At 63.1% G+C, this 57671-nt stretch carries 48 protein-coding genes, 1 tRNA gene and 1 riboswitch (2 of these 50 only partly in view); of the genes, 20 read left to right on the forward strand and 29 right to left on the reverse strand.

What is annotated here, in order from left to right:
* From HNQ60_RS24320 to nhaA, 3 genes are all read left to right on the forward strand, one after another.
* A protein-coding gene (locus HNQ60_RS24320; protein WP_184335375.1) for a SulP family inorganic anion transporter crosses the window boundary here: on the forward strand, positions 1-907 show its 3' portion. It extends 758 nt beyond the left edge of the window; 907 of the gene's 1665 nt are visible here — the last part of the coding sequence; its start codon lies off the left edge, out of view; the stop codon is at positions 905-907.
* Positions 904-1362 (forward strand): hypothetical protein, encoded by a 459-nt coding sequence (locus HNQ60_RS24325; protein WP_184335376.1) that lies wholly within the window; start codon positions 904-906, stop codon positions 1360-1362. Before HNQ60_RS24320 ends, HNQ60_RS24325 begins: the two co-directional genes overlap by 4 nt.
* A gap of 77 nt (positions 1363-1439) precedes the next feature.
* Entirely contained in the window at positions 1440-3263 is a 1824-nt protein-coding gene (nhaA, locus tag HNQ60_RS24330; protein WP_184335377.1) for a Na+/H+ antiporter NhaA, read from the forward strand.
* A gap of 68 nt (positions 3264-3331) precedes the next feature.
* On the opposite strand, the gene HNQ60_RS24335 is transcribed toward nhaA, so the two are convergent.
* On the reverse strand, positions 3332-4405 hold the full coding sequence (locus HNQ60_RS24335) for a cyclic nucleotide-binding domain-containing protein (protein WP_184335378.1): 1074 nt from the start codon (positions 4403-4405) through the stop codon (positions 3332-3334).
* 221 nt (positions 4406-4626) lie between these two features.
* Here HNQ60_RS24335 and HNQ60_RS24340 point away from each other — a divergent pair, with 221 nt between their 5' ends.
* Positions 4627-5133 carry a GNAT family N-acetyltransferase gene (locus tag HNQ60_RS24340; RefSeq protein WP_184335379.1) on the forward strand — a complete coding sequence of 169 codons (507 nt, stop codon included), beginning with the start codon at positions 4627-4629 and terminating at the stop codon, positions 5131-5133.
* A 74-nt stretch (positions 5134-5207) separates the two neighbouring features.
* The gene (gene folD / locus HNQ60_RS24345; RefSeq protein ID WP_184335380.1) at positions 5208-6098 is read left to right on the forward strand and encodes a bifunctional methylenetetrahydrofolate dehydrogenase/methenyltetrahydrofolate cyclohydrolase FolD; all 891 of its coding nucleotides are present in this window, start codon (positions 5208-5210) and stop codon (positions 6096-6098) included.
* A 199-nt stretch (positions 6099-6297) separates the two neighbouring features.
* On the opposite strand, the gene HNQ60_RS24350 is transcribed toward folD, so the two are convergent.
* Entirely contained in the window at positions 6298-6852 is a 555-nt protein-coding gene (locus HNQ60_RS24350) for a MarR family winged helix-turn-helix transcriptional regulator (protein ID WP_184335381.1), read from the reverse strand.
* 610 nt (positions 6853-7462) lie between these two features.
* Here HNQ60_RS24350 and HNQ60_RS24355 point away from each other — a divergent pair.
* Positions 7463-7672: a hypothetical protein gene (locus tag HNQ60_RS24355; protein WP_184335382.1), complete on the forward strand. Its 210-nt coding sequence runs from the start codon at positions 7463-7465 to the stop codon at positions 7670-7672.
* A gap of 88 nt (positions 7673-7760) precedes the next feature.
* On the opposite strand, the gene HNQ60_RS24360 is transcribed toward HNQ60_RS24355, so the two are convergent.
* Both HNQ60_RS24360 and HNQ60_RS24365 read right to left on the reverse strand, forming a co-directional pair.
* Complete coding sequence (locus HNQ60_RS24360) at positions 7761-10475, reverse strand: phosphoenolpyruvate carboxylase (protein WP_184335383.1); 2715 nt, start codon at positions 10473-10475, stop codon at positions 7761-7763.
* A 174-nt stretch (positions 10476-10649) separates the two neighbouring features.
* Complete coding sequence (locus tag HNQ60_RS24365) at positions 10650-11219, reverse strand: hypothetical protein (protein WP_184335384.1); 570 nt, start codon at positions 11217-11219, stop codon at positions 10650-10652.
* 178 nt (positions 11220-11397) lie between these two features.
* Here HNQ60_RS24365 and HNQ60_RS24370 point away from each other — a divergent pair, with 178 nt between their 5' ends.
* Positions 11398-13212, forward strand: coding sequence for a monovalent cation:proton antiporter-2 (CPA2) family protein (locus HNQ60_RS24370; RefSeq protein WP_184335385.1), 1815 nt, complete (start codon positions 11398-11400; stop codon positions 13210-13212).
* Between the two features lie 3 nt (positions 13213-13215).
* Here HNQ60_RS24370 and HNQ60_RS24375 read toward each other — a convergent pair whose 3' ends face one another.
* The 13 genes from HNQ60_RS24375 to HNQ60_RS24435 form a co-directional block, all read right to left on the reverse strand.
* Positions 13216-13545: a hypothetical protein gene (locus HNQ60_RS24375; protein WP_184335386.1), complete on the reverse strand. Its 330-nt coding sequence runs from the start codon at positions 13543-13545 to the stop codon at positions 13216-13218.
* 236 nt (positions 13546-13781) lie between these two features.
* Positions 13782-14705, reverse strand: coding sequence for an AgmX/PglI C-terminal domain-containing protein (locus HNQ60_RS24380; protein WP_184335387.1), 924 nt, complete (start codon positions 14703-14705; stop codon positions 13782-13784).
* Between the two features lie 13 nt (positions 14706-14718).
* Positions 14719-15273 (reverse strand): ExbD/TolR family protein, encoded by a 555-nt coding sequence (locus tag HNQ60_RS24385; protein WP_184335388.1) that lies wholly within the window; start codon positions 15271-15273, stop codon positions 14719-14721.
* A complete protein-coding gene (locus HNQ60_RS24390; RefSeq protein WP_184335389.1) occupies positions 15270-15776 on the reverse strand; it encodes an ExbD/TolR family protein in 507 nt (168 codons plus the stop codon). The genes HNQ60_RS24385 and HNQ60_RS24390 overlap by 4 nt, the downstream gene beginning before the upstream one ends.
* 33 nt (positions 15777-15809) lie before the next feature.
* Positions 15810-16502, reverse strand: a complete 693-nt coding sequence (locus HNQ60_RS24395) for a MotA/TolQ/ExbB proton channel family protein (RefSeq protein ID WP_184335390.1) — start codon at positions 16500-16502, stop codon at positions 15810-15812.
* Between the two features lie 180 nt (positions 16503-16682).
* Positions 16683-17132, reverse strand: a complete 450-nt coding sequence (locus tag HNQ60_RS24400) for a hypothetical protein (protein WP_184335391.1) — start codon at positions 17130-17132, stop codon at positions 16683-16685.
* Positions 17129-17845 carry a tetratricopeptide repeat protein gene (locus HNQ60_RS28185; RefSeq protein ID WP_184335392.1) on the reverse strand — a complete coding sequence of 239 codons (717 nt, stop codon included), beginning with the start codon at positions 17843-17845 and terminating at the stop codon, positions 17129-17131. The genes HNQ60_RS24400 and HNQ60_RS28185 overlap by 4 nt, the downstream gene beginning before the upstream one ends.
* A gap of 25 nt (positions 17846-17870) precedes the next feature.
* A complete protein-coding gene (locus tag HNQ60_RS24410) occupies positions 17871-20693 on the reverse strand; it encodes a tetratricopeptide repeat protein (protein ID WP_184335393.1) in 2823 nt (940 codons plus the stop codon).
* Positions 20690-22693, reverse strand: coding sequence for a tetratricopeptide repeat protein (locus HNQ60_RS24415; protein WP_184335394.1), 2004 nt, complete (start codon positions 22691-22693; stop codon positions 20690-20692). Before HNQ60_RS24415 ends, HNQ60_RS24410 begins: the two co-directional genes overlap by 4 nt.
* Before the next feature lie 4 nt (positions 22694-22697).
* On the reverse strand, positions 22698-23312 hold the full coding sequence (locus HNQ60_RS24420; protein WP_221304422.1) for a hypothetical protein: 615 nt from the start codon (positions 23310-23312) through the stop codon (positions 22698-22700).
* A gap of 16 nt (positions 23313-23328) precedes the next feature.
* Complete coding sequence (locus HNQ60_RS24425; RefSeq protein WP_184335395.1) at positions 23329-23886, reverse strand: TlpA family protein disulfide reductase; 558 nt, start codon at positions 23884-23886, stop codon at positions 23329-23331.
* 128 nt (positions 23887-24014) lie between these two features.
* A riboswitch (cyclic di-GMP riboswitch) is annotated at positions 24015-24098 on the reverse strand.
* A 200-nt stretch (positions 24099-24298) separates the two neighbouring features.
* Positions 24299-24505 carry a hypothetical protein gene (locus HNQ60_RS24430; RefSeq protein WP_184335396.1) on the reverse strand — a complete coding sequence of 69 codons (207 nt, stop codon included), beginning with the start codon at positions 24503-24505 and terminating at the stop codon, positions 24299-24301.
* A gap of 53 nt (positions 24506-24558) precedes the next feature.
* The gene (locus HNQ60_RS24435) at positions 24559-25026 is read right to left on the reverse strand and encodes a hypothetical protein (protein WP_184335397.1); all 468 of its coding nucleotides are present in this window, start codon (positions 25024-25026) and stop codon (positions 24559-24561) included.
* Positions 25027-25447: 421 nt separating this feature from the next.
* Between HNQ60_RS24435 and HNQ60_RS24440 the strand changes: the two genes are divergently transcribed.
* The 3 genes from HNQ60_RS24440 (at position 25448) to HNQ60_RS24450 (ending at position 29885) form a co-directional block, all read left to right on the forward strand.
* Positions 25448-26041: an ECF-type sigma factor gene (locus HNQ60_RS24440; RefSeq protein WP_221304423.1), complete on the forward strand. Its 594-nt coding sequence runs from the start codon at positions 25448-25450 to the stop codon at positions 26039-26041.
* 14 nt (positions 26042-26055) lie between these two features.
* A complete protein-coding gene (locus HNQ60_RS24445; RefSeq protein WP_184335398.1) occupies positions 26056-28875 on the forward strand; it encodes a protein kinase domain-containing protein in 2820 nt (939 codons plus the stop codon).
* A gap of 185 nt (positions 28876-29060) precedes the next feature.
* The gene (locus HNQ60_RS24450) at positions 29061-29885 is read left to right on the forward strand and encodes a lipid-binding SYLF domain-containing protein (protein WP_184335399.1); all 825 of its coding nucleotides are present in this window, start codon (positions 29061-29063) and stop codon (positions 29883-29885) included.
* An 81-nt stretch (positions 29886-29966) separates the two neighbouring features.
* Here the strand turns inward: HNQ60_RS24450 and hppD are convergent, their stop codons facing one another.
* The gene (gene hppD / locus HNQ60_RS24455) at positions 29967-31052 is read right to left on the reverse strand and encodes a 4-hydroxyphenylpyruvate dioxygenase (protein ID WP_184335400.1); all 1086 of its coding nucleotides are present in this window, start codon (positions 31050-31052) and stop codon (positions 29967-29969) included.
* A 136-nt stretch (positions 31053-31188) separates the two neighbouring features.
* Between hppD and HNQ60_RS24460 the strand changes: the two genes are divergently transcribed.
* The 6 genes from HNQ60_RS24460 (at position 31189) to gpmA (ending at position 40968) form a co-directional block, all read left to right on the forward strand.
* Positions 31189-31662 carry a MarR family winged helix-turn-helix transcriptional regulator gene (locus HNQ60_RS24460; RefSeq protein ID WP_184335401.1) on the forward strand — a complete coding sequence of 158 codons (474 nt, stop codon included), beginning with the start codon at positions 31189-31191 and terminating at the stop codon, positions 31660-31662.
* A 177-nt stretch (positions 31663-31839) separates the two neighbouring features.
* Positions 31840-32925, forward strand: coding sequence for a pyruvate dehydrogenase (acetyl-transferring) E1 component subunit alpha (gene pdhA / locus HNQ60_RS24465; RefSeq protein WP_184335402.1), 1086 nt, complete (start codon positions 31840-31842; stop codon positions 32923-32925).
* Between the two features lie 12 nt (positions 32926-32937).
* A complete protein-coding gene (locus tag HNQ60_RS24470) occupies positions 32938-33912 on the forward strand; it encodes an alpha-ketoacid dehydrogenase subunit beta (RefSeq protein WP_184335403.1) in 975 nt (324 codons plus the stop codon).
* Positions 33909-35090, forward strand: a complete 1182-nt coding sequence (locus HNQ60_RS24475; protein WP_184335404.1) for a dihydrolipoamide acetyltransferase family protein — start codon at positions 33909-33911, stop codon at positions 35088-35090. Before HNQ60_RS24470 ends, HNQ60_RS24475 begins: the two co-directional genes overlap by 4 nt.
* A 121-nt stretch (positions 35091-35211) precedes the next feature.
* Positions 35212-40038: an NAD-glutamate dehydrogenase gene (locus HNQ60_RS24480; RefSeq protein WP_184335405.1), complete on the forward strand. Its 4827-nt coding sequence runs from the start codon at positions 35212-35214 to the stop codon at positions 40036-40038.
* A 177-nt stretch (positions 40039-40215) separates the two neighbouring features.
* Complete coding sequence (gene gpmA, locus HNQ60_RS24485) at positions 40216-40968, forward strand: 2,3-diphosphoglycerate-dependent phosphoglycerate mutase (RefSeq protein WP_184335406.1); 753 nt, start codon at positions 40216-40218, stop codon at positions 40966-40968.
* A gap of 115 nt (positions 40969-41083) precedes the next feature.
* Here the strand turns inward: gpmA and HNQ60_RS24490 are convergent, their stop codons facing one another.
* The 8 genes from HNQ60_RS24490 to HNQ60_RS24525 all read right to left on the reverse strand — a co-directional run bounded on the left by HNQ60_RS24490 (position 41084) and on the right by HNQ60_RS24525 (position 51888).
* Positions 41084-43798 (reverse strand): helix-turn-helix transcriptional regulator, encoded by a 2715-nt coding sequence (locus HNQ60_RS24490; protein ID WP_184335407.1) that lies wholly within the window; start codon positions 43796-43798, stop codon positions 41084-41086.
* Positions 43799-43913: 115 nt separating this feature from the next.
* Positions 43914-45239, reverse strand: a complete 1326-nt coding sequence (locus HNQ60_RS24495) for a sensor histidine kinase (protein ID WP_246433840.1) — start codon at positions 45237-45239, stop codon at positions 43914-43916.
* Positions 45240-45330: 91 nt separating this feature from the next.
* Positions 45331-46701: a sigma-54-dependent transcriptional regulator gene (locus HNQ60_RS24500; RefSeq protein ID WP_184335408.1), complete on the reverse strand. Its 1371-nt coding sequence runs from the start codon at positions 46699-46701 to the stop codon at positions 45331-45333.
* Positions 46702-46735: 34 nt separating this feature from the next.
* The gene (locus HNQ60_RS24505; RefSeq protein ID WP_184335409.1) at positions 46736-47947 is read right to left on the reverse strand and encodes an ABC transporter permease; all 1212 of its coding nucleotides are present in this window, start codon (positions 47945-47947) and stop codon (positions 46736-46738) included.
* A gap of 107 nt (positions 47948-48054) precedes the next feature.
* Positions 48055-49374: an ABC transporter permease gene (locus tag HNQ60_RS24510; RefSeq protein WP_184335410.1), complete on the reverse strand. Its 1320-nt coding sequence runs from the start codon at positions 49372-49374 to the stop codon at positions 48055-48057.
* Between the two features lie 106 nt (positions 49375-49480).
* Entirely contained in the window at positions 49481-50200 is a 720-nt protein-coding gene (locus tag HNQ60_RS24515; protein ID WP_184335411.1) for an ABC transporter ATP-binding protein, read from the reverse strand.
* A gap of 132 nt (positions 50201-50332) precedes the next feature.
* Entirely contained in the window at positions 50333-51649 is a 1317-nt protein-coding gene (locus tag HNQ60_RS24520) for an efflux RND transporter periplasmic adaptor subunit (RefSeq protein WP_184335412.1), read from the reverse strand.
* On the reverse strand, positions 51649-51888 hold the full coding sequence (locus tag HNQ60_RS24525) for a hypothetical protein (protein WP_184335413.1): 240 nt from the start codon (positions 51886-51888) through the stop codon (positions 51649-51651). Before HNQ60_RS24525 ends, HNQ60_RS24520 begins: the two co-directional genes overlap by 1 nt.
* Positions 51889-52148: 260 nt before the next feature.
* Between HNQ60_RS24525 and HNQ60_RS24530 the strand changes: the two genes are divergently transcribed.
* The 3 genes from HNQ60_RS24530 to HNQ60_RS24540 all read left to right on the forward strand — a co-directional run bounded on the left by HNQ60_RS24530 (position 52149) and on the right by HNQ60_RS24540 (position 53743).
* Positions 52149-52225, forward strand: a tRNA-Arg gene (locus HNQ60_RS24530).
* 141 nt (positions 52226-52366) lie between these two features.
* Complete coding sequence (locus HNQ60_RS24535; protein ID WP_184335414.1) at positions 52367-52948, forward strand: hypothetical protein; 582 nt, start codon at positions 52367-52369, stop codon at positions 52946-52948.
* Positions 52949-52972: 24 nt separating this feature from the next.
* A complete protein-coding gene (locus HNQ60_RS24540; protein WP_184335415.1) occupies positions 52973-53743 on the forward strand; it encodes a hypothetical protein in 771 nt (256 codons plus the stop codon).
* A 38-nt stretch (positions 53744-53781) separates the two neighbouring features.
* Here HNQ60_RS24540 and HNQ60_RS24545 read toward each other — a convergent pair whose 3' ends face one another.
* The 3 genes from HNQ60_RS24545 to HNQ60_RS24555 form a co-directional block, all read right to left on the reverse strand.
* Positions 53782-54855 carry a hypothetical protein gene (locus HNQ60_RS24545; protein ID WP_184335416.1) on the reverse strand — a complete coding sequence of 358 codons (1074 nt, stop codon included), beginning with the start codon at positions 54853-54855 and terminating at the stop codon, positions 53782-53784.
* A gap of 311 nt (positions 54856-55166) precedes the next feature.
* Positions 55167-56189, reverse strand: a complete 1023-nt coding sequence (locus HNQ60_RS24550) for a DUF6152 family protein (RefSeq protein WP_184335417.1) — start codon at positions 56187-56189, stop codon at positions 55167-55169.
* A 102-nt stretch (positions 56190-56291) separates the two neighbouring features.
* Positions 56292-57122: a DUF2189 domain-containing protein gene (locus HNQ60_RS24555; protein ID WP_184335418.1), complete on the reverse strand. Its 831-nt coding sequence runs from the start codon at positions 57120-57122 to the stop codon at positions 56292-56294.
* Positions 57123-57445: 323 nt separating this feature from the next.
* Between HNQ60_RS24555 and HNQ60_RS24560 the strand changes: the two genes are divergently transcribed.
* On the forward strand, positions 57446-57671 hold the 5' portion of the coding sequence (locus HNQ60_RS24560) for a hypothetical protein (RefSeq protein ID WP_184335419.1). The gene runs 41 nt beyond the window's last position; only the first 226 of its 267 coding nucleotides appear in the window; its start codon is at positions 57446-57448; its stop codon lies beyond the right edge, outside the window.

Below are 57671 nucleotides of genomic sequence, written 5' to 3' on the forward strand. Positions count from 1 at the left end.
CACGATCGCGATGCTCGGCGCGATCGAGTCCCTACTGTCCGCTGTCGTCGCGGACGGCATGGCCGGTACCCGGCACGACTCCAACCAGGAGCTGATCGGGCAAGGGATCGCCAACATTTTTGCGCCGCTGTTCGGCGGTTTCGCCGCGACTGGCGCGATCGCACGCACCGCCACGAACGTGCGCAACGGCGGCAACAGCCCGATCGCAGGAATCGTTCACGCGCTGACGCTGGTGCTGATCATCGTACTGCTCGCACCGCTTGCAGCGGATGTGCCACTCGCGGCGCTGGCCGCGATCCTGTTCGTCGTCGCCTGGAACATGAGCGAAGCCCGACACTTCACCCGCATGGTCCGACGCGCGCCGCCGGCAGATGTCGTGATTCTTCTCGTCACGTTCGGGCTGACGGTGTTCGTCGACCTGGTCGTCGCCGTGAACATCGGTGTGATTCTCGCGACTCTGCATTTTCTGCGCCGGATGGCCAGCAGTGTCGACGTGCACCAGCAATCGCCGCAGGAACTGAATCAGGAACTCGAACATCGCGGCCTGACGTTGCCGGAAGGCGTGCTGGTCTATTCAGTGGAGGGTCCGTTCTTCTTCGGTGCCGTCGAGAACTTCGAGCGGGCGCTTGCAGCCACGCATACTGACCCGAAGGCCGTGATCATCCGCCTCAAGTGGGTGCCGTTCATCGATATCACGGGCCTGCAGACGCTGGAGGAAGTGATCCGCGATCTGCAGCGCCGCAAAGTGCGTGTTCTCCTTACCGGGGCCAATCCCAGGGTCGCGGGTAAACTCGAGCGAGCCGGCTTGCGCGACGTCATCGGCACGGACAACTATTTCGCGACGCTGCCGGAGGCGTTCGCGGCCATCGATGCCGGTCGCGCCCATGAGCCGGGATCCACGACATGAAGACACCCAAAGCGCACATCGAACTGCTCGCCCGCAAGCTGCAGCAACTCTATTCCATCATCCTGCGCACCGAACGCGAATTCGATTCGGGGCCCGCAGGCCTCGCCCTGCTCGACCGGCTCATCAACGATCCGGCCTGGGCGTGGCTGCGTCCCGTATCGCTGCTGACGGCCGAAATCGATCATGTACTCTCGCAAGCCCAGCCGCCTACGGAATACGATCACGCGGTCGTGGCCGCTCATCTTCGGGGCCTGCTGATGGGCGAAGGCGATCTGCGCAACGATGCATTCCTCGAACGCTATCGACCCTTGCTGCAGCTGAGTCCAGAACTCGCGAGCGCGCACGGTGAACTGCGGGCACTACTGCGCGCGGCACCGACGGAATCCGCCAACGAAGCGGAACGATTGCACGCGAGACACCAATGGGCGATGCGGTCCAAGCATAAAAGCGTCTAGATGCCCCTTTTGGGGGGCAACAGGCTGAGGGCAGCCAGCTAGCCTCCAGCCGGCCAGCAATCAGCCAGAGACAAAGAATGTCCCAATCCACCAACCGCCTTACCCGTCCCGTTTCGAATCGCGATCACTTGCTGGGTCCCCATCGGGCCGCGATCACGCTGGTCGAGTACGGCAGCTACGCGTGCCCGCATTGTCGCGCCGCCAATGAACGCATCGCGCAGGTTCGGGATCAGTTCGGCGAGCAGCTTCTCTATGTATTCCGGCATCGCCCGGTCACCGGAAGCGATATCGCGAGGCGCGCCGCGGAGCTGATCGAACACGCCGACACGCCGGAGAAATTCTGGGCGGCGCACGTCAAGCTGATGACGCGCTCGGAGACGCTGACCGAGGACGATCTGGATGCGGTCGCCGCCGATCTCGGCGTGACCCAGTACGACGAGCAGCAACTTCATGGTGCTTCGGAGCTGGCGCGGGAGCGCGTGGAAGCGGACATCAGCAGCGCACGGGACAGTGGCGTGATGATCACGCCCACATTCTTCATCAACAGCCGCCGCTACGACGGTCCATGGGACGAGAGTTCGTTCGCGGACGCGATGCTGGGGTCGATGGGCCATCGCGTTCGCAGCGCCGCGCTCGACTTCGCACGCTGGGCGCCTTCAACCGGCATGCTGCTCCTGCTGGCGACAGTACTCGCCGTGATGCTGATGAACTCGACCCTGGGACCCGCCTTCGATGCGTTCTGGGAATCGCATTTCGGGTTCACTTTCGGCGATCAGCATTTCGCGATGTCGCTGCGTCACTGGGTCAACGACGGTCTGCTGACGATCTTCTTCCTCGTCGTCGGCCTGGAGATCAAGCGCGAGTTCACGGTCGGACACCTGGCGAGCCGACGCTCCGCTGCCCTGCCCATTGCAGCCGCAATCGGTGGTATGGCTGTGCCGGCGGCAATCTACGCACTGCTGATTCCCGCGGGCTCGTGGTCGCACGGCTGGGGCGTACCCATGGCGACCGATACGGCGTTCGCGGTGGCGCTCATCGTCATGCTGGGTCATCGGGTGCCGATCGAACTGCGGATCTTCCTCACTGCCGCGGCTATCGTCGATGACATCGGCGCCATCATCGTCGTCGCCGCCTTCTATTCCGGCGAGCTGCACCTCGGCTTCCTCGCCGGTGCGGTCGCCATCATCGGCGCGCTCGTCCTGCTCAACCGCGCGCATGTGTATCGCACGTCGCCGTATGTCATCCTCGGAATCGTTCTCTGGGTCTGCGTATACGGCGGCGGGTTGCATGCGACGCTGGCGGGCGTGCTGCTGGCGCTGTTCATTCCTACGCGCCCCCCGCCTGATCTTCGAACACTCATGATGCAGGCGGATCAGATCCTGGCTGCCGAAGCGCGTCATGGCACCGAGGTGCTGCGCCATGGCCCCTCCGAACCGAGCCTGATGGCGCTCGACGCCATCCACGATCGACTGGAGTCACCTGCGGACCGCATGCTGCGACACGTGGGCCCGCGATCGAGTTACTTCGTCCTGCCGCTCTTCGCGCTGGCGAATGCAGGCGTCGCACTGAGCACCGAAGTTTTCACGGGCCACGAGCCTCTGATGCTCGCGATCACCGGCGGCCTCGTGATCGGCAAGCCACTCGGTCTCGTTGCCGCATGCGCGCTCGCGGTGTGGACAGGGGTTGCAGTAAAGCCCAGCGAATATTCGTGGCTGCAGCTTCTGGGTGCCGGCGCGCTCGCGGGCATCGGATTCACGATGTCGCTGTTCATCGCGGGCCAGGCGTTTCCGGCGGCTTCGGATTTCGCGGCGGCGAAGATCGCCGTATTCGCAGCGTCAGTGCTCTCAGCCGTGATCGGCGTGCTCATTCTGTGGCGCGCCGGCCGAGCACCCGAGATGTAGACAGGGAGATCTCACACGGAGTTCACGGAGACCGGAACTTCATGTCTCCGTGTGAACTTCCGGGAATCTTACTTCCGCGCGATCTCAGTCGCCGACAGCCCGCCCTTGAGCACGCTCGCCTGGAAGCCGCGTTCGGAAAGGATGTACGCGCACGCCGAACTGCGGCGGCCGGTGTCGCAACAGACGACGTAGTGCCGGTTGCGATCGAGTCCCGCGAGCTTCAGGCGCAGGGAATACAGCGGAATGTTTGCAGCGCCTTCGGCGCGATAGTGTTCGAACTCCGAAGGCAGCCGCACGTCGATCCATTGCCCGCCCGAGGCCGCGATGCGCTTCGCCTCATCGAAGTCCACCCAGTGCAGCAGCGGCTCGTGCAGAAGCTTGCGGAAATCTTCTTTCGCCAGTCGCATCAGGCAGCCGTCCGTGACCATCGTGACGGTGGCATTGCGACGTGTCTCGGAGATGAGGGCCTCTTCGCCGAAGGTGTCGCCCATGCGCAGTTCCGCGAGCTTGATGCCTTCCTTGTTGAGCGGCGTCTCGCGCGTGACCAGGCAGGTGCCCTTCACGATGATGTAGAGGCAATCGCCTTCTCCGCCCTGCTTGATCACGACTTCGCCGGCGCGATAGTCGATGCGCTGCAGCCGCATGAAGACGGCCTGCAGGTTGGCGGGCGGGATGCGATGGAATGCTTTCGACTGCAGCAGCGCCGTCATCCAGTCATCCGGTGCGGGCTGATTCTCTTCGTCGATCCCGCGCAGCTCGGAGACTTTGTAGCTGCCTGTCTGGTCCCAGGTCACCACGACGTCGAGGAACTCGCTGTCGATGTGCAGGTATTCGATGCGATCCGAAGTCACGACCGCCGAGTAGGGGCGCGGCAACGCATGCGCGAGCGGATTCTTCGATTTCGGCGTTCCGCTGCGTACGGTACCGACGACCTCGCCTTCGCTCATCAGGTCGATGGTGCCGCTCAGCAGGTAGAAGGTGTGCTTTTCCTCGTCGCCTTCCGTGAACAGCAGGCGCCCTCTGGGAGCCTGTAACCGTCTCATTCTCCGGGCGAGCGTGAGGAGGTTCTCCGGACGCATGGCGTCGAGCGGCGAGAACGTCTTCAGCAGCGCCAGTTCCTTCGAGTTCCCGGAGAGCTCCATAGACAGTCTTTGTTATCAGTAGGTTGTCGCAGTATAGGGACGCCCCGCGCTGAAACAGCGATGCATCTCACAGAGCCGCCGCCCGCCCGGCGCAGGGCGCTGCCGGAAAATGCACACTGCGTCACAGATGCCGCGGACCCGCGGATTTCCGGGGTCCGGGGCCGTTTTTCATGCCGCAACGCGGGCGTTCGGGGCAGCTTTGCCGGCTAAACTCGCCCGCTATGACGACGACACAGGTTCGACTTCTGGTCCCGGACGATGCCGAGTCGCTGTTCCATTTGCGGCGCGCTGCATTGCTCGATTCGCCCCTCGCCTTCTCGGCGAGCCCCGAGGACGATCGCTATTCGTCGCCCGAAGCGGTGCGCACGCAACTGGGCGAATCGCAGGCGCTGGTCTTTGGAGCGCTCAACGGGAATCTGGTCGGCATGCTCGGCATGTATCGCCTGCCGCAGATCAAGACCGCGCATATCGCGATGATCTGGGGCGTCTTCGTCGCACCGTCGGCGCGAGGCCAGGGTGTAGCAGCCCAGCTTTTCGAGGCAGCCATCGCACACGCCCGTGCGGTTCCCGGAATCGCATCGCTGCAACTCTCCGTGAACGAGACGACGCCAGGCGCGCGGCGGTTGTACGAGAGAATGGGCTTCCGGGTGTGGGGCGTCGAACCCGACGCCTTGCGTGCGAACGGCCGATCGACCAGCGAAGCTCACATGAGCCTCAGCCTGAACTGAGGCTCCGCGTCGCAAATCCGGCGCGATCCCCGCACAATAGCCGCCGCAATCCACGCACCCGCAGGGAATCTGAATTGAGCGCCACGATCATTGACGGCCGCGCGGCCGCCGAACGCCTTCGTCATCGCGTCGCCGGACGCACCGCGGAACTGCGCGCGAACGGTCTCGTACCCGGCCTCGCTGTTGTCCTGGTCGGCGAGGACCCCGCCAGCAAGATCTATGTCGCGAGCAAGACGAAGCAAGCCGAAGAAGCCGGCATTCGTCATTTCGATCACCGGCTCGCGGCGACGGCGACGACCGCCGAGCTGTTGCAACTCGTGCGCGAGTTGAATGCGAATCCCGATGTCCATGGAATTCTCGTGCAGCTGCCGCTGCCGAATGGCGTGGACAGCGCTGCCGTGCTCGCGGCGATCGATCCCGCCAAGGACGTGGATGGTTTTCACGCGGTGAATGCCGGCAAGCTGGCGCTCGGCGAAGAAGCGACCGTTCCCTGCACGCCGCTCGGCTGCCTGATCCTGATCCGCGAAGTGCTGCCCGACATGCGCGGCAAGCGCGCCGTCGTGATCGGCAGGTCCAACATCGTCGGCAAGCCGATGGCGCAGCTCCTGCTCCAGAACGACTGCACAGTGACGATCGCGCATTCGCGCACTCGCGACCTGCCCGCTCTCTGCGCCGAGGCAGAAATCCTGGTGGCCGCGATCGGTCGGCCGAAGGCGATTCAGGGGGAATGGGTCCGACCCGGTGCAGTAGTCGTGGACGTCGGTATCAACCGCATCGACGACGGGAGTGGCAAATCGAAGGTGGTAGGCGATGTGGACTTCGCCTCTGCCGTGACACGAGCCGGAGCCATCACCCCGGTGCCGGGTGGCGTCGGCCCGATGACGATCGCGTGCCTGCTGATGAATACCGTGAACGCCGCAATCCGTTCGCGACTCGGTGCTTCCGTGGAGCTGCTTCGTCCCTGAGACCCGCGGAGTTTCACACGGAGTTCACGGAGAGCACGGAGACGAAGACTTCATATCTCCGTGTACTCCGTGAGCTCCGTGTGAAATCTTCTCGCCTTCGGCGATGACGTCCGACTGAAGTCGGACCCACAAACTGAATCGGACCCGCCTCTTCCTTCTTGCTAGCGGCAAGCAAGCCAGCTGGCTAGCCGGCTTCCCATCAAACGTCATCCTGCCCAGCGTCCGGATCGCCGATCACGGCAAAAAGTTTGTCGAGCGTCTGATAGAGCGCCACTCGCTCCGAATCATTCAGCGTCTGCAACATCGACGCCTGACGACGCTGCGCGACCGGCAGCACCGACTTGTAGAGCGCCTTGCCCTTCGGGGTGATCGACACGCTGACCGGAGCGGCCAGAGCTTCAGCCGAGCGCGAACCGCGCTGAGCGATGATCTTGGTCTTCGTCAGACCGCGCTTGGTCATGACCCGCAACGTGCGGCTGACCTGTCCCTTGTCCATGCTGGAGCGGTTCGTGAGCTCCGAAAAGCGCAGCGGTGAGAATCGGGTCACGAGCGCCAGCAGGCGCCACTCGGGCAGGCTCAGATCGAACTCCTCGAGATACCGCTTCGTCATGTTGTTGCGAAGCGCGTTCGACAGACGCGTCAGCCGGAAGGTCAGGAAGTCCTCGATGTGCAGGTTTGCACCATTGCGGGACAGCGATACCCAGGGATTCGAGGTACGCGTGCCGGAGGCCTTCTTGGAAGTGCGCTTTTTCAAACGGGGAGTCTCACGGATGGGAAATCAACGGGGTGCGCATTCTGCCGCATCGCAGCGACCGTTGGATAGTGAAACCGCGTTAAATCAGGGAATTGCCATTCACGCGCGTCTCTCGATGTACACGGACGTTACAACTGCCGAACAAAACTTCACGCCCTTGCGCCGCGGATCGCAAGTGGATGTTTGCGCACATCCGCCGCACGGCACGCGCAATCCACTCCCTCGACATGTCAACCGGCGGGCAACACGGCGAATCAGACGCCAATTCACATGCAACGCCGGATCAGTATTTACCGCGATAGGGGCGCGGATCACGGCAGCAACCAATGCGGCGCGATTCAATCGAACAAGAGAGCTTTTTGCGCAGCCATGCCGGCCGGGCGCTTCGCATGCGCGTTTCAGCAGGGCAACAACGCCAGCGACGAACCTGAACGGCCGCGAAAAGCCCGACGCTATCTTCTTGTTTGAATGAGATGTCGTGCGGGCAGCGACGGCACACACTGGGTGATGCCACTGTTGTGCTGACAACCCGCGAAGAAATTGAGTGCACAACCTGCGCAGCGCTGCTACTTTCCGCGCGCGCAATTTGGTCTGAGCTGCGGGAGGGGCAATGGCACGGCTCGACGAAAAAAAGCGCGTTCTTGAGCAGTGGCTGCAACTACCCGAATCGCGCCGGCGGGACGCGACCGACGTGGTTGCATTCGCGTATCGACTGCTGCAGGAACGCCCAGAACTCATTGACGACAACCGGCAATCCAGTTTCGAAACGATCGTCGGCTGGTTGATGCCGCATCTGAAGCTGGAAGCGGATAGCGGATAGCGGATGGTGATTAGTCTGCGGGGCGGACTCGCATTCGTCGCATTCTGACTATCCGCTATCCGCTATCCGCTATCCCCTATCCCCTTCCTCACGCCCCCTGCAGCGCCTGGCTGATTCCTGTAATGGATGAGAGGAGAGCCGCCAGCATCTCCTTGTCTTCGCGCCCACCAGCCCGCCACCGCTTCAGCAGATCGACCTGCAGCAGGTGCATCGGATCGATGTAGGGACTGCGCAGCCGGATCGAGCGCTGGATCGTCGGCTCGCTTTCCAGCAGACACGTGGCGCCCTTCAGCTCCAGCACCCGCTTGCGCGCCAGGTCGTACTCCTCGCGCAGGACCGGAATGAACCGCTGGTACTGCGGATCCACCAGTTCATCGTAGAAGGCAGCGATGCTGAGATCGGCGCGTGCAAGCGCCAGCTCGATGTCGTCGATCAGGTTCTGGAAGAAGAACCAGCGCTCGTACATTTCCTTGAGCACCGCGGGACTCACTCGCTCCATCGCCGCTGTCAACGCAGAGCCGACACCGAACCAGCCCGGCATCATGTATCGGCACTGTGACCACGCGTAGTTCCACGGAATCGAGCGCAGCGCCGCGATGCCGGTTCGTTCGTTACGCGTCGTGGGCCGCGACCCGATCTGCATGCGTTCGATGACGTCGATAGGCGTCAGCTGCCGGAAGAAATCATTGAAGGCGGCGTCTTCGTAAGTGGTGGCGCGATAGGTGTTCGCACTCTGGGTCGCCAGGAAATCCATGATCTCCCGCCACTTCGGATCGACCACTTCCCTGGGCGTCGTGCCGCTGCTCGCGAGCGCGAGCACGTTGAACGCCTGCTCGAAAATTCTGAGCGCGATCGGTCGCAGCCCGTACTTTTCGTTGATGAGCTCACCGGCTTCGGTGATGCGCAGACGCCCCCGGCTCACACCTTCCGGCGAACTGCGGATGAGCGCCTCGGTCCGGCCACCGCCGCGTCCGAAACTGCCACCCTGGCCGTGCATGAACGTGAGATCGACATCCGAGCTGGCGGCGACTTCGACGAGCGACTCCTGCGCCTTGCGCACGAGCCAGCGTGACATCGCAACGCCCGAGTCCTTGTTGCTCGCGGAGTAACCGATCATCACGTACTGGTGATTGCCGCGACCGTGGAGATGGCGTCGATACAGAGGCTCGTTCAACAACTGGCGCATCAGCTCGCCGCAGCGTGACAACGCTTCCGCGGATTCGAACAACGGCGCGACGTCCACGGGAACGTCGCCGGAGCGGCGATCGGCAGTGTCTGCCCACCGAGCGAGCAGCAGGACCGAAAGAATATCGTCGACGCCGCGCGTACTGCTGACAACGTAGGGCCCGATCGAGTCAGGGCCGTTGCGATGACGGCAGTGAGCGAGCGCCTCGAACACCCAGAGCGCGCGCTTGCCCGTCGCATCGAGAATTGCGCACGGACTCTCGTCGCGCTCGAGTGCGTGGCGCAGGCGCGCAACGCGATCCTCGGCGCTGCGTTCCTTCCAGTTCGAATCACCGATCCCCTGACCGACCACGCCACGATGCACGACAGAGCTCTGACGGATGTCGAGCGTCGCCAGATGAAAACCGAAAGTACGCACCCGCCGGATCAATCGACTGACCTGGAATGCGCCCGCATGCGCGCCCCTGTTGGCCATCAGGCTGTCGTAGATCAGATTGAGATCGGCGAGGAAATGCGAAGCGGATTCGTACTGGGCCTGACGGCCTTCGTATGTCGAACGCAACCGCTCCAGGATCTGGCCGAGGAACACGCGATACGGCATGCGGTCGTGCCGGGCCGGCGACAACGATTGCGATTCGGAGAGCAATGTCTGGTAGTGATCGATCCGCGCCTGCAGCTGCGGCGAGATGCCGATGCGCGTCGCGCTCTGCGACAAGGACTCGGCGAGACCCTGGCACTCGAGGAAGTAGCGATTGACGATGAGCTGCTGATGGCGGGCGATCGTTTCGCGAATCGTCTTGGCGTTGACGTCCGGGTTGCCGTCCATGTCGCCGCCGACCCACGAGCCGAAACGCAGGATCTCCGGCAGCTCGAGATCCTTCGCTTCGGGTCCGTACACCTTTACGAGCGCCGCGGTCACTTCTTCGTAGAAGACCGGCACGATCTGGAACAGGATTTCGACGATGAAGAACAGCGCGTGCTCGCGCTCGTCGGCGACGGTGAGGCGTTCGCGCGAATTGTCGGCCGTCTGCCAGCCCGACGTGATGTCGGTGCGGATGCGCTCCCAGATCGTCTGCGTCTCGGCAGCGCTGCGCGACAGGCCGATCCGGCCCAGCAACAGCTGAGCGATCTTCTGCTGCTTGCGCAGGATCGTGCGACGTGTCGACTCGGTGGGATGCGCGGTGAAGACCGGCTCGATCCACATTTCGAGCATCAGCCTGCGAATGTCCGTGAGCTGCAGGCCTTTCTCGCGGAGCGCAATCAGTGCGTCTTCGATACCGCCCGGCTGCGTCTCGCCCTCATTCATATAGTGACGACGGCGGCGGATGCGATGCACCTTCTCCGCCATGTTCACCATCTCGAACCACGTCGAGAAGGCACGCACCAGATCGCGCGACAGCGCCGGGGATATCCCGCGCGTGCAGACCATCAATCGAACGGCGCCTTCGGCCTCGCCTTCACGCTGCCCGATTGCTGCCTGCCGCGCCCGCTCGACCGCCTGGAAGAGCTCCTCGCCTCCCTGCTCGCGAATGACATCGCCGACGAGCGCACCGAGCATGTGCACGTCTTCGCGCAGATCGGCATCTTTCGATGGGAATACGAGATCGTGACGGGGCATGGGAGTGTGGGCGCCGACGGCTGGTCAGGCGGCCCGACCCAAAGGGAGGGAATTCATAAGGAGGCGCAGTCTACCAGCGGGACCGCCCGACTGCCGATGGCAGAACGCCTACCCCACCAGGATCCTACGGCCAGCTGGCCGGCTAGCCTGCCAGCCAGAGCGCGCCTTGCGCGTCTACGCCACTCTCGCGGGGAAGGTCTTCAGCAGCGACTGCTTGCAATTGGTGCAGACGCTCCTCTTCAGTCGGGGCAGCGTTTCCGCGGCCTCGATGCGCAACGTGAGCTGGGCGTTCTCGACTTCTTCCCACGCACCGATCCGGACCTGAATCCGATTGCACCAGGCGCAGAACGGCAACTCGTTCGTGTTCCTCGGGTACGCCAGGTCGAGCAAGGCAACCGCCGGCCGCTTCTCCGACCACACGGGTTCGAAGACGTGCCGGATTGCACTCTCCGGCAACGGATGCAGCTCGACGTCCCACACGCGACGGACAGCCGCTGCGTCACTGCGCATCGGCACGAACACTGGAGCACCAACCGCACGCACACGCTCGAAGAGAATCTCCCAGAGCTGACGTACCTGCGTGCCCTCGACGAAATCCCAGAGCGGACGACCGATGACGTCTTCGATGCCGGTCACGCCGGGCACGCGATCGCGCACGAGATCCACCCAGGCAGCATTCGCCGACGCGATGCGGTTGCGCGCATCGATCGTGTGCTCCGGGCGATCCTGTGTAACCAGACTCATCGACTTCCTCGAGGGGCAATGTGCCCACAATTCGGCCGCATCATCCTGTAGGGGGTGCAAAAGCAGCCATGAGGTCCGCCCTGATTGCCCGCCCATCCGCCCGCGCATTGCACTTGTTACGATGGCTGTGCACGGCGCCAGAATCCCGGCGCCCGGTTACGCGATCGAGGTCACGCTCATGTCACTGCTGGTCTACGCGGCCATCTTCCTCACGGCGACCGTGATCGCCGTTCCGCTATGCCGCAAGTTCGGGCTTGCGTCGGTACTGGGGTATCTCCTTGCGGGAATGCTGCTGGGCCCGTGGGGGCTTCGCCTTATCCAGGACGGCGAAGGTGTGCTGCACGTCGCCGAATTCGGCGTCGTCATGCTGCTCTTCGTCATCGGGCTCGAACTGCAGCCGTCGCGACTTCGGGCAATGCGCAAGGCGGTGTTCGGGCTCGGCCTCACGCAGGTCGCAGTGACTTCGATCATCGTCGGCGTCATCGCCTGGCTGATGGGCCTGAGCACGCATGCCGCAATCGTGGTGGGCTTCGCCCTTTCGCTGTCTTCCACACCGCTCGTGCTGCAATTGCTCGCGGAGCGTCATCAACTCAACACTCAGCATGGACGATCGGCGTTCGCGATCCTGCTGTTCCAGGACATCGCCGTGATGCCGATGCTCGCGTTGCTGCCGCTGATGGCGGCGCGGGCCTCCGAACAGACCGTGGTGGAATCGCTCCTCGTCGCGGGCAAGGGAATCGCGGTTCTTCTGCTCATGGTCTTCGGCGGACGCTACGTGCTGCGCCCTCTGCTGCGCACTGTCGCCGAGACGCGCGCCAAAGAAGCATTCACTGCCGCCGCCCTGCTGGTGGTCGTCGCGACCGGCCTGCTGTTCAACGCCGTCGGCATGTCGATGGCGCTGGGTGCATTCGTCGCCGGCGTGCTGCTCGCCGAAAGCGAATACCGTCACGAACTGGAAGCGGACATCGAACCTTTCAAGGGACTGCTGCTGGGACTCTTCTTCGTCTCGGTCGGCATGACCGCCAACCTGGGCTCATTGCTCGATCATCCGGGCCGGATCACCGCGCTCGTCGTGGGACTCATGGCGGTCAAGTTCACGCTGATGTGGCTCATCGCCCGCTTCATGGGTTACGCAGCGGATGCCTGCCGCGGCATGGCGTTCTCTCTTCCCCAGGGCGGTGAGTTCGCTTTCGTTCTCTTCGCAATCGCCGTCAGCCACGGGATCATGGCGCAGTCGCTCGCCGATACGCTCGTGATCGTCGTGACCATCACCATGATCGCAAGCCCGCTGCTCATGCGACTGCAGTCGTTCGTCGAGCTGAAGATGGGTGGAGCGGAACCGCGCGCCTTCGATGAAATCGACAGCACCGACAGCCGCGTGATCATCGCGGGCTTTGGCCGCTTCGGCCAGATCGTCGGCCGCGTGTTGCGCATGCGCCGGATCTCATTCACCGCACTCGAATCGGATGTCGCCCAGGTCGACTTCGTTCGCAGATTCGGCAACAAGGTCTACTACGGCGATGCATCCCGTCGCGACGTGCTGCAAGCCGCCGGTGCGGAGCGCGCCGAGATCCTCGTGCTCGCCATGGACGATATCGATCTATCGGTGCGAACCGCCGCGCTGGTCCGGCGTCACTTCCCGCATCTCAAGCTGTTCGCCCGGGCCCGCAATCGCCAGCACGCGATAAGGCTGCTGGATCTCGACGTCCGGTACGTGATCCGCGAAACGTACCTCTCCAGTCTCGATATGGCGCAGCATGCGCTGGAAGCGCTGGGGCTCTCGCGCGCCGATGCGATCGAGAGCATCTCGCGATTCGATTCACACGATCAGCGCACGCTGGAGAGGCAACGCGAGGCACGCGACGACGAACAGAAGCTGATCCAGTCTTCGCAGCTGGCTGCCAGGGAACTGGAACAGCTCTTCGAAACGGATACCGCGACCAGTCATGCGCCAGCACCGGCGGCTGCGCAGTCTGACGCGACAGGCAGCTGACTGTCAGCCGAGAGCCTGAATGGTGCGCGTGTAAGCGGAGTGAACGAGCGCTTCGATGGTCTTCTCGCTGCGCGGCGCCAGCAGCAACTTCAACAGCACCTCGTCGGCGGGCCGCGCCGGATCATCGATCAGGATCTGCTCGATGAACCGGGTCACGCGATGCTGGATCTCGTTCACGAAGCGCAGCTTGTTCGCATCGATGTCCTGATTGCTGCCCGGGCTGTAGAAGTTGCGGGCGTCGAGCGTCAGTTCATACATGAAGCGCGCGAGAAACCGCGCTTTGTCGATCGACGACAGATCGACGAAATTCCTGACCTCGGAGTCGATATTCATGGAACGGATGATTGCGGGGGCGGCCTGGGGAAAGCAAGGCGGGACGAGGAACGGCGGCGGCAACGGGATGGGCGGTAGACGGGCTACTGGCTGCTGGCTGCTGGTTGCTGGCCAGAGCATGAGTCGGAGCTCAGAAGGACAGGCGAATGGATTCTGTCGAATCCGGAAACGAAGAAGGGGCCAGCGGCCCCTTCTTCCATTCTGGCCAGCAGCCAGTAGCCAGCTGCCTTCCTGGCCTACGCCGGGAAGAAATCAATCGGCTTCGTCGTCGTAATCGTCTCGACGTCGCGCGCCTCGAACCGGAACGACTTCACTCGGGCGACCAGCTTGCGCTCGAGGTCCGGATCGTTCAGTTCGCTCGAGACCACACGGCACTGCGTGATTTCACCCGTCGACGCAATCGTCAGCTCGAGCACGACTTTGCCCTTGAGGTCGGGTTTGTCGCGCAGCGCGCGGCTGTAGAGAGCGTAGATCGCGCCCTTGTTGCGGTCGAATATCAGCTCGATCTCTTCACGGCTCCGGGCGGCCTTCGTGCTGCCGGCGCCGCGCTTCACGCCGTCGTCGGCCTGCGCTGCCAGCGTCGAAGACGTCACCTGCGTCGTGGTGTGGCCGGTCAGCGAGCCTGCGCCGCTGCCATAGCCGCGACTCAGTGCCGCGGTGTTGATGCCACCGCTGTTCGAACCGACCTTGGACGTGATGAGCGACCGTTCGGAGCTGGTCGTCTCGCCGACCTTGCCGGACAGGTTCTTCGTCATCGCGGCCTTGTCGAGCACCGAGTTGTCGCGCAGGTCGGCGAGCTGATCCTGCAGCTTGAGCAAGCCGGCGTTCTGCGCCTTCTGGCGCGCATCGGGTTTCGGGGGTTGCGGCTTCGGCTCGATCTTCTCGATCGGCTTCGGCACTTCCTTCGGCTCGACCTTGGGCGGCGGAGGCGGTGGCGGCGGAATCTTCTTTTCGATGACCAGCTTCACCACGCGATCCGGCAGATCCGGCGCTTTCGCCAGCTTCTTGTCCGGCGTCGGCATGAACGTGATGATCAGCGCGAGCAACCCGAACAGGATGAACAGGTTGCGGACGATGTTGCGGAAGCGCTTCTCGACCGCCTCGGTCGGCGACCAGGGCAGTTCGTAGAGACGGTAAAACGGGGCGATGGCCGTGCTCATGTGGTGCGCCCCATCAATTGCGATTCGCCGCGCTCAGCGACGCGGTGCGATTGGAGTTGAGGCTCGTATTGAGCTCACGCTCCACCACTGCCAGCGAAACCTTGCCGTAGTCGGCATCGGTGCACGTCGCCATGACCTTGCGCAGCACTGCGTAAGGCGTGTGGCGATCGCCGAGAATGGTGACCGTACGATCGGCAATGTCCTGTTTCGCGGCATCCGCGAGCACTGAATCGCCGACCGACTGCAGCGCCTGCTTCAGCGGCGCGATCACAGTGTCCTGCGCCGCGACGATGTCGGAGACTTTCGCCACCGCACGTCCGTCGACCAGCAGGTCTTCCTTCGTGATCATCACGACGACGCTCGGCTCCGGCTTCTTATCGGAGATCGATTCGGGGATCGAGATGTTCTTCGAATTCGGCAGCACATCGACGTCCGACGTGTGCACGAGCAGGAAGACCACCAGGATCATCAGCATGTCGATGAACGGCACCAGGGTCATGTGACCGGCCGCTTCGGCACCGCCGCCCTTACTGCGCTTGCGATGGCGCTTGATGCGATAAGGAGTCATGTTGGCGCATCTCCAACGGAAACATCAGGAAAGAGTTCCGCGATATCCCACTGCGAACCCGGCACCTGGAACACGCGAACCGTATCCATCACCTGCACGAGCGTGTCGTACTGGATGTCCTGCTCGAGCAGAATCGTTGCGTTGAGCGTGTCCGGGTACTTCGATTTCACGAGCTGCAGGTATTCCGACAGGCTCTTCAGATCGTACTTCTCGCCGGCGAGCGGCACAGTGCGCAGCACGCCAGTGCCGCGATCAGCCACTTCGATACCGGCCTTGCGCACGATCACTTCGAGATTCAGTCCCTTCGGCAGATCGGGGACGGCGCTGTCCGCGCCCGGCAGGTTCAGCTCCAGGACATTCGTCTTGGTGAACACCGCCGTGAAAATCAGGAAGAACACCAGGATGATCATCATGTCGATCATCGGCACGACATTGATGTCATGTCGCCCACGGTAGCGCGCGTGATTACGCCGCACGCGCCCCGCGACTTTCGACTGCGCCATGGCCGTCTCCGTAGCGTCTTGAGCGTTCGATTCTTAACCGTGCGCAGAAGCGCGGCCGCGGGGAGCCGGCGCGGGCGCATCTTCGTCGGTATCCTGGCGACGCTCGACGACGGAGTTCAGGAACTTGACGTTGGCGATTTCGAGGCTGTCGATCAGCTTCGTGGTCTTGGCTTCGAGGAACATGTGGGCGAGCAGCAGCGTGATCGCGACGAACAGACCCGACGCGGTGTTGTTCATGGCGACCGAAATGCTGGCGGCGAGGAGGTTCGCCTTCTCCGCCGGGTTCGCCGTCGCGATCGAGGCGAACGCCGCGATCAGGCCGATGACCGTACCGAGCAGACCCGTGAGCATGCCGATGTTGGCGAGCGCCGAAAGATAGTGCGTGCGCTTCTCGAGCTTCGGAATGATTTCGAGCAGGCTTTCGTCCATCGCCTTCTCGACGTCATCGCGGCGACGAGCGCTCGCGAGACGGGCAATGCCGTAGTTGAGTGCGGTTGCGAGCGCAGCGCTCGACTTCTGGGTGACGGTGATCACCTGACGGAAGTTGCCCTGGCTGATCAGCGGGGCCACCTGCGCCCAGACGCGCCGGTTCACCGTCGTCTCCTTGGTCAGGTACACGAAGCGCTCGATCGCGATCGCCACGCCTACCACGAAGATCGCGGCGAGCATGTACAGGAAGGGTCCGCCTTCCTTGAAGAAGGCCACCACGTAATCCAGGAAAGTCATCGCTAGGTACTCCTCTGCCGTCCCGTGCCGCGCTGCCAGAAGCGCGTGTGAAAATGAAATCTGTTTCGTGCGTCAACCGGCGGGTGCCACGCGCTCTGCGTTGCGCACGTATCGCTCCCGGCCAGTCATGCGAGCGTTCTGTAGTGCTTTATCGCCTTAGGTAAAACTGTACGCTGCGACCTACTTCTCAGGACCTGCTTGCGGCGCCTGAGAAGCGGGATTCGCCTTGTCACCGCCAGACGACACTGCACCGTAGTACGTCACTTCCCGACGAAAAACGTCACGGTCGACCGGCGTCAATGCTTCATCGAGGAGCGTGTTGAAAGGCTGCGCGGGCAGATCGCCGATATCGGCTTTCTTCCACGGAACGATGTAGAGAACCTTGGGCAGCTCGCGATTGCCCGTCACGACGGTGGTGTTGAGCTCGAGACGGTCGCCCCGGCGGCCCGAAGCAGGCTGCTGGCCGCTGGCTGCTGGCTTCTGGCCAGAACTCGATGCGCGAGGCGCGGCGCTCTCTGAAAGCGGCTTCTCCTCTTTCGGCGCATCGGTGTTCGGTGCCGGCGGCTCGGCCGCAATCGCAGCCGTCGCGACCAGGGACAACAGGAAAAAGACCTTGTGAGCTTTCATCATTCGGCACTCGCACTGCGCTGCTGGCTGCCCAGCCGCGTCTTCAGTTCGGTGACCCATGCAGCCACCTTTGCGTCCGGCGATGCGGACAACGAGAGGTAGCGCTCGTAGGACTCCAGCGCACGCTGCGGCTGCTGGAGATACAGATCGCACAGCACACCCAGATTGAGGTGCGCGAGTGCGTAGTTCGGATCGATCTGCAGCGCCCGCTGGTACGCCTCGTCGGCCTCCTTGAAGCGGCCCATGCGGCGATTCACGATGCCCAGCTGGTTGTACGCAGCGGCACTGTTGCTGTTGCGCGCGATTGCAGAACTCAGCGTCTTCTCGGCATCTTCGAGCTTGCCTGCCTTCGTCTGCAGGATCGCGATATTCAACAGCGGCCCCGCGTAGGCCGGATAGTTATCGCCGAGTGTGCGAAAGGTCTGTTCAGCGGCCGCCGCGTTGCCTGCCATCGCAGCGACCGCACTGTCGAACTGCTGCTGTGCTTCGGGCGGAACCGGAACCTCCACAGGCGCGGCAGCTCCAGTGGCCGCATCAGCAACAGCCGTCTTCGATTGGGCAGCCGCGCTCGACGACTTCGCAGTCGGCGCCGCAGCCGCCTCTGTCGCCTGCGGAACAGCGTCCGGCTTCCTCGGCTCGGATCCACAAGCCGCGAGCCCGAGCAGCGCGCTCGCAACGAGAACACCATTCAGCAGAGCTGCGCCACTCTGGCTCACAGCTCGCTGCTCACAGCTCACAGCTTCAGCGAATCGCCTGAACATACTCTTCACCAATCTCAGCCTTCGCGTAGCGTGCCGGCTTGAGTTTCGCGAGCACATCGAAGCTGCGCTGCACCCACTCGTCGTAGACACCGTCGCCCGTGCGGGCGGCATTCGTTTCATGCAGCTCGATCGCCTTCTCTTCGAACGGGAAAGCCTGTTCTTCGAGCAGCACGTCGTACTGTTCTCGCGATTCTTCGTCGAGACCTTTCGGCCGCTCCGACGTCATCAGGTCGGCCGCGAGCTGACGATAGAGCTCAGCCATGCCGTAGTTCGACGCGGTCGTGACTTCCGCCACGCCGTAGTCGAGTGCCTGTCCATACGTCGCCAGCACCTTCTCCATTGCGCCACGCTTCGCCTTGAGAGACTTGTCGAGCGGCACCACGAGCTTGATCGAGGTAAACATGGCGACCTGGGGCTCAGCCGTCTCGAGCGTCGCCTTCGCCGCGAGGTACTTGCTGCGATCCGTGCGTGCCGCACCCGCGGACTTATCGGCCACGATGATCTCGTTGATCCACTGCGACCGTACCCGCACGTCGTTCTGCGCCTTGGCCATATCGGCCAGACGCTGACGTGCGTTCTGCGCCGGATCGAGCGGCGATGGGAATTGCTTGACATAGTTGGCATAAACACGCGCGGCATTAGCCTGCGAGCCCGCCTTCTCGTACAGGGTTGCCGACTGCCACAGCGCTTCGCGACGAACGTCCGCCGGCTCTTCGGTGCGTCCCGCGATGCGCTCGAACTCGGCAGCCGATTCGCCGGCGCGGCCCGTTTCGAGATACGCGACTGCGAGCGAGCGAGTCACATCGGGATTGAGCTGATGCCCCGGATACTTCCGGCGGAAGCTCTCGAGCACCTGCGAGGCGCGATCCCACTGCTTGTTGTTCAGCAGGATGCTCGCCGCGTCGTATTCGGCATTCGCGCTGACCTTTGCGTTCGGCGCGAGAACCGCTACACGCAGGAAGTCGTCGACCGCACCAGTCGCATCGCCCGCGGTCTGCTTGGCTTCGGCCTGCTTGTAGACCGACGCTGCGATACGCTCCTCGATCGCAGGACGATCCGGATCATTCGCGGGCAGGAAGCCCTGCACACGGATGTAGGCAAGCTCCGATTCCGCGAACCGGCCACGATCGAACAACGAATGCGCGAGCAGCGTCGACGCCGTGCGCTGGAACTGGGTGCTGACCGGAGGCTTGCGCTCGAGGATCTGCTGCGACACTTCGATCACGCGATCGAAATCGTTCAGCGCGAACAGCTCCTGGTCCGCCTTCGTCAGCACGCGGGCTGATTCGGGATGCTCAGGGAAGCTCGTCGCGAACATGACCTGGCTTTCGATGCCCTGGCGATGCCACAGAGCCTTCGATTCACCGGTGATCGTCGCTTCGTGCTTCGTGTAAGCGACCAGCGCCGCATAACCCGCGGCAGCAGACTTCGCGTGCGCCGGGTAGTCGTACGCCGTGCGCTCGTATTCCTTCGCCGCTTCCGCGAAGCGCCCGGATTCGAACAGCACTTCACCCAGCAGGTAGCGCGTGGCGGGTGCCTCTGCATCCTGCGGGAACGAATCGAGCATCGCGCGATACCAGCGCGCCGCAACTGAGTAGTCCTCGGGCTTCTTCGATTTCTGCGCCTGCGCGTGGTAGTACTCGGCCAGATCTTTCTGGTTGGCTTTCAGCTGCGCGGCGACTTCCGGTGCGTCCTGCACAGTGCGGTTCGCCCAGAACGCGGAGCCGAACGCGTAGCGCTCCACGAAAGCCTGCTTGCCTTCCAGCACCAGCGAGGCGAAGCCGCCCTTCTGGTACGCCTCGATCGTGCGCATCTGCAACGACGGCGCAAAGCGATCGTCCGGGCGACGTTTCGCGAACGCTTCGAACGCGAGCGCCGCGTCCTGATAACGTTCCTTCTCGATGTAAAGATTGCCGAGACTCTCGTAGAGCAGGTGTGCGTAGACGGGATCACCGCGCTGCTTCAGGAACGCATCGAGGGACGCGGGTCCGTCGATGTCGTAGAACGTGATCGCCACGGCGCGGAATGCATCGTCCGTCAACTCGCGCTCGGGCCGCTGGAGCGAATCGCGCTCGCGGAGCTTGCCGTCGCGGGTGAGCACGCGGTCGATGACTTTCAGGAACGAACCAACGCTCTCCTCGCCCCGGCCCTGCTTGAACAGCGACCAGCCATGCTTGTAGAGGCCCTGGTCGTAGTAGCCGCTCTCGGGTCCCGCGGCGACGACAGCTGCGTACGCGCGTTCGGAATCCTTGTAGCGAGCCGCGCTGAACAGAATTTCGCCGCGACGGAACTGGGCTTCGGTGGCCCACTTGCTGTTCGGATAGTTCGTGACCATCTTGTCGAGAACGGCCAGCGCTTTCTCCGGTTGCGCCTCCGACTCGTATGCACGCGACAGCTGGTACATCACGGCATCGTTGCGTTCGTACTTCGGATACGCAGCGAGCAGCGATTCGTACAACTTGATCGCTTCCTTGTTCTCGAGGCCATTGAAGTCGTCGCCACCGGCGGCACGCGCCGCTTCGTCGACTTCGACCTGCAGGTCACCGAGACGACGCATCGCTTCCGCGCGCATCTTCTCGTTATCGGACTGCAGCTCGAGGAAGCGCTTGTACTGCTCGATCGCCTGCTGTGGCTGGACGTTCGTCGGCGGATCCTTGTCGATCTGGATCTGACGCGTCTCGAGATCCTTGATCGTGCCGGTCGGCTTCGGCTTCTTTTCCGCCGAGTAGACCGGCGAAGCACCGAGCGCCAGTGCAACGGCTCCGGCGACGAGTGCGGATGCCAGGGTATTGCGCGCCTTCATTGCGCACCTCCCTGGCTACCCGACGACTCCGCGGGCACGTTCGTGCTGCTCGTGCCGGAAGCGGCGCGATCGTAGATCGACGCCAACGCGAAGCGCGCCTGCAGCGAGTACGCCGCCAGCCGCTCCTTCTGCGATTCGAGCTCGCGCACCGCTACCGATGCGAGGTATTGATTCTGGGCATCAGCGGTCGCGCCAAGACGGGCCATGAGGCCATCGATGCGAGGACGCAGTGCCTCGACGCGCTTGGCGAACGCTTCAGTCCGCGCGGGGTACTCTTCACGAGCCCGCTCGATCAGCACCCAGCGACGGCGTGCTTCCTTGTACGCGACGTCGAGCTCACGCAGTTCCTTGCGAGCCTTCCACAGGCGCGCCTTATGGCTCGACGAGAAATCCCACGTGAGACGGCCGCGCAGCAGACGCACTTTCTCGCGCATCTCCTGAACCATCGGATCGGAAGGATCGGCCTGCGCCAGCACCTTCTCGATTCGCTGCACTTTGTCCCACTGTTCGAGCTCGCGACTGCTCGCGAGACCGGCTGCATCACCTTCGCGCTCGATCGCCGCCAGGCGGGATTCGAGCTCGGTACGCCGTGAATCGAGCGCATCGAGATCGACGGTGTCGAGCGTCTGCTGCAACTGCGGCAGCCGCTGCGCGAATGCTTCGCGCCGGTTGTCGACCATGTCGTCGAACGCCGTGATGCTGAGCTGCCATGTCGCGAGATTGCGCTGCATGAGCCGCAGGTCGCGATAGTTCTTCAGGCCTTCCTGGAACTCGTTCGTTGCCAGCAGGTGGTAGAGGTAGCGCGTTTCGGGCGCGTCCGGCAGTTCCTGCAGCTGCCAGAACCAGCCGGCCTGATCAGCCTTGTCGTTCTCGGCAATCGCGTCCAGCAGGCGACCGCTGCGAATCGCGGCGATCGATTGATCGATGCGCGCAGCTTCGTCGCCGAACGCGTTCACCGCGAGCGTGTACTGTTCGACGGCCTGGCGATTGGCTTCGAGCTGTGCGTAGGCATATGGGATCGCGAGATAGGATTCCTGCACAGCCGCATCGAGCATGTTGCGGTCACGCAGCTCCATCCAGGGAACCAGCGCCTTCGTGAACTGCTTCTCCGCCGAGTCGGCCCAGCCGACACCGAGCAGCGCCTTGTTCGATTGCGGACCTTCGAGGCGGACCCGCTGCAGCACGGTTTTCGCGTCGGCCGGACGATTCGCCTTCAGCCATGCAAAACCGAGTGCGAGGTTCGCCTTGTCGCGCAGCGCCGCGAGTTCGTCGGTCGGCGCCGAGATCTGCCCCACTTCATCGAGCAGCTTGGCCGCATCGTCGAGCCGATCTTTCCGGACCAGCGCAACGCCGATGTTGAAGCGGGCATACGCGGACCATGCGTCGGAACGATCACCCACCGGCTGCCAGCGCTCGAGAGCGGCGATGGCTTCGTCGTAGCGATCGAGGTACATCAGCACCTGTGCGTGCAACAGGTGACGCTCAGGCTCGAGCTCACCGGGCAGCGCGCCATGAATCGAAGCAAGCGCGTCCGCGGCCTGCTCGAGATAGTCGCGCTGGTACCAGACCTTCGCCAGGTAGAACCACGCGCGGTTGCGGACGTCGAGCGGCACATTGTCGTTCAGCAAGGCCTTGAAGATGCGGCCGGCTTCTTCGTGCTGGCCCAGCGACAGGTACAAACCGCCTTTGAGCAGTTCGGCCTCGACCGTGTGATTGCCGATGCGATCGAAATCCTGCGAAGCGCCCAGCCGCGTGAGCGACTGCACGTAGTCGCCCTGGTAGAAATAGAACAGCACGTCGCCCCAGTGCAGATCCTTCACGACTTGTGGCGTACCGACGAGGGGCTTCTCCTCCGTCTGCTTCTCGCCCGCGATCGCGGGCGAAGCCGCAACGGCGGTCAGCGCCGCGGCGACGAGGACGGATGCGAGACGATGGCGCAGGCAATTCGGCATCAGCACACCGGTGACTTGGGGGCCGTGGGCTTTGGAGCCAGGGGCCACTGCGTCATTCCCATTCCTTGATGACGAACTCGGGCTGCGCCTTCGAAGCCCGGTCACTGATCTTCAGCTCGACGTACTTCGCGCCGACACCCTTGTTCAGCTTGATCGTCGCCCCGCGACGATAGTCGCGCACATGCGGGCCCTGCCCGGTGAACAGCGCAATGAGCTCGTGATCACCGGACTTGAGGTTGCCGACGAACACGCGATGCACGCCGCCCTTCAGCAGGGCCTGCGCTTCACGCTCGGTGTAGAGGTAGTTCGCGACTTCCTTGTTGTCGAGCTTCAGCGTCACCGAGTCGACCGCGAAGTACTCGCCGACGTCCATCGACACGAACACGGCGACCTGCGTGTTCGCGGGGAACAGCAGTTCTTCTTCGAGCACGAAGAGCTCGCGATTGAGATCCAGCACTTCCTTCTTCAGGGACTGCACTTCCTGATCGAGGCTCTTGAAGTCGCCGCCCGCGGCCGGATCGGCCGCGGCAACAGCTGGCGCCGTGGCCTCCTGCGCCGTCAGCGGAGTCGCGAGCACGAAGAATGTCAGCAGCGACAGGAAGGCGTGACGAAACATGGTGCGTACCCGGTTCATGCGGTCGGCGAAAATGGAATGAATTGCGTTCATGCGTTGGGGCGCCGGCTCACTCGTCGTTGAGGAGCTTGCGCAGCTGTTCGGTATAGCGCTTCTCGTAGCCGGGCTTGAAGCCTTCGGAGACGTAGCGCACGACGCCTTCGCGATCGATCAGCACGGTGACCGGCATCGATCCGACTTCGTAGGCGCGGCTGACTTCCTTGCGCTCGTCGAAAAGCACCGGATAAGTGACCTTCAGCGTTCGCGCCATCTCGGTCGCGCGCTCGGACGTGTCGTCGATATTGATGCTGAGCAGCGTGAGGCCCGCGAGCTTGTACTTGTTGTAGATCTCATCGAGCAACGGCATCTCCTGCCGGCACGGTCCGCACCAGGTCGCCCAGAAATTGATGATGATCACGTCGCCGAGGTGCTCGGACAGCCGCAGGTTGGCATCGCCCAGCGAGCGCAGCGCGAAATCCGGTGCAGGCTGACCCACGAGCCCTTCGGCATGGGCACCAACCGGCGCCGACAGAATTGCCGCAACGCAGACAGCGCGCAGGACGCGCTCCACGAGCGTGCATCGCAGCGAGCGCCGCGGAACATCACGAATCGAAGTCTGATGCAGCATCGAACTGAGGTACGCCGATCGCAGTGAATGGTTGCAGCCGAATACGCTGACCACGGAGGGCGGAACGCCGCAGACGCAGAGGAAGGACAGTCGGCCCGGTAAACCCCGATGAACGGGCTCGCCGAAACGCTGGCAACCCCGCTGTCCTAGGAAGTCCCCGTAGACCGGTGGCTTTGCGTCCTCACCTTTCGGTGAGTTTGCCTTTGCGATGAGGCGGTTTCGCCGCCATCAAACGCGCGAGTTAGGGTGCCAAACGGCGTGCAAATATGTCAACGAACGAAATGTGATCCCGGCGGCGCAAATCTGCGACGACATGTGACTCCGCGCACACTTCAGCTCGTTGTCTGTGTCTACAGACAACGAGAGGCGTGCAGCGCGACCGGGGTAATCGGCGCTGCACGCCTTCGGCGGTTCAGAGAGGAACGCGCGGTGCGATGTAGTCCGTGCTGGTCGCCGTGGCCTTCCACATCGCGATCATCTCCGGCGTTGCCTCACCCTGCATCGCGGGTGCTGCCTCGACGACCGCCTGCGCGCTCGCCTGGCCGTAGAGCATGGAACCGGCCACTGCCGTGCCGAGCGTGAGGAGGAGTGCCGCACCGATAGCGATTCGAGTCTTCATGATGATCTTCTCCGTCAAATTCTTTGCTGGTCAGATTCGTTTTGGCCGATTTTTCAGACGAGCTGCGGACGCTTCACGTCCACGGCATCGGTGAGCTGCGGACGCTTCACATCAACCGCGTCAGCAAACTGGGGACGCTTCACGTCGACTGCATCAGCAAGCTGCGGGCGCTTCACATCGACTGCATCGGCAAACTGCGGACGCTTCACGTCGACTGCATCGGCAAGCTGCGGACGCTTCACATCGACGGCATCGGCGAGTTGCGGACGCTTCACATCGACTGCATCGGCAAGCTGCGGGCGCTTGATGTCGACGACATCGGCGAACTGGGGACGCTTCACATCAACGGCATCAGCAAGCTGCGGGCGCTTGATGTCGACGACGTCCGTGAGCTGCGGACGCTTCACGTCGACTGCATCAGCGAACTGAGGACGCTTCACATCGACCACGCCGTCTGCCGTGGCCTGAGCCGAAGCGGCGAGAGCAGCAAGAACGAAGGAAGCGACGATTGCATTGCGCATGACTGAAAACCCCGTGGAAAAGTGAGAGAGAGTACAAATGGAATATGTAAATAAACCGTCCGACGTCAGTTGTCGGTTCAACGGCATAAGCGACGTGCCTGTGTGATCCCCATCACACGCGCTACTGGACATTAGGACAAATTGGCCAACAATCAGCGCATGGCGGATGAGTATGCGGGGGAAATCCCTTACAGAGGGCAAACGGCCGGGTGAGGGTTCGTCGTAGACGCATTGCGGGCACCAGCACGCAGTCGTCCGACGGCCAGCCATGCCAGAATCGCGTTCGGGAGCCCACATCGCCGGCCAATTCATTTAAATTCCGGGGTGGGTATCCGGACTTACCCGGATCTACGGGACAGCGGAGCTTTTTCTGAGCAATACGATCGCAGCGGCGATTCCCCAGACCGACCGGCAAGAGGCGGTGACCCGCCTTCTGTCTGCCTGGCAGTCCGGGGACGCGCTCGCCCTCGAGCGGCTGACGCCGCTCATTTATGAGGAGCTGCGCGATCGTGCCCGCCGCTACATGAAGAACGAGCGGGCCGGGCATACCCTCCAGGCCACCGCGGTCGTCCACGAAGCCTTCGTCAAGCTCGTGGAAATGAACATTTCCTGGCAGGACCGGGCTCACTTCTTTGCTGTCGCCGCCCGCCAGATGCGCCGGATCCTGGTCGACCACGCCAAGGCCCGCTATCGAAGCAAGCGCGGGGGCACGAATACGACGACCACCGGGATGATCGACGAGCTGCCGATGACCGAATCCATGGGAATGGGTCCGGTTACCTCCGGCGACATCGACGTGCTGGAGATCGATGAGGCCCTTCAGCGCCTGGCGACCCACAACCTGCGGCTGTCCGAGATCGTCGAACTGCACTACTTCGGCGGCCTGACTTACCAGGAGCTCGCCGAGACCCTGAAGGTCTCGGAAGCCACCATCGACCGCGACCTGCGCCTGGCCAAGGCCTGGATTCTGCGGCAGATCCGGCCGCAACGCCCCAGGGATCCCGAGGGCGTATGAACATGAGCTCAGGGATGAACTCCGCCGCCGAAGGGCCAGTGAACGGCGACACCCCACCCAGCGAGAAGACCGGCGAGAACCGCTCCATTTCCGAGCGCTGGGACCGGCTGCAGCATCTGTTCGAAACGGCGATCGCCCTGCCGCCCGGGGAATGGCCGGCCTTCGTGGAGCGCGAGGTTCCGGACGACCCGGAGCTGCGCACCGAGCTGCTGGAACTGCTCAAGTACGATCCGGGTGACCACACCTCCCCTCTGACGCACGCCCTGGGCGCGGCTCTGAACATCACTTCGCGCGACCGCCGCCGCCAACTGGTGGGCAAGGTCGTCGCGAACTACCGCCTGAAGCAGGTCATCGGCCACGGCGGCACGGGCACCGTCTACCTGGGCGAGCGCGCCGACCGGCAGTATTCCGCGCAGGTGGCCATCAAGATCGTGGACGGCGCCGCCGTCTACGACACGCTCGGCCAGCGCGTCCGGGCGGAACGCCAGATCCTGGCGAGCCTCAACCATCCGAACATCGCGCGACTGCTCGATGCGGGTGAAATCGACGACGGCCGGCCCTACCTGGTCATGGAGTACGTCCATGGCCAGCCGCTCGATCGCTTCTGCGACGATCCCAAGGTCCGGCTGGACCTGCGGGGGCGGCTCGAGCTCTTCATCCAGATCTGCGCGGCCGTCCAGTACGCCCACCAGAACCTGGTCGTCCACCGCGACCTGAAGCCCGCGAACATCCTCGTCACGGCCGGCGGCGATCCGAAACTGCTCGACTTCGGCGTGGCCAAGCTCCTCGACGCCGGCAGCGCTGGCGCAACGCTCGCCCTTACCCGGCTGAGCGACCGGTTGCTGACACCGGAATACGCCAGCCCTGAACAGATCCTCGGCCGCACCGTAACGACGTCGAGCGACGTGTACGGACTCGGCGTGGTTCTCTATGAGCTGCTGACGGGTCTGCGGCCGTATGTCGTGCCTGCCCAGGCCACGCAGCTTCAGCTCGAGGGATTGATCTGCGTCTCCGATCCCCTGCGTCCCAGCTCGGCGGTGCGGAGGGTCATCGATGCCGGCGACAGCGCCGCGCAGAGTTCACTCGTCGATATCGCCAATTGCCGGCACCTGACGCCGGAGCGCCTCGCCCACCGCCTCGAAGGCGATCTCGATGCGATCGTCATGCGCGCTCTGCGCAAGGAACCGAACAGTCGTTACGGCTCGGTCGAACAGTTCGCCGAAGACATCCGCCGGTTCCTGAACAACGAACCGGTACAGGCGCGGCAAGGTAACTGGATCTATTACTCGCAGCGGTTCGCCCGTCGTAATTCGCTCGCCGTCGCCGCCGCCAGCGTGTTCATCCTGTTCCTTGCGACATTCGGCATCGTCATGTCGGTCCAGCGTCAGCACATCGCGGAGGAACGCGATCGCGCCACGGCAGAAAGCGAGCGCGCCGAGCGCGTATCGGACTTCATGCTGCGCGTCTTCACTGCTGCCGATCCCTTCGAGAACAACGGCGAAGTGCTGACAGCCAGCCAGCTCCTCGACCGCGCCGCCGGTACGATTCAAAGCGAACTGAACGAGCAGCCCGAAGTCAGGGCACGACTGCTCGAGGCTATCGGGCGCGCTTACCGGCGCCAGAGCCAGCCGGAGCGAGCTGTTACGTTCCTCCAGGAATCACTGCGCGTACGTCGACAGGCCGGCGTCGCCGAAACGGCGCAGACCGGTCAGCTCTTCACCGAGCTCGCGATTGCACTGCGCAACGCCGGCCGCTTCGCCGAATCGGACCGTGCCTTCCAGGATGCGCTGCGCATCGCGCAACAATCCGGCAGCGAAAACCCTCTCGTGCAGTCGCGCCTGCTGGTCGATCTCGGAAGGCTGGAGATGTTCCGCAGCAACGTGGATGCCGCGCAGAAGCACTTCAGCGATGCACTGCGCATCACCCGCCAGGCGCTCGGCCCGCGCAACCAGGACGTCGGCGAGATCCTGCTCGAAATGGCCAACATCCTGTCGTGGCGCGACGACCTCGACGGCGCTGAAGCCGCAGCCCGCGAAGCCCTGAGCATCTATCGCGAGCTCGTGCACCCGCAACATCCGGACAGCGTGATGGCGAGCATCCGGCTCGCAGGCGTGCTGCTGCTGAAGGGACAGACAACGGAAGCCGGCACGTTGTACGAAGGCGCCATCAACATGCAGCGCGTGCTGTATGGCCCCAACAGCAGCCAGGTGGCCGATTCGCTGGATTCGCTGGCCCAGGTGCGCCTGGCGCAGAACAATCTGAAAGACGCCGAGCAACTGACACGCGATGCCATCGCCATCAACAAGGAAGCGCGCGGCGACAACTTCTATATGACGGGCTATCTGCAGACGTCGCTGGCCCAGATCCTCTCGCGACAGGGACGCTACGCCGAGGCCGAGGCTCCGCTGCGAGCTGCACTCGATCTGTACGGACGCACTCTGCCGCCTGATCACCAGTACGTCGCCGCCGCCGAATATGTGCTCGGCGAAGTCCTGCTCGCGACCAACCAGCTGAGCGACGCGGAAGCCGTGCTCACCGCATCGATGAATCGCTGGCGTCGTACCGATGCCCCCGCGTGGCGCGCTGCCCGCTCGGCGAGTGCACTGGGCGAAGCGCTCTATCGCGAGGGGCACATCCAGGATGCGGAGAAGTATTTGCTCATGGGCTATCGCGAGCTCTCGACCGAGAACAGCGCCGACAAGACCACGCGACAGAAAGCGCGCGATCGCGTCACCCGCTTCTACACGGAGCGAGGCGAGCCCGACAAACTGCGACAGCTCCTGATCACGATGGAGCCGAGCACTACGACGGTTCGAGACACGCGAAACAACTAAGAGCCTCGTTCGCACGAAGAAGGCTCACAGCGGATGCAGGTACTGCAGAGCGCGCTGAACGTTTCGTATCTGCTACAGTCCCACTTCATGAGCCCGATCCCTACATCACGTGGGAACAGGGCCCGCGGATCCCACGTTAGTGGAGTGCCGCTTCCCGCACTCCGACAAAGAGGTGTCAAGCAACGATGCGAGCGCAATCCTTCCTGAGCCGGCTTCTGATTCTGGCGACAGCTTTGGCTTTCAGCGCGGCGTCGGTCGCAGGCGAGCGACAGGACGCGCGGCTTCTCACATCCACGCAAGTGCTCGATGAGCTCATGGGGATGCCCGAGCAGAACATCCCGACCTGGCTGCTGCAGCGTGCTTATGCCATCGCGGTGGTGCCGGACGTCATCAAGGTCGGCCTGGGTATCGGCGGTCGCCGCGGCAAGGGCGTGATGATCGTGCGTCGTGACAGCGGAGCGTGGAGCAATCCGGTCTTCGTGAATCTCACGGGCGGCAGTTTTGGATTTCAGGTGGGCGTGCAGTCGACGGACGTCGTGCTCGTCTTCACGTCGCGCAAGAGCATCGAAGGCATCGTGGGCGGCAAGATCACGCTGGGTGCGGATGCATCGGTCGCGGCGGGCCCCGTCGGGCGGCAAAGCTCCGCGGCTACCGACATCGGCCTGACGGCACAGGTGTATTCGTACTCGCGCGCCAGCGGCCTGTTCGCAGGCGTAGCGCTCGATGGCTCCGCTCTGACGATCGATCAGCGATCGAATGAGGCTTACTACGGCAAGCCGAGCGTGCTGGCCAGCGACATCATCCGGGCGGATGCCCCTTCCGCGCCATCGACCGGCCAGGACTTCATCGCCGCCGTTCAGCGCGCTGCGGGTTCGCCTGTCGCCAGCACCGCGGCACCGGCGAATTCACCGGCTCCGACGAACACCCCCGCACCTCGCGCCGCCGACGAAGGCTCGCTGACGACGTATCCGATGGAGGATGCGAATCCGGGGTCGGAGCCGCCGCAGTAAGCTGAGGTCAACCCCCCGCAAGCGGGGATCCATCTTGTCGAGAAGGATGGACTCCCGCGTGCGCGGGAGCGACAACCCGTCTCAGATCACTCCGCGGCGCATCTGATCGAGCTCGATCGATTCGAACAGCGCCTTGAAGTTGCCCTCGCCGAAGCCGTCGTTGCCCTTGCGCTGAATGATCTCGAAGAAGATCGGGCCGATGACGTTCTGGGTGAAGATCTGCAGCAGCACGCCTTCGTTGTTCGCGGGATTCCCGTCGATCAGGATGCGGCGCGACTGCAGTTCTTCCAGCTTCTCGCGGTGACCCTGCACGCGCGCATTTACACCTTCATAGTAGGTATCCGGCGAGTCCTGGAACTGCACGCCCTGGTTGCGCAGCACATCGACGGTCGAATAGATGTCGTCCGTACCGAGCGCGATGTGCTGGATACCTTCGCCCTGGTACTCGCGCAGATATTCTTCGATCTGCGACTTGTCGTCCTGCGATTCATTGATCGGAATGCGGATCTTGCCGCACGGGCTCGTCATCGCGCGACTGAAGAGACCGGTCTTCTTGCCTTCGATGTCGAAGTAGCGGATCTCGCGGAAATTGAACAGGCGCTCGTAGAAGCCTGCCCACTTGTTCATATTGCCGCGCGCGACGTTGTGCGTGAGATGGTCGATGTAAGTGAGGCCCGGGGACCGCTGCGAAGCCGCCGATGCGACCGGCACGAAGTCGACGTCATAGATCGTGCGTTCGCCGTAGCGATCGACGAGATAGATGAGACTGCCGCCGATCCCTTCGATAGCGGGAATCTGCAGCTCCATTGGGCCCACACGGGTTTCGACGGGCTTCGCACCGAGCTCGACGCAGCGACGGAATGCGGCAGACGCATCCTTCACGCGAAACGCCATCGCGCAGGCCGACGGTCCGTGCGCCTGCGCGAAACGCTGACCGAAGCTGCCTGCTTCCGCGTTGATGATGAAGTTGATGTCGCCCTGACGATGCAGCGTGACGTTCTTGCTGCGATGCCGCGCTACCGCCGGAAATCCCAGGCGTTCGAACAAAGTGCGCAGCAACTCGGGATCGGGCGCCGTGTATTCGACGAACTCGAATCCGTCCGTGCCCATGGGATTTTCGAAAGTGAACTCGCCGGGACTGCCGGCAGTTTTCGATTTCGCATTCATTGGGTGTCACCTGGCATTGCAGCGCGACATTGCATACCGAGTCAACGCGCGCACGTGAACGATGCGGGCGATATTGCAGCAAGTAGTTACAATTGCAACCATTGCCGCCGTACGAGGCGGCCCACAGCCGGCACTCATGCGTAAAAACAAGACCTCGCCGAGCCCGCGAAGCGACCGGCTCCATCTCGATCGCTTCATCCCCTATCGACTCTCCGTGCTAAGCAACACAGTGAGCATGAACATCGCGCGCGCGTATGCGCGCGAGTTCGACCTGTCCATCCCGGAGTGGCGCGTCCTCGCCGTGTTGGCGCGCTACCCCGACCTCTCGGCGGTCGACGTCGCCGAGCGTTCGGCGATGGACAAGGTCGCCGTGAGCCGTGCCGTGCAAAGTCTCCTCGCCTCGAAGCGTCTCGTGCGCTCGTACGACAAGGTGGATCGACGACGCAGCGTGCTCAGACTCTCCGCCGCAGGGCAATCTGTATACACGCGCGTGGCCCCGCTCGCGCTGGGCTACGAGCAGCGGTTGATGTCCGCGCTGTCAGCCACCGAGCGACGCTCGCTCGATCGGTTGCTGTCGGTCCTGCTCGAACGTGCGCAGCAGATGAAATGATCGTCATCCCGGCCGCGCGGCGCGTGGTCTGCGAAGCACTTCGCAGACTGCAGCGGAGACTCGAAGATAGCCACGCTGCCGGCGACGTTCCGGCTCGCCACCTTCTCCACCGGATAAACCCCAGTCGACTTGGCTATAATCTCGCGGCTTCGACTTGGCCTTGAAGGAGAGCGCCGGGTGAGAACGGTGGCGGAGTTCCGGATTGAGTACCTGCAGTACCTCGACGCGCAGGGCAATGTCACGGGCGAGTTGCCGGCGTTTGCAGCCGACAATGCCGAACTGCTGAAGATGTACGCGGCCATGCTGCGTGCACGCACCTTCGACGCCAAAGCTATCAATCTTCAGCGCACGGGCAAGCTCGGCACCTATGCACCCTGCCTGGGGCAGGAAGCGACGCACGTCGGCGTCGGCGCCGCGATGCGCCCCGAGGACTGCCTGTCCATCGTCTACCGTGAGATCGGTACCCTCTTCTGGCGCGGCGTGCGCATGACCGACGTGCTGCTCTACTGGGGCGGCGATGAGCGCGGCAATGACTTCCACGGCCCAGCGCACGATTTCCCCTGGTGTGTTCCGATTGCGACGCAGACGTTGCACGCCGCTGGCGCCGCGATGGCATTCAAGGTCCGCAAGGAACCGCGCTGTGCCCTCGCCTACATCGGCGACGGCGGCACTTCCGAAGGTTCCTTTTACGAGGCGATCAATCTCGCCGGCGCTCGCCAGTTGCCCGTCGTGTTCATGATCGTCAACAACAAGTGGGCGATCTCGGTACCGATCGAAGAGCAGACGGCAGCCGAGACACTCGCGCAGAAGGCCATCGCGGCCGGTATTCCCGGCGTCCAGGTCGATGGCAATGATGTGATCGCAGTACGCGACTGCGTCGACCGCGCGCTCGCGAAGGCGCGAAGCGGCGGCGGCCCGACCGTGATCGAGGCAATGAGCTATCGCCTGAGCGATCACACGACGGCGGACGACGCGTCGCGCTATCGCGCCGAGAGCGAAGTCGCGGCCGCGTGGGAACACGAGCCCATGATCCGGCTGCGCAAGCTTCTCGTTGCGCGCGGTGCACTGGATGAAGCACGCGAGCAGGCGCTGAAGGCGCAGTTCGCACAAGAAGTCGAAGCAGCGGTGCAGGAATATCTCGCGACATCGAAGCAATCGACGGACGCGATGTTCGATCACCTGTTCGCCAATCCACCTCCTTATATAGAAGCGCAGAAAGAGATGGCGCGACGCTATGCCGGTACAGGCCGGCCTTCGCACTAGGCCGATTCGTCCATGCCAAGAATAACGATGATCGAAGCCATTGCGATGGCGCAGGCGTGGGAGCTCGCGCACGACCCAAGCGTGGTCGTGCTCGGCGAAGACGTCGGCCGCAGCGGCGGCGTGTTCCGCGCGACGGCTGGATTGATGGAACGCTTCGGCAGCGATCGCGTGCAGGACACGCCGCTCGCGGAGAACATGATTGCCGGCATGTGCGTCGGCATGGCAGCGCAGGGACTCAAACCCGTCGCCGAAATCCAGTTCATGGGTTTCGTCTACCCGGCGATCGATCAGATCGTGAATCACATGAGCCGTCTGCGTCATCGCACGCGCGGCCGCATGAGCTGCCCGGTCGTGATGCGCATGCCTCATGGCGGCGGCATTCACGCACCGGAACATCACTCCGAAGCGGTCGAGTCGATGCTGGCCCATGTTCCCGGCATCCGTGTTGTGTGCCCCTCCTCTCCCGCGCGTGCTTATGGACTGTTGCTGGCGGCAATCCGCGAACCGGATCCCGTCGTGTTCCTCGAACCGACCCGCATCTACCGGTACGTCAAACAGGACATCGCCGATGATGGCGCCGCATTGCCCCTCGACGTCTGCTATGTGCTGCGCGAAGGCGAAGACGTGACGATCGTGACCTGGGGCGCGATGACGGTGGATGTACTGCAGGCAGCGGAGCAGCTCGCTGCTCGAGGCATCAGTGCCGAAGTCATCGATCTCGCCACGATCAGCCCGATCGATTCAGAGACAATCCTCGAATCCGTCGCGAGAACTGGCCGGCTCGTGATCGTTCACGAAGCGGCACGCAACTGCGCCGTCGGGGCGGAAGTCGCGGCGATCGTCGCCGAGCATGGCTTGTTCGACCTGGTCGCACCGATCAAGCGCGTCACCGGCTACGACACCGTCGTACCGCTGTACCGGCTCGAGAACGAATTCATTCCGAGCGTTGTCCGCATCGTCGATGCGGTGAAAGAAGTGATCGAATGAACCAGCACACTTTCAATCTCCCCGATCTCGGCGAAGGTCTTCCGGAAGCGGAAATCGTTTCCTGGCATGTGAAGGAAGGCGATCAGGTCCAGCTCGATCAGCCGATGCTGTCCGTCGAAACGGCGAAGGCAGTCGTCGAAGTACCGAGCCCCTACTCCGGCAAGATCGTGCGTCTCCATGCGAAAGTCGGCGACACCGTGAAGACGGGCAAGCCGCTCGTCGAATTCGACCTCCCCGCAGGTTCCGGCCCGTCACCCGTCACCGGTCACTCACCGGCCGCGGGCCAGGGAATGGTCGTCGGCCATATGGCCTCCAGCGATCAGGAATTCGTCGACCGCGCCATCGTGCGTCGCTCGCGGGGCGCTGCCGCTCCCGGACGTGTGCGCGCAGCGCCCGCCGTCCGGATGCTCGCGAAGCGACTTGGCATCGATCTCAACACGTGCAAGGCAACCGGCCGTCACGGCCTGATCAGCGTCGACGACGTACTCGCTCGCGCGAACGTCTCAGGTGGCGCTTCGAGCGCGCCCGTCGTACCGGGTCTCACAGACGCGGATCGTCTTCGCGGGGCACGCAAAGCCATGTCCGCCAGCATGTCGCTTTCGCGAGACCAGATCGCGATGTGCACGATCTTCGACGACGCCGATATCCAGTCGTGGCACGGTCGCGCGGACATCACCGTTCGCGTCATCCGCGCCATCGCTGCGGGTGTGCGCTCCGAGCCCGGCTTGAATGCCTTGTTCGATCCGTCGGGTCCGTCGCGAAAGATCATGGCACAGCTGCATCTGGCCATCGCGGTGGACACTGCGGATGGCCTCATCGTGCCGGTGTTGCGCGATGTCGCCTCGCAGACGCCGGAGCAATTGCGCGCGGCGCTCAACGATCTCAAGGAGCGCACGCACAACCGTACGGTCGCTCCGGATCAGATGCGCGACTACACCTTCACGCTGTCGAATTTCGGAACCATGGCGGGACGCTATGCAACGCCGCTCGTGGTGCCGCCGACAGTCGCCATCCTGGGTTCGGGCCGATTGCAGCGCGACGTCGTCGCCGGCGAGACCGGTCCGGAGATCCATACGCGGCTGCCGCTGTCCCTGACCTTCGATCATCGATGCATCACCGGAGGCGAGGCCTGCCGTTTCCTTGGGGCAGTGATCGCCGATCTGCAGTCGCCCGGCTGACCGCGCCGGGCCGTTCCGGGCAGGATGCCCGGTACCTGGATTCTGCGAGGGATGACTACGAATTGCGGCGGTTCGCACCTGCTCGACATCATCGTTCAACTCCAACTACTCCCCTACTTCCATGCACGGCACTATTCCCGCTGCCCGAAAGAAGCTCATCGAACAGATTGCCGCATCGGCGCGGCGTCTCCAGAAGCGATCCGACCGCGTCAGCGCGCCGGATTTCGTCCGTCAGTACTACCGCGGCGTCGCCGAAGAGGACCTCGCGCAGTACGAGAAGTCCGCCCTGGCGGCCGTGGCGCTCGGACAACTGCGCTTCGCATCGACCCGGCGGCGCGACCGCGCAGCGGTTCGGGTCTTCAATGCCGACCAGGCCCGCGACGGCTGGTCATCGACGCACACGATCGTCGAAGTCGTCGTGGAGGACATGCCCTTCCTGGTCGATTCGATCGGGATGGTGCTCAGCCAGGCCGGCCTCACGATCCAGCTGATGATTCACCCGATCATCGACGTTCGCCGCGACGCCGGCGGACGGCTGACAGACGTCGATGACGGCTCCACGACCGAGGGCAAGTTCAAGCGGGAGTCGTGGCAGCACATCGAGATCGATCGCATTGCCGATCCCCGCCGGCTCGAGGAGCTCGAACAGAAGCTTCATCGCATCATCGAAGACGTACGCTTCGCCGTCCTGGACTGGAAGGCGATGCTCCAGAAGGCGCTCGAAATCGCGAAGGACATCGACACGCTCTCGACACCGGTGCCTGCCAACGAAGCACGCGAAGTCGCCGCCCTGCTCGAGTGGATGGAGGCGAATCACTTCACGTTCCTGGGGTACCGGGAATACAAGCTCCAGCGCGGCCGCAGCGAAGACACGCTGGTCCCGCTGCCCGAAACCGGCCTCGGCATCCTGCGCCAGCGCCGCAACCAGAAGCTGACGCCGACGACCCTGACCGGACATCTGCGGGATCACGCCCGCGAGCGCGACCTGCTGACGATCACGAAGGCGAACTCGGTGTCGACCGTGCATCGCGCTTCCTATCTCGACTACATCGGCATCAAGACCTTCGACAAGTCGGGCAAGGTCACGGGCGAACGTCGCTTCCTCGGCCTTTTTACTTCGACCGTCTACAGCCGCAGTCCGCGCGAAATTCCGCTGCTGCGCCACAAGATCGAACGCGTGATCGAACACTTCGGCCTCGATCCTGCAAGCCACGACGGCAAGGCCGTCATGCATGTGGTGGAAACTTATCCTCGCGACGAACTGTTCCAGGCCAGCGTCGCCGACCTGATCCGCATCGTCCGCGGCATCGTGAATCTGTACGAACGCCATCGCGTTCGCGTGTTCATGCGCCGGGATGCATTCGACCGGTTCTACTCCGGCATGATCTTCGTACCGCGCGACCGCTACAGCACGCAGGTTCGTAACAAGATCGAAGCCCTCGTCCGTGAGCGATTGCAGGCGACCGGGATCGAATCGCAGGTCCAGCTCTCCGAATCCGCGCTGGCCCGCGTGCATATGATCGTGCGTCTGCCGCCGGACGGGGGACCGCGCGTCGATGTCGATGCGCTCGAACAGCAGATCGCCGCCGCCGTGCGCACCTGGGACGACCAGCTCCGCGAAGCGCTCGCAGCCCGCCACGGCGAGATCGATGGCTTCGCACTCGCGGATCGACTCGAAAGCGCCTTCCCCGCGGCCTACGAGGAAGACGTCAACGCCGAAACCGCGGTGGCCGACGTCACGCAGATCAATGAAGTTCTGAGCGATGGCGATCGCATCGCGATGCGGCTGGTTCCGGGCGAGGGCACCACGATTCACCTGCGGCTCTTCCGTTCAGCGGCGCCCATTCCGCTCTCGAAGGCACTGCCGATTCTCGAGAATCTCGGACTGACGGTGCTGAGCGAGCGGCCCTATCGCATCGCGCCCGCGCGCAATCGCGAAATCTGGCTGCAGGATTTCCAGATGCAGAGCCGCGACGGTCGCAAGATCGATCCCGCAGCGTTGGGCACGCGGTTCACGGATGCGTTCATCGCAACGTGGAGCGACCAGGCGGAGAACGACGGTTTCAACCGTCTCATCGTGGCAGCCAATCTGACCTGGCGTCAGGCGATGATCCTGCGCGCGTACTGCCGCTACCTCCTCCAGGCCGGCATCACGTTCAGCCAGGCGTACATGGAGCGTGTGCTCGCTTCGAACTCGACGATTGCCTCGACGCTGTCATCGATCTTCGAGACGCAGTTCGATCCGGAACATCCCGCGGCGCGTCGCAATGCCGATCTGTCGCGCCTGCAGAAGCAGCTCGCCAAACAGCTCGACAAGGTCACGAGCCTCGACGAAGACAGAATCCTGCGACGGTTCGCAAACGCCATTGCGGCCACGCTGCGGACGAATCACTACCAGTTCGATACGGCGAACCCGCAAGCGAAGACGCACAAATCGTATGTATCGTTCAAGCTCGATCCACGCAGCATCGCCGACCTGCCGCAGCCGCGGCCCGCGTTCGAAATCTTCGTCTATTCACCGCGCGTCGAAGGCGTGCACCTGCGAATGGGCGCCGTAGCACGCGGCGGCTTGCGCTGGTCGGATCGACGCGAGGACTTCCGCACGGAAGTCCTGGGCCTGATGAAGGCACAGAACGTAAAGAACACGCTGATCGTGCCGGTCGGCGCGAAAGGCGGCTTCGTACCGAAGCGCCTGCCCGCGAATGCGAGCCGCGAGGACACGCAGCGTGAAGGCGTCGAGTGCTATCGCACGTTCATCCGTGCGCTTCTCGATGTGACGGACAACATCGTCGATGGCAAGGTCGCGCCGCCGCCGCGCGTCGTGCGTCGTGATCCGGACGACACGTATCTCGTCGTCGCCGCCGACAAGGGAACGGCAACGTTTTCCGACATCGCCAACCGCATCTCGGCCGAATACAACTTCTGGCTCGGCGATGCATTCGCTTCCGGCGGTTCCGCGGGCTACGACCACAAGAAGATGGGCATCACCGCGCGTGGCGCCTGGGAGTGCGTAAAGCGTCACTTCCGCGAGATCGGCATCGACACGCAATCCTATGGCTTCACGGTGGCCGGCATCGGCGACATGGCGGGCGACGTGTTCGGCAACGGCATGCTCCAGTCGCACCACATCCGGCTCGTCGCGGCCTTCAACCACCAGCACATCTTCCTCGACCCGAATCCGAACCCCGCGACCACGTTTGCAGAGCGCAAGCGGCTGTTCGAGCTGCCGCGTTCGACGTGGGAAGACTACGACCGCAAGCTGCTGTCGGCAGGCGGCGGCATCTACCCGCGCAGCGCAAAGTCGATCCGCATTTCGACACCCGCGCAGACGATGCTCGGGCTCGATCGTGACACGCTCACTCCGCAGGAATTGATCCGCGCCATCCTGTGCATGCAGGTGGATCTGCTGTGGAACGGCGGTATCGGCACGTATGTGAAGTCCGCCGACGAAACAAACCTCGATGTCGGCGACCGCGCGAACGACGCAGTTCGCGTCAACGGCAAGGACCTGCGCTGTAAAGTGATCGGCGAAGGCGGCAACCTCGGCCTTTCGCAACGCGGTCGCGTCGAGTACGCCCTGAACGGTGGGCGCCTCAACACCGACTTCGTCGACAACTCCGCGGGCGTCGACTGCTCGGACCACGAGGTGAACATCAAGATCCTGCTCAACTCGCTGCCGAAGCGCGCCGGGCTCACGCTCGCGAAGCGCAACAAGCTGCTCGCCGCGATGACCGACGAAGTCGCCCACCTCGTGCTGCGGGACAACTATCTGCAGAGCCAGGCGCTGTCGATGATGCAGGCACGTGCCTCGAAGGACCTGCTGGAGCATGTGCACACGATCCGCTCGCTGGAGCTGCAAGGTCTTCTCGACCGGGGCCTCGAGTTCCTGCCGATGGCGGAGGAAATCGAAGACCGCCGCAAAGCGAAACGTGGACTGACGCGCCCGGAACTCGCCATCGTGATTGCGTACGCAAAGATGGCGCTCTACACGCGCCTGATCGACTCGGACGTTCCCGAAGACCCGTATCTCGGCAACGAGCTCGACCGCTACTTCCCGGCGAAAATGCAGCAACGCCTGGGCAAGTACCTCAACCAGCATCGCCTGCGCCGCGAGATCATCGCGACTGCGACGACCAACAGCATGGTCAATCGCATGGGCGCTAGCTTCGCCCGTCGCGCACAGGAGGACACCGGTACGAGCGCCGCTTCCGTCGTCCGCGCTTATGCAATTGCACGCGAGTCCTTCGGCATGCGCTCGACCTGGAGCGCGATCGAAACGCTCGATGCGAAGATCGATGCGAAGACGCAGTACGAGATGATGTTCGAGACGACGCGCCTGCTGCGCTTCTGCACGTACTGGCTGCTCCATCGGCATCCGAACGCGCTCGACATCGAGCAGCAGGTCGGACGTCTGCGAGCCGGGCTCGCGAAGCTCGACGACGCGCTGCCCAAAGTCCTGTCAGGTGCTGACCTGCACAGCTTCCACACCCAGCACGAGGCCTACCGCGGCGCGAAGGTGCCGGAAGGTCTTGCGAAGCGCATGGCGAGCCTGGCGGCGCTGCGCTCGGGCCCCGACCTGGTCGATATCTCGGAACAAACCGGCGTCGCGATCGAATCCGCCGCGACCGTGTACTTCCGGCTCGGCACCGCCCTGTCCCTCGACTGGGTGCGCGAACAGATCGAGAAGCTCGGCGTCGAAGGTCACTGGCAGGCAGTCGCCCGCTCGACCCTGCGCGACAACATCTACGATCTGCAACGCAAGCTCTGCCTGCAGGTCCTCGGCAAGTCGTCGAAGGCACCCGCGGGCCTGGTCGATTCGTGGCTCGCAAAGAACGAGTCCGCCATCGCCCACGTTCGCAGCACGGTCAACGACATGCGGGCCCTGGCGCAGATGGATTTCGCGACGCTTTCGGTGGCACTGCAGGCGGTCAGGGCGATTGCGGAATAGCAGCGGTTAGCGGTTGGCGGTTGGCGGTTGGTTCGGACCCGGACAATCAGCCGGGCCGAACCCGATTGGGCCGCGCCGCTTGCTCATCTGGTATAAAGCCGCAGTGAGAGCGGATCCACTCCGGTCGTCCGCTTTCCGAATTCTGAACTAACCGCCAACCGCTAACCGCTTCTCCTTATGCCTGGAAAACTCGTTCTCGTCCGTCACGGACAAAGCACCTGGAATCTCGAAAATCTGTTCACGGGGTGGGTCGATGTCGACCTGACCGATCAGGGACGTGGCGAGGCGCGCGAAGCAGGAAGGCTGCTCAAGGCCGAAGGTTTCGAGTTCGATCTCGTGTTCACTTCAGTGCTGAAGCGAGCGATCCGCACCATGTGGATCATCCTCGATGAGATGGATCTCATGTGGTTGCCAGTCGAGCGCAGCTGGCGGCTCAATGAGCGTCATTACGGCGCTCTGCAGGGTCTGAACAAGGCGCAGACAGTCGAAAAGCATGGCGCGGACCAGGTGAAGATCTGGCGCCGCAGCTATGACATCCCTCCTCCTGCCCTGACGCTCGACGACAAGCGCCATCCGCGGTTCGAACGCCGTTATGCGAGCCTGAAGCCCGAAGAACTTCCCGCGACCGAGTCGCTGAAGACGACACTCGATCGCGTGCTGCCCTACTGGAACACGCGGCTTGCTCCCGAGCTCAAAGCGGGCCGCAACGTGCTCGTGGTCGCGCATGGCAACAGCCTGCGTGCACTCGTGAAGATGCTCGACAACATGTCGAACGAGGAGATCATCGAGTTCAACATCCCGACGGGGGTGCCGATCCACTACGAACTCGACAACAACCTGAAGCCCGTGTCGCGTCGCTTCCTCGGCGATCCCGAGGCGATCAAGGCCGCGGCGGAAGCCGTTGCGCGGCAGACGGAAGGGAAGAAGTAGCGAAGAGCAAGATGAGGATTTTCCACGGGGAACCACGGGGAAATCAGGCTCATGCAAGCCGCGGATGCGCTCATTTCGGAAGGGGAGATCTTCTCTTCTCCTCAGACACCACGCGTCACGTGTGACGCCGGAACAGATCCGCCGCCTGGCCGCGAGAGTCGCAGTCCAGCTTGTCCAGGATGTTGGCGATGTGCCGCTTGACGGTATGAAGGCTCAGGGACAGGGAACGCGCGATGTGCTTGTTGCTCGCGCCAGCGGCTACTTCCGCAAGCACTTCCAGTTCGCGCTCTGAAAGTATCGCCAGCAGGCCCTTCTTTTCCGTCGGCTCGAGCGTCGGTGAATCGTTCCAGCGGCCGAGCGTCTCGATGAGCACGGCATGCTCCGGTGAGCGCTTCTGCACAGGCGGAACGAGATCGAGCAACGCATCGACCACGGCGCGCGACTCGACGAGCAGCAGTCCGACGGCGGTCTCGCGAATCACTTCGTCATAGGCCGGCTCGAAGATCGACCAGGCCTCGGCCTTGCGGCCCTGCATCGCCACGGCATACGCAAGATTGATGCGCGCGTCCGAGTAGATCATCGGCATGCGGCATTGATCGTATGTCGTGAGTGCTTCGCGCAGCGCGACTTCTGCCCGGCGCCAATCCTTGTCGAACATCGCATCGAGCCCACGCACCGTGGCTGCGGCACTGGCGGTGAATGGCCATTCACCTGGCATCGGTGCCGCCGTCAGGTAAGGCAGCACCTGGCGGAATGCGGCGACGTCACCTCGCACCCAGCACGCGCGACCGAGGGCATGGCGATAGGCACGCAGCCACACGACGCTGTGACCGACCAGCTCGGCGATCTGCAGTCCTTTGATGTGCATGTGCATCTTTTCGATCGCGCGCTCGTAGTCACCGAGCACCATGTCGGTGATCGAGCGGATCTGCCCCAGCCGCTCGATCGCGAGCCTGACGCCACCAAACTGATGCTGCACGATTTCGGCCTGCGAAAGCGCTTCGAGCAACTCGGCGCGACGGCCGCGCCACAGGTGTGCCCACGCACCGATCGTCAGCGCAGAGATATGCCAGGGCAGCGAGGCCGTGCCGCGAATCTGCTTGAACGCCGTGAAGAAACGCTCGAAAACGCCAGCGATGCCCGGCATGCCGATGAGCACGCAGTGGATGCGATCGGCAGTCGCGGCACAGATGGTCGCGGGCTCGGCCTCGACCAGTTCGATGTACTGGCGCTTGTAGTTCGCCACCGCGCCAAGATCGCCCGCAGGCGTCGCGCACCAGGCCTGCTGCAAGGCAAGCTCGGCCTTACCCAGCGTATCGAGCGGCAGCGCTGCGGCCTGCTCGATGCGATGGCGGGCTTCCTCGCGAGCACCCGATGAGTTCAGCGCGTCAATGAGATGAAATACCGCCGTGACGCGTTCCGAAGTGTGTTCCGGTGCCGTGAGCCCTTCCACGGCGGGCGTCAGTTCCTTTCTCGCCCGCGGCCAATCCCAGCGGAACCAGGCGCACGTGCCGCGCAGGTACGAAATCACCGGGTTGCCTGCGCGGACGTCTTCGGGGATCGCGTCGATCCAGCGTTCGACGGTCGCGAGGCCGCCATGAGCGAGCCGCTCGTTCGCGGCCTCGGCGATACGCTCCATCGCCTCGTCCCATCGTCGCGCTACCAGCAGGTGGTAGATCGCACGTGATCGCGTGCGCTCGACCTTCGCGGTCAGCTCGTGCAGTTCGCGCTTCAGATCCGGATTGCGTCGCGCGAGCTCGGCTTCGAGGAACTCGCGGAACAGATCGTGGAAACGCAGCACCGGCGTCATCTCGTCGATCGCCGTGAGGAACAGGTTGCGCCGATACAGCGATTCCAGCACCTGCCGCGCGTCGGTGCGCCCCGTAAGGACCGAGCAAAGATGCGGGCTCAGTTCGATGAGGATCGAGCTGCGCAGAACGAAGTCCTGGAGGTCCGCGGGCAGTTCGTCCAGCACTTCCTGCGCGAGATACGCGAAGAGATGCCGATTCGAGTCCGCGCTGTCCCCCTTCGACAAAGCACCGGCGGCCGCGGCACCAGCGCGCGATTGCAGCATCAGCAGCAATCCCGCCGCCCATCCTTGAGTGCGCTGCATCGCTTCCTGCACGGCGCTTGCGTCGAGGGTGTTACCGAACTTCGCCAGCGCGAGTGCGGTCGCATCCTCCGGCGTGAACTGCAGGTCAGCGGGCGTGAACGAACCCAATTCGCCGTAGGCGCGCCATCGCGCGAGCGACAGCGGCGGTTCGACGCGCGTGCCGATCACGATCGTGACGTGATCCGGCAGACGCTCGATCAGCGAATCGAGCAGTTCGTAGCTTTCAGTCTTCTCGATGCGATGCAGGTCGTCGAGCACCAGCACGATGCGCCTTGCGACACTCGTGCACAGCGCATTCACCAATGCCGCGAGCGCGGCGCGCATCTGCGGACGCGATCCCGCCACGCTGTCGACGAGCGAATGCGGATCGACGTCCCATGTGAGCTCGAGAGGTTCGAGGGCCTGGATCAGCGCGGAGAACAATCGATTCGTGTCGTTGTCGTCCGAGTCGATCGTCAGCCACAGCGTCGTGGTCTCGGGCGGCGGATCGGACACCCACTGCGCGAGCAACGTCGTCTTGCCGGAACCGCCAGGCGCACAGACGAGCGTGACTGGATTCTCGTCGATCGATCGTGACAGCCGATCGAGCAACGCCGTGCGCGTCAGCACATCGCGGCGAACGCGAGGCGCACGAAACTTCGTGAGTGCGACCAGGTTCCACTGACCGGTCACTCCCAGGGTATCGACGGTTTCGGCGTTTTCGGCGCTGGCGGCCATGACAAACAGCTGAGGAATAATTGTTTGGCTGTATTGTCAGTCAGGACATTCGATCACTGCAATCGCGGGCCGAACCCGGATTGTCGCGTTTGTGTAAAGACCTCCGGCAGTCGGCTTAATCTTTTCCCTCAGTCTGCTCGATCGTCGGGATCCAGAGCGTCACGACCAGCCCTCCATCGGGCCGATTCGCGAGCGAGAGGCGACCGCCATGCGCCTCGACAACTTCCCGACAAATTGTCAGACCCAGCCCCGCGCCAGAGGGTTTGGTTGAATAGAACGGCAACAACGCGCCGCGTAACACCTCGTCGGTCATGCCGGTCCCACGGTCCAGCACCTGCACGCGCCAGCCGCCCGCATGCTCCTGGACCTCGACGTCGATGCTCTCGGGCGGTGCGCCCGCCTCCTTCGCGTTCTTCACGAGATTGATGAGGACCTGTTCCATCTGGGTCGGATCGAACACCGCTGTCCGGGCCGGCGGCGGAGCACCGAGGCGAAAGTGCGAGGTGTCCTGCAGGGAGCGCAGGAACGCGGACCAATCCACTTCCTCCGGTCGGGGGCGGGGCAACTTCGCGAAGCGTGCATAGCCGTCGATGAACGAGTGCAGGTGCTTCGCCCGCTCTTCGATGGTGCGGAACACACGTTCGAGCTGGGCCGGCTCCGGGCGTACCGCGAGCTGCCGTCCGGAATGGGCGAGCGACGAAATCGGTGCGAGCGAATTGTTGAGCTCGTGGGCAATGACCCGGATCACTTTCTTCCAGGTCTCGACTTCCTGTCGCGACAGTTCGCGCGTCAGCTGCTTCAACAGGAACAGGCGATGCATCTGGCTGTTGAGCAGGAAGCCGCGCTTCGACAGGTGATAGATCTCGGATTCGCCGTCGTTATCGATGGTGAACAGGGTGTCACCCTCGCTGGCGACAGCCTGCCGCAGCGGCTCGGGCGCCGACGTCAGCAGTTCGGTAAACGACAACCCTTCGAGCTTGCGACCGCCGAGGAAGGTCTGGCGCGCAGCGACGTTGCTGTAGACGACGCGGTCGGCAGCGTTGGTAAGCACCATCGACAGCGGCGTCGCCTGGATTACCGTGTCGAGCAGGAGCTCGCGCTGGTACAGACCCTGGCGCTCCGAACGGAGCAAGGCGCCAAGGCCGTTGTAACTCTCGACCAGGTCCGTGAGCTCGCCGTGCGCCGGGGGCGTGATGCTCACGCTGAAATCGCGATCCCTCATGCTGACGATGCCATCGCTGATCGCCTGCACCGTTCGCGTGATGGGATAGGTGAGCAGGCGGGCAGCGAACATGCTCAGGGGCGCGCCGATGAGGAGCGCGACGCCGGCAGCGATCCATAGGGATCCGAGCCACATGAACATTACGGTGAAGGCCGCCAGCACCGCGGTGGCCAGGACTACGAACAGGAGTGCGAATCTGCCTTCGAGAGAGAACTGCATGGAGGGCGGAGACACCGACGAGGTCAGGACGTTGGGGCCATCATAGCGGCCCTCCGTCATTCCCGCTTTCGCGGGAATGACGGAGTGGCTTCTAGTCGCCCTCTCCTTCCTCCGCCCTGCCCGTCGCTTCCTTCAGCCCCAGTTTCTCCATGCGCCGGTACAGCGCCTGCCGGCTCAGACCCAGGTCGCGGGCCGCACGAGCGATCACGCCACGTGCACGCGCCAGCGCCTGCTCGATCTCGGCACGATCCGGTTCGCGTTCCGGCTCGGGCTCGAAGACGGGGCTTTGTGTGACGAGTCCGAGGTCCGCCGCCGTGATTTCCGACCCGGTCGACAGCAGCGACGACCGACGGATCGTGTTGAGCAGCTCACGCACATTGCCTGGCCAGTTGTGGGACAGCAGCGCACGCTCGGCGGACTGACTGAGCGGCCGGCCGCCTTCCAGGAAGTGCCGCGCGAGAGGCAATACGTCATCCGTCCGCTCCGCCAGCGGCGGCACTCGAAGTTCGATGACGTTCAGTCGATAGAACAAGTCCTCACGGAACCGTCCGTCCGCGATTCCAGCCCGAAGATCCGCGTTGGTCGCACTGACCACCCGGACTTTGACACGGCGAGTCACGCTGCTGCCAAGGCGTTCGAATTCGCCAGTCTGCAACACGCGCAGCAGCTTCGCCTGGCCTTCGAGCGACAGGTTGCCGATCTCGTCGAGAAAGAGTGTGCCGCCGTCAGCCGCTTCGAACCGGCCTTGCCGCACCTTGGTCGCGCCAGTGAAGGCACCCGCCTCAGCGCCGAACAGCTCGGCTTCCATCAGATCTTTCGGGAGAGCGCCGACGTTGACCTTCACGAAGGGACCGCTGCGGACCGACGAATTCGCCTGGATGATCGCCGCGATGATTTCCTTTCCGGACCCGTTGGGCCCCGTGATGAGCACGGGCACTTCGGCCGGTGCGACGTGCGTGGCCTTGGTGACCAGATCACGCATCGCGTCACTTTCGAAGACGAGCCCGCACAGATCGAATCGCGCAGTCAGCGCGGCTCTGGATTCCGCACGCTTCCGAACGGCTCGCTCCTTCTCCACCGACAGCTGTCGCAGTTCGAGCAGGTTGCGGACAGTCGTCAGCAGCCGGGCATCGTCCCAGGGCTTTGCGAGATAGTCCGCGGCACCCGCCTTCACGAGCTCGACGGCGGTTTCCAGATGCGTCCATGCCGTCAGCAGAACGATCGGAAGCGTCGGGTGTCGTTCGCGGATCGCGCGAAACAGCGCGACACCTTCTTCGCCCGATGTCGCTTCCTTGCGGAAATTCATGTCCTGGAGAACGAGATCGACCTCGTGCGAAACAAGAGCGCGCATTCCTTCGGCCGGCCCGTTCGCCGTCAGGATGCGATGACCCTGCAGCGAGAGCAGCACCTCGAGCGCAGTCCGTACTGCGTCGTTGTCGTCGATGATGAGAATGGTAGACATAGCGGCGTCACACCTTACACGCCCGCGCGTTCATTCACACGGTTCGGGTGGCGATCGCAGGTGGAATCGCTGCGGCCCGGCGGGCCGGAACGAATACGGCGATCTGGCCGAGGATCCACAGCAACACCACCCCTGCAACGGGATAGAGCGGCTCCAGGCGCGGCAGCGAGTAAGTGCTGCTGAGCCAGTGACCGAACGCGAAGGCCAGCACCAACCCCAAAGCAACGCCGCCGGTCGTCAGCAGCCAGTTCTCGATCATGAAGTACCGGATGATGTCGATGCGGCGCGCACCGACCGCACGGCGCGTGCCGATCTGCTTCGTGCGCACGCTGACGTGGAAGCTCGCCAGGCCAACGATACCGAGTGCGGTGACGAGCACCATCAGCGAAACGATGACGCTCAGGAATGCAACCATGCGGCTGTCGGCGCGATAGCTGCGCTCCACCCAGTACGTGTGCGGGCGCACCCAGGTCACGGCGCGATTCAGATTCGATTCCGCCAGTTTTTTCTCGACCTCGGGCACGAGCTGGTCGCGACGCCCCGGCTCCGTGCGGATGGCATAGCGGATCGTCGGGCCGTTCGACAGGCGCGGCTGCAGCATCACGTTCGACGGCTGATCGAACCCTACCCATGCACCGAGCATGTTCTCGATCACGCCGATGACGATCGCCGATTGACCGAGATTGTCGTAGATGGGTTTGCCGAGCGCGGGGCCGTCGCCGAACATCTGTTGCGCGACAGCCTGCGTGATGATCACGGACGGAGCGAAGTCCGAGTTGGTCGGATTCTCGTTGTACTGGATCTCCGCTTCCGTGAATGCGCGACCTTCGATGAGCTTGACGCCGAGCGCGTCCACGCCGTGTTCATCCACGAAGTAGATATTGCTCGTCGTCGGATTGGGCTGCGGCGTCGGCGGCTCGATCGTGTAGCCGCTCTGCCGCCCCCCGCCCGACATCGGGATTCCATTGAGCGCAGTGACGGCGACCACGCCCGGTATCGCGCGCAGCATGTCGACGTCGCGCCGCACGGTGTCGCGATGGTCGTAGTTCGGCCCGAATCCGTAGCTTTGCGCAAAGATCAGGTTGGCCGAATCGATGCCCGGCGGCCGGCCGATCTTCTCCACGCGCTGCATGATGATGAACACCGCGTTCGCGACGACGGCCAGGGTCAGCGCGATCTGCAAGCCGACGAGAAAGACGCCGGTCTTGTTGCGGAGCATGGCGCTGAGGATGGGACGGAATTCCATGGGAGAACCTCGAAAGCTGTGAGCTGTGAGCAATGAGCCAGAAGTTACCGATTCGTACGTGTCCTGATCTGGCCAGCCGCTCGTAGCTCGCGACTAGCCGGCTTGCTTCACTGTGTCTTCAAATACGCGGCCGGCTGCACCCGGCACACCCGCCACGTCGGGTACAGCCCCGCGAGCACTCCGGAGGCGATCGCGATCACGAGCGCGGTCAACGACATCGTGACGTCGAGCCGCGTGAGCGTGTCGTAGTTCTCGTAGAGCTGACGGACGCCCAGCAATCCGAGGCCAGCGAGGCCGATGCCGAGAACGCCGCCGGCGATGCCGATGACGCCGACTTCCACGAGATGCTGATTGAATATCGTCTGGCGCGTGGCACCGAGAGCGCGCCGCAATCCGACGAGCGGTGCCGAACCCAGGAACTTGGCGAGCAGCAGTCCGATCATGTTCAGCAGGCAAACCGCAAGGAACATGAACGAGAGACCGACGAGGACGCTGTTGTCGCTCGCGACGACGCGATTGATCTCGAGCCACTCTTCCGGTGTACGCAGCTTGTTGTTGAGCGGACGCTCGAAACGACCGAGCTTCTTCTGTTCCTGCACGTAGCTGTCGATGAAGCTCTGGTAGGCCTCGACCTTGTCGCGCCCCTTCAGCTCGACCCAGTACTGGATCCACACGCAGTCGCTCTCGAGGAAGTCCTGGAACGAGTTCAGCGGCTGCGTGCGCCAGCAGTTCACGTTGCCGCCCGGCTGGACCTGATCGATCTGGCCGATGTTGAAGGGGACGAACGCTTCCTCGATGCCGTCGAACGAACCGTTGTTCAGATCGTAGAACTTCGGTGTCGGCGTCCACTCGGCCAGAACGCCGATGACGTTGTAGTCCTTGCCATCGAGGCGGACGTTCTTGCCGACGCTGTCCTGGCCGCCGAAGATCTTGTCGTTCGTTTCCTTCGACAGCACGACGACGCGCTGCGCACCCTGATCCGCTGCCGCATCCCAGCCGCCGCCGTATTCGAACGGCACGTCGAAGATCGAGAAGAAGTCCTTGGTCGTGAGACGTGCTTCGACGAGGAACGGCTTCACGCCGAGTGCCGGGTCGCTTTCGACGACGAACGGCCCCTTGCGCATCATCACCTGTCGCGACGGAATGTCCGACTCGAACAGCGCCATCGCATCGCGATACGTCAGTTCATACGGAGGCAGCTCCGGGCGGCGATCGTCCCATGGCTGATTCGGATCCCAGTTGTCGAGCGTGACCGCGCGCAACACGTCGTTGCGATGCTCGATCGGATTGCCCGACATCAGGCGATAGACCGTCAGCGTCGTGATGCACACGCCGACACCGAGCGCGATGGCGCCGATCATCAGCGCGGCAACGACCGGCGTGCGGCGCAGGCTCTTGAGGGCTAGGCGAACGTAATAGTTGAACATGAGAGAGTGACTTCAGGTGTAAGTGTCGACTTCGTTCATTCCCGCGAAGGCAGGAGGCCATCGTTCGCAGCCGATGGCCGCCTGACCTTCGCGTTCCTGAACCCCCTCAGACTCCGGCCGCCACGGCTTCCGGGCGGATCAGCGGCTTCGCCGCGAACGGCTGCAGGTCCGTGACCTGACCGTCCATCACGTGAACGTTGCGATGCGCACGGCGCGCGAGCTCAGGATCGTGCGTAACCATCACGATCGTCGTGCCGCGACGGTTGATGTCTTCGAGCAGGTCGACGACCTGCCGTGCCATCAGCGAATCGAGGTTACCGGTCGGTTCGTCCGCCAGCAGAAAGCGCGGCGTACCCGCGAGTGCACGAGCAATCGCCACGCGCTGCTGCTGACCGCCCGAAAGCTGCGCGGGAATGTGCTTCATGCGCGAAGCCAGGCCGACGAGCTCGAGCGATTCGGTGATGCGCTTCTTGCGCTCGGCCGCATTGAATCCGCGGTAGCGCAGCGGCACATCGACGTTGTCGAACAGATCGAGGTCCGGAATCAGGTTGAAGCTCTGGAAGATGAAACCGATCTTCTGGTTGCGGATGCGCGAGCGATCGTCATCGGAAAGCCGGCTCACATCCTGGCCATCGAGCTGATACGTGCCGCTGTTGAAGGTCTCCAGCAGCCCCGCGATGTTGAGGAACGTCGTCTTGCCCGAACCCGACGGCCCCGTCACGGCCACGAACTCCCCTTCCTTCACATGCAGGTTGAAGTCCCGCAGCGCATGCGTCTCGATGAGTTCCGTTCGGAAGACTTTGCTGATGTTCTGCATGTGAAGCATAAGGACCTCGAAGCGCTTGACGGTTAGCGGTTAGCGGTTGGTTCAGAAAAAAGAACAGCATTCACTGGGACTGGGCGTGGGTTGGCGACTTTCCGGTTCTGACTAACCGCTAACCGCCAACCGCCAACCGCTTCAGTCCGTCAATCTGACCGTTGCGGCACGTTCGAACTCGCCGAGGTTCGAAATGATGATCCGGTCGCCGGGGCTGAGCCCTTCGAGGATCTCCACTTCGTTGACGCTCGTGCTGCCCGTGCGGATCGTGGCGCGGGTGGCGATGTCATCCTGCACGACGTAGGCGACGCGGCCGCCGCTGGTGTCGAGGAACGGGCCGCGGGCGACCTTCAGGACGCCGTCGCGCTGTTCGAGCACGATGCGGGTGGACAAGCGCTGGTTCTGACGCAGGCCGCGCGGGACTTCGCCGGAGAAACGCAGCCGGCCGGTGACCTGGCCGCTTCGCACTTCGGGGGACACCGCGCTCACCAGCGCTGCGAATTTCTGCGTCGAGTAGACGACTTCCGCGTCCATCCCGAGCTTCAGGTCGTCGGCGTAGGTTTCCGGCACCTGGAACTCGACTTCGAACGCGGTGAGATCCACGACCGTGATGACGGCGGCGTTCTGTGCGACCGCTGCGCGTTCATTCACCGCGAGCGTTCCGACGATGCCGTCAACCGGCGATTTGATTTCGAGATCGCCGACGCGGCGCTGCAGCTCCTTGACGACCAGGCGCTGACGATCGCGTTCGAGACGACGTGCGCTCAGCTCGAACTGCAGGCTTTCTTTCTGCAGCTCCGCGTTCTCGACCGAGTGCTTGTGATTGACGGCGGCGGCAGCGGCCTCGTCACGCGCTTTCTCATAGTCGCGCTCGCTGATGAGATGCTTGCTCCAGGAATCCTCGGCACGACGCTGCTCGCGCTGCGCTGCCTGAATCTCGACGTTCGCGAGGTCAATCGTCTGCTGATTGGTCAGCAGCTGGCGACGCGTGTCGATGCTCTGGCGCTGGACCGCCACTTCGAGACTGGCCAGCGTTGCCTGCTCGCGTTCGAGCTCATTTTTGAGCTCCGGGCTGTCGATCTGCGCGAGCGGCTCGCCCTTCTTCACTGTGTCACCGGCCTGCACGATGTAATGGACCGTGCCCGGTGCAACCGCGAACAGCGTCGGGCTGACGGCCGCAACGACGGTGCCCTGAGCCGAGACGTCGCGCGTGAACTGTCCGCGAGTCACTTCAGCAATTCGCACACGATCGAGGGGAATCGAGACCTCGGCGCCCAGCCAGTTCCTGACCAGCAGCACGAGGATGATGAGGACCAGCAGTCCGCCGACGCCCGCGGCAATGAACTGATACCGGCGCTTGCGCTGCAGCGGCTCCTGGTCGACAGGCCGGTCCTGCGCCGAGGTGTCGCGAATGCGCGTGACCTTCTCGCGATCGCCGGTGGGAAGTGCGGAAATCATCAGCCACGCTCCTGGTGAGTCGTCGCACAGGCTTCCTCGGCATCGCGCGGCAGGTCGAGCGCGTTGCGGACGTCGTGCCGGGTCATCAGCGTTTCCAGGTGCGCGATCTGCTGCTGCTCGATCGTCGTATCCCTATCGACCGAGCGAGCCGGAGGCGCCATCAACAGGACGGCGAGCGCCCCCGCACTGACGGTCATTGCCGATAACCGGGCCGTAAACTGGATTGCCGCTGTCTTCATGATCCTGCTCCCGCGCACCTGTCCGGGTGTCGCTTGCCTACCTACGTTGCACGGGCTGTGCCAGGAGCGAAAAATGGGGAAATTCCGCGGGAAAAGCGCGGTTCTGGGGTGGCCGGGGAAGCGGCCGTCCGGGTGTCCGGGCGGGTGGCCGGACAGGCAGCGGACACTTTTGGCGGACACTTTTCCGGGGAGGTTCAGTACAATGCGCGCCCGCGCGGGCCGCCGTTGCCCATGCGCTATTCTTCAGCTTCTCAGTACACGCGCCCGTAGCTCAGTTGGATAGAGCATCTGGCTTCGAACCAGAGGGTCGGGAGTTCGAATCTCTCCGGGCGCGCCATATAAATCAATAAGCTACAAAATTTTTGCTGAGTTGGATCCGAGGTAGCCTTCAGGTGGGTACCGTCATCCGATTGGCCATCGACCGTTAGTCGACGCCGACGTGAGAGGCACAGTTCGGTAGCCACAGGTGCATAGACACATGGAAGCGCAAGAAATAATCGACGCCTTCAGGCGCCAAGTCGCACAGCTTGAAGCGAAAGGCATGACGCAGGTGCAGGTGGTGGCACTGGCGGCTTACCTCGACGCACTTCAGAAGGACGCAGCCAATTCCAACGAGCATCGCAAACGAGAACACGAAGGGCTGCTGGCGCAGTACGCCGCTGCGAACGAACAGAGTATCGAGATGTTTCGAGCGGTGCTCGAAACCGGCAAGACTGGGCTGCAAACGCTGCTAGTGATCAACGGGGGAGCCGTAATTGCCTTAATGGGCGTCATGAGCAATCTCGCAACTAGGTCCGGTGGCGATCTGCTTGCACGGTACCTCGCTCTGCCACTCCTGCAGTTCGGCATCGGTGTGCTTTGCGGGGCAGTTGGCTTTGCATTTCGCTACTTCAGCCAGGCGTGTTATGCGGCGGCTGATGAGGGTGAAAAGAATCGTTACACCACCTGGGGTGACTGGCTGCGCTACACAGCAATCGCCGTTGGCATTTCTGGTTACGTTCTTTTTGGGTTCGCGTTGGTGAATGCATATCACGGCGTTCTCTGGTCCTTCACGCGGTGATAGCTAGTTACTGAAAGGCACGCAATGCGCGACCCTCACGTCGAAGCCATTCATTACAAGGTCGGATCTGCGGAAACGATCTCGTACAACAATCCAAGGCCGATTAACTTCTCCAATCACCTCGGAGAGTTCACGCTGTCGGATGGCTATCTTCGAGTGATTCCAGTGGAACACTTCGCCAGCGCGAACGAGGCGCGCGCGGCGATTGATCCATTTCTTAGCGCGTGGGAGATCAGCACCGATCTCAACTCGAACTTCGGAATGGTTCGCTTCGAATTCGAGCGCGTTGAAGTCGTGGACCGCGCGCCACCTGAGCCGGGTGGTTCTATTGTTTGTAGCCTCGAAGGGGCGTCGATGGTGATGATCGGCAGCAGCGCAGTTGTACGCCTCACATGCAGCGAATACCCAAACCCGCCCACAGCCTTCAGCGCCACGACAGACGTAACGGCTGCCTACCGAAGGTGGTTGCGGTACCGGGCTGGAAACGAACCGCTTCAGTCCATGGCTTACTTCGTTCTGACACTGCTTCAGACCGCCGCTGGTGGGAGAGCACTCGCTTCGCAGATATTTCAGATCGAACGCAAGATCCTAGACACGATGGGTCACCTGAGTTCGACGAAGGGGGATGAGGCGACCGCAAGGAAAGCGAACAACCCGGGGCAATTCCAGGATCTGTCTCCCGCTGAGAAGCAATGGCTGGAGGAAGCGGTACGGCGTGTTATCCGAAAGCTCGGAGAGCACGCTGCCGGCTCACCGGGGACACTCATCACGATGGCGGACCTTCCGCAGATTTAAGGGACCGCGTGCGAAGTTCAGATCGCACGGACGCCGGTTCACTTCCTGTGGCGACGGTGCTCCTGAAGCGCCTTCTGCATCGCCTCGAAGCGTGGCCGGAACTCCTCGTACAAAGCCTTCCGCTCTTCGTCGGTCATCTTCGGCTTAGTATTTCTCTTCGGAGGTCCGAAATTTTTCTGCCAGACCGTCGCCGCGTGGGAGTCGATTGACGGCGGCGGCTGCGATCCGTAATCGTGACGGTGACACACGCGTTCCTCTTCGGACAGGGATTGCCACCATTCAGCCAATCGCGCCATATCTGCCTTCAGCACATCGGCCGGTACGACTTCCTGTTTGAGTCGCAGCATTTCGGAAGCGACATCCAGCTGCAATTGATCACCGGTGGAGAAGGCGTGGCAAAAGGGCAGATATCGCAAGTACTCGAGGTCAATCCAGTTCGTCTTTCGCGTTGTGATCGCGCCGACCTGCAGGCCGATGTAGAAGGTCATGCTGACCCGCAAGAAGTGATGAGCGTACGGCGCGAACTGTTGTAGCGTGCCTACTCGTTCCCGATCCCAGCGCAACATGATTGCGGCTCGGAGCCGCGCGGGCACCTTCGCTTCCAAACTCGCGAGCGAGACGAACAACCGCTGATACGTCGGCTGCGCGAGCATCGTATCGACGAACTGCACCACGTCGCGAATCGATTTCAGACCCGAGAGATTCGGGTGAAGTTTCCGCAGTTGCTTCTGAAAAGCTTCCATATCGAGCGACTTGATCGACTCTCGATAGTGCAGCGACTGAGCCCGCTCATCGTCTGTGAACCGCCGGACGTGCCATCGGAGAACTGCGTCGAGTTCCGGGGGATGGTCGAAAACGATACCGTACCCCCCGGTCGGATCCGGGACACGAATGCCACCGGGCATGGGAATGCGACCTTCCATTGGGACCGGATGACCCATCAGGCTGGCCAAGGCGCAGTCACGCGCATCCGAGCACACCCTCGGATGAGCCACATGCAGGTTGCGCGAAAGTGTCGCGACCACGCCGTCCGCGCGCTCGGCCTCATACTTCGACAGATCCCCCAGCAACTCGAAGAAGAGCACCGGCGGAGCAACGACCATATAGTGCATGCCAACCCGACTCAGCTCCGCGTGACTGAGACGGTGTAAAGAAGACTTGTCGAGGAGCAGGATCGGTCCCATCACCGAAGTTTATAACTTCGACTAGCGCCGCGCTGAAGGTCGCCTGCCGCGAGCCGCCCACGCAAATGAAAGCGGCCCACGGCAGGACTTCGCTCGGATCTGGCAGCGGCAGACAACCATGGGACAATCGAGGAAACTATTCTTCTTTCTTCGAACCAGAGGGTCGGGAGTTCGAATCTCTCCGGGCGCGCCATTTCAAAGCCGTGACCGCAAGGCGCCCAGTCCTGAGCGCGTGACGCCTAGCGCTCAAGGCACTCGTAGGGCTTCACGGATTCATTGGCTCGTGCCATCCATGACTTGGTGAGCTCCATCGGCCGCGTGAAGTTCACCGGGTCGGTGACGATCATCGTGTACTGCAAGCGGGATCCGTCGGCCGCGGGGGTGAAGCGTTCGACGATGGACGTTGCAGGACTCAACGGCGTGCCCTGGTGATCGAAATGGGCCCACGTAATGCCATCGGTGGCGACGACGAGAGTGTCGCCCTCCCAATGCCCGATCGAGCGCCCGAGCAGACCTTTTTGCAGCGACTCTCGCCGTGTATCGCCCGTATGGATGACCCGGACAGCGTCATAGATCTCCATCTTCAGCAGGATCGTGCCTGCCTGGCGCACGAATTCGAACGGATACGGATTGTCCATGATCGTAGGCATGCCGACCGGCGAGCAGCCCTGGGTGACGGAGTCGTTCACGGGATCCCACGCGGCCGCCTTGCGGCGAGCGGCGTCCGTGAGCGGCGGTTGTTCAGGATTCCAGGCCAGGAACTCATCGAACCGTGAACTCCAGACTCGAAAAATCCCCGACCTGGAGGACTCCAGGTTGCGTTGATCGAACCAGTTCGTCTCTGATCCGAGCGGTGCCGTGGTCCAGCGGGGCACTCCCCCGGGCTCGAATAGAAGCTCCCTCCCATCGGCCTGCAGCAGATTCAAGCCAAGCAGACGCCCCGGACCCCGTCGCGAGGGATGACCGGCTACCCGCACCTTGTCGCCGACGTGGAGTCCTTGAGCCGTCGCGTTCGTTCGTCGCATCACGCTCAAGGCGCTGCCTTCGATATCGACGATGACTGGCTGGCCGGTCGCATCGGTGCCCGTCCGCATGCGGATCCGCACATGCGGATTCCGCCAACTCACTTCGACGAGCGTGCCCTCCATCTCGACGACCTGCTGAAAGTCGTACTCGGTCGGTGCGTGATGCGCTTTCGCGCTCGCAATGCACATCGCACTGACGACGATGATGAGCGAGTGCCTCACGATGCATCTTGCCATGGTGGACCCGGTGCTTCGCCGTTGACGCCGCGATCCTACTCTATGACACGTGTAGTAGCAACGACCTCACCTGTAGTCCAGTGTACAAGCAGCTGGTGAGATTCAAGGATCTCGATCTGGCGCAGGGTTGACCGTTTCCGCCTCCTCATGCGTCGGCGGCCACGCCGACGCATCGATCCCGCTGCGATACGCGTGCCATGTCGCATGACCGATGAGCGGCATCAGAATCACGAACCCGACGAGGAACGTTGCGAAGCCGATCAACACGAGGCACGCGATCAACGCGCCCCACAGCGCCAACGTCAGCTTGTTACGCAACGTCGCATTGATGCTGGTCACGACCGCGGTGATGGCATCCGTGCGTCGATCGAGCAGCATCGGAAGCGAGAATGCGGTCGCGGCGAGAACGATGGATGCGAAGAACAGGCCGACCAGCGCTCCGATGCCGAAGTAGGCGAGCAGGTCGGTCCACGCGTCGATCGCATGATCGGGCTGAAAAATGCTCATGACCGTAGCGGCGCGGGCCCAGACCAGAAGAACGACGAGCAGGCAGAGGCCGAGCACGAGTGTATCCGGCAGATGCGACCGACCCTCCTGGAGGCTGTACGAGAGTGTGGGCTTGCGGCCGATCTCGAGCTGGTAGCTGATGGAATACAGGCCCATCGCAAGGAACGGGCCGATGAAGACGAAGCCCGTCGCGAGGCCGAGATACAAAGCAAGCGTGCCGAAGCGCCAGGTCGCGTACGCGATCAACGCACTCAGCGCAGTGAGCAGCATTCCGTAGAAAAGACTCGGCAAACCCGCGCGGCGCAAGTCGCTCCATCCCATGCGCAGCCAGTGAAGCGGCGCAGACGGCGCAAGCACTCGACATGGCGCGGCGAGCGGCAGCAAATCGAGATCGACGCCTGCATTGCCCGGTTGTTGTTCTGGCATCGCCCACCCCCTGAAGTGGTTCGCACTGGCGATGCCATCACAGGGCACTATGGAGAACAAATAGGGAAACCCCGTGAATACTAGGGGGAACCGCATGTCCTCGGCTCAGCTGGAGACTGTGCGAGTACCTTCTCCAATGCCTGGGCCGTGTCAAAGGCATGACACCTGAATCCACCGCAACGACTCCAGGGAGCAGCACGCCACTCGTCGTTGTCAACCCCGACGATCGCAAGTGCGTGCGCATTCTCAATAATCGACTGTCAAACGCAGATGCGCGCGCGGATTCGGGATGATGCGCGCCGTCGAAGTCGAGATGAGTGTTCATGCAGACCCTTCTACGTCCTCTCGTGGCACCGGCTGCCTATTGGCGAACGTTGCTGCTGGTTCCGTCGGTTGGATTGCTCGTCGATACGGTCTTTCAGGACCGCCTGGCTGTGCTGCTTTCGACGCTGGCGTGCGCGTTCATCTTCCGCGGTTACGAGCGTCGACGATGGATTCATGCGCCCGCGGAGTTTCTGAGCGGTGATGTCATCCTGCGGTTGGGGTTGG

Source organism: Povalibacter uvarum (assembly GCF_014202975.1).
Taxonomy (GTDB): Bacteria; Pseudomonadota; Gammaproteobacteria; order Steroidobacterales; family Steroidobacteraceae; genus Steroidobacter; species Steroidobacter uvarum.

Excerpts from the sequence above, each read along its gene's own strand:
- HNQ60_RS24515 (WP_184335411.1), bottom strand. The coding sequence starts at position 50,200 with ATGCTTCACATGCAGAACATCAGCAAAGTCTTCCGAACGGAACTCATC.
- HNQ60_RS24425 (WP_184335395.1), bottom strand. The coding sequence starts at position 23,886 with ATGCTGCATCAGACTTCGATTCGTGATGTTCCGCGGCGCTCGCTGCGA.
- HNQ60_RS24555 (WP_184335418.1), bottom strand. The coding sequence starts at position 57,122 with ATGCCAGAACAACAACCGGGCAATGCAGGCGTCGATCTCGATTTGCTG.
- HNQ60_RS24360 (WP_184335383.1), bottom strand. The coding sequence starts at position 10,475 with ATGCCCCGTCACGATCTCGTATTCCCATCGAAAGATGCCGATCTGCGC.
- hppD (WP_184335400.1), bottom strand. The coding sequence starts at position 31,052 with ATGAATGCGAAATCGAAAACTGCCGGCAGTCCCGGCGAGTTCACTTTC.
- HNQ60_RS24505 (WP_184335409.1), bottom strand. The coding sequence starts at position 47,947 with ATGGAATTCCGTCCCATCCTCAGCGCCATGCTCCGCAACAAGACCGGC.
- HNQ60_RS24460 (WP_184335401.1), top strand. The coding sequence starts at position 31,189 with ATGCGTAAAAACAAGACCTCGCCGAGCCCGCGAAGCGACCGGCTCCAT.
- HNQ60_RS24365 (WP_184335384.1), bottom strand. The coding sequence starts at position 11,219 with ATGAGTCTGGTTACACAGGATCGCCCGGAGCACACGATCGATGCGCGC.
- HNQ60_RS24410 (WP_184335393.1), bottom strand. The coding sequence starts at position 20,693 with ATGAAGGCGCGCAATACCCTGGCATCCGCACTCGTCGCCGGAGCCGTT.
- HNQ60_RS24535 (WP_184335414.1), top strand. The coding sequence starts at position 52,367 with ATGGAAGCGCAAGAAATAATCGACGCCTTCAGGCGCCAAGTCGCACAG.
- HNQ60_RS24340 (WP_184335379.1), top strand. The coding sequence starts at position 4,627 with ATGACGACGACACAGGTTCGACTTCTGGTCCCGGACGATGCCGAGTCG.
- HNQ60_RS24520 (WP_184335412.1), bottom strand. The coding sequence starts at position 51,649 with ATGATTTCCGCACTTCCCACCGGCGATCGCGAGAAGGTCACGCGCATT.
- HNQ60_RS24525 (WP_184335413.1), bottom strand. The coding sequence starts at position 51,888 with ATGAAGACAGCGGCAATCCAGTTTACGGCCCGGTTATCGGCAATGACC.
- HNQ60_RS24540 (WP_184335415.1), top strand. The coding sequence starts at position 52,973 with ATGCGCGACCCTCACGTCGAAGCCATTCATTACAAGGTCGGATCTGCG.
- HNQ60_RS24375 (WP_184335386.1), bottom strand. The coding sequence starts at position 13,545 with ATGAATATCGACTCCGAGGTCAGGAATTTCGTCGATCTGTCGTCGATC.
- HNQ60_RS24400 (WP_184335391.1), bottom strand. The coding sequence starts at position 17,132 with ATGATGAAAGCTCACAAGGTCTTTTTCCTGTTGTCCCTGGTCGCGACG.
- nhaA (WP_184335377.1), top strand. The coding sequence starts at position 1,440 with ATGTCCCAATCCACCAACCGCCTTACCCGTCCCGTTTCGAATCGCGAT.
- HNQ60_RS24445 (WP_184335398.1), top strand. The coding sequence starts at position 26,056 with ATGAACTCCGCCGCCGAAGGGCCAGTGAACGGCGACACCCCACCCAGC.
- gpmA (WP_184335406.1), top strand. The coding sequence starts at position 40,216 with ATGCCTGGAAAACTCGTTCTCGTCCGTCACGGACAAAGCACCTGGAAT.
- HNQ60_RS24490 (WP_184335407.1), bottom strand. The coding sequence starts at position 43,798 with ATGGCCGCCAGCGCCGAAAACGCCGAAACCGTCGATACCCTGGGAGTG.
- HNQ60_RS24380 (WP_184335387.1), bottom strand. The coding sequence starts at position 14,705 with ATGAGCACGGCCATCGCCCCGTTTTACCGTCTCTACGAACTGCCCTGG.
- HNQ60_RS24450 (WP_184335399.1), top strand. The coding sequence starts at position 29,061 with ATGCGAGCGCAATCCTTCCTGAGCCGGCTTCTGATTCTGGCGACAGCT.
- HNQ60_RS24435 (WP_184335397.1), bottom strand. The coding sequence starts at position 25,026 with ATGCGCAATGCAATCGTCGCTTCCTTCGTTCTTGCTGCTCTCGCCGCT.
- HNQ60_RS24390 (WP_184335389.1), bottom strand. The coding sequence starts at position 15,776 with ATGGCGCAGTCGAAAGTCGCGGGGCGCGTGCGGCGTAATCACGCGCGC.
- HNQ60_RS24395 (WP_184335390.1), bottom strand. The coding sequence starts at position 16,502 with ATGACTTTCCTGGATTACGTGGTGGCCTTCTTCAAGGAAGGCGGACCC.
- HNQ60_RS24335 (WP_184335378.1), bottom strand. The coding sequence starts at position 4,405 with ATGGAGCTCTCCGGGAACTCGAAGGAACTGGCGCTGCTGAAGACGTTC.
- HNQ60_RS24550 (WP_184335417.1), bottom strand. The coding sequence starts at position 56,189 with ATGGCAAGATGCATCGTGAGGCACTCGCTCATCATCGTCGTCAGTGCG.
- HNQ60_RS24470 (WP_184335403.1), top strand. The coding sequence starts at position 32,938 with ATGCCAAGAATAACGATGATCGAAGCCATTGCGATGGCGCAGGCGTGG.
- HNQ60_RS24495 (WP_246433840.1), bottom strand. The coding sequence starts at position 45,239 with ATGCAGTTCTCTCTCGAAGGCAGATTCGCACTCCTGTTCGTAGTCCTG.
- HNQ60_RS24420 (WP_221304422.1), bottom strand. The coding sequence starts at position 23,312 with ATGAACGCAATTCATTCCATTTTCGCCGACCGCATGAACCGGGTACGC.
- HNQ60_RS24430 (WP_184335396.1), bottom strand. The coding sequence starts at position 24,505 with ATGAAGACTCGAATCGCTATCGGTGCGGCACTCCTCCTCACGCTCGGC.
- HNQ60_RS24370 (WP_184335385.1), top strand. The coding sequence starts at position 11,398 with ATGTCACTGCTGGTCTACGCGGCCATCTTCCTCACGGCGACCGTGATC.
- HNQ60_RS24480 (WP_184335405.1), top strand. The coding sequence starts at position 35,212 with ATGCACGGCACTATTCCCGCTGCCCGAAAGAAGCTCATCGAACAGATT.
- HNQ60_RS24385 (WP_184335388.1), bottom strand. The coding sequence starts at position 15,273 with ATGACTCCTTATCGCATCAAGCGCCATCGCAAGCGCAGTAAGGGCGGC.
- HNQ60_RS24355 (WP_184335382.1), top strand. The coding sequence starts at position 7,463 with ATGGCACGGCTCGACGAAAAAAAGCGCGTTCTTGAGCAGTGGCTGCAA.
- HNQ60_RS24475 (WP_184335404.1), top strand. The coding sequence starts at position 33,909 with ATGAACCAGCACACTTTCAATCTCCCCGATCTCGGCGAAGGTCTTCCG.
- HNQ60_RS24510 (WP_184335410.1), bottom strand. The coding sequence starts at position 49,374 with ATGTTCAACTATTACGTTCGCCTAGCCCTCAAGAGCCTGCGCCGCACG.
- HNQ60_RS24500 (WP_184335408.1), bottom strand. The coding sequence starts at position 46,701 with ATGTCTACCATTCTCATCATCGACGACAACGACGCAGTACGGACTGCG.
- HNQ60_RS24545 (WP_184335416.1), bottom strand. The coding sequence starts at position 54,855 with ATGCACTATATGGTCGTTGCTCCGCCGGTGCTCTTCTTCGAGTTGCTG.
- HNQ60_RS24325 (WP_184335376.1), top strand. The coding sequence starts at position 904 with ATGAAGACACCCAAAGCGCACATCGAACTGCTCGCCCGCAAGCTGCAG.